The organism is Micromonospora halophytica (genome assembly GCF_900090245.1).
Classification (GTDB): Bacteria; Actinomycetota; Actinomycetes; order Mycobacteriales; family Micromonosporaceae; genus Micromonospora; species Micromonospora halophytica.
The window spans coordinates 57,158-114,828 of record NZ_FMDN01000002.1 but is presented as its reverse complement, the minus strand read 5'-3'; the positions used below and the strand labels follow the sequence as shown (position 1 = coordinate 114,828).

Below are 57,671 nucleotides of genomic sequence, written 5' to 3'. Positions count from 1 at the left end.
CCCACCGCGGCGACCGCGCGGCGGGCCGCCACGTCGGCGGCGAAGCCGGGCGCGTCCGGGTCCAGCATCCGCACCGGTACGTCGGTGAACGTCGCCGGGTCGCCCACGGCGGCCGGGTCGAGCACCATCAGCGGCGCCTCCAGCACGCCCAGCCCCGCCGCGCGGGCCACCGCGAGCAGGTCCGGGGTGGTCTCGTGCACCCACTCGAAGGCCTCCGGCAGGCCCAGCTCCCGCTGGCGTTCCCGCACGGCCGCCACGTCGGCCAGCGAGGGCGGCGCGGTGGCGTCCAGCCGGGCGCGGGCGTAGAACGGCCAACCGGTCCCTTCCCGGACGAACAGGACGAGGCCGCCGTGCTCCTCGCCGCGGGCCGCATCGCGGGGCACCGCGTCGTAGAAACGTTCCAACCGGGCGAACAACTCACGGTGCTGGGAATCCACCGCGCGAGACTACACGTCCCAGAGTCTGGAAGGTGTGATCAATCTGCACTGGCCTTGCGGGGGTCGCCCTAACGTAGACTAAATAGACCGCAGAGGGCCGACGTCGTCCCGACCATGATCCAACCTGAGTGACGACAGGAGGCCCGGTGGCCTTTCCGTACCCTCTCAGCCCGCAGTCGGCCCCGTCCGCGGCCGGTCTCTACGACCCGGCCAACGAGCACGACGCGTGCGGCGTGGCGTTCGTCGCGGACCTGCACGGTCGGCGTTCCCACGCGGTGGTGGCGAACGGACTCGGCGCGCTCTGTCGCCTGGACCATCGGGGCGCGCGGGGCGCGGAGCAGAACACCGGCGACGGCGCGGGGATCATGATCCAGGTGCCGGACGCGTTCCTGCGCGCCGTGGTGGACTTCCCGCTGCCCCCGGCCGGCCAGTACGCCACCGGCCTGGTCTTCCTGCCCGACGACGACGCCGGCGAGGCCCGCGCCCGCCGGGTGGTCGAGAAGTACGCCCTGGTCGAGGGGGCCGACGTGCTCGGCTGGCGGGACGTGCCGACCGACCCGAGCGGGCTGGGCGAGACCGCCCTGGCGGCGATGCCCCGGATCCGTCAGCTCTTCCTCGCCGCGCACCGGCTCACCGACACCCCGGCCGGCCCGGCCGGTTCCCCGCTGACCGGCCTCGACCTGGACCGGGTGGCGTTCTGCGTCCGTAAGCAGGCCGAGCGGGAGAGCGCCGAGCGGGGCGTGCCGGCGTACTTCCCGTCGCTGTCGTCGCGGACCATGACCTGGAAGGGCATGCTCACCCCGGACCAGCTCCCGGCGTACTTCCCGGAGCTGACCGACGAGCGGGTGTCCAGTGCCATCGCCCTGGTGCACTCCCGCTTCTCCACCAACACCTTCCCGTCCTGGCCGCTGGCGCACCCGTACCGGTTCATCGCGCACAACGGCGAGATCAACACGATCCGTGGCAACCGGAACTGGATGCAGGCCCGTGAGTCGATGCTCAGCGGCGGTTCTTCAGCCGCCGGCGGGCACCTGCCCGGCAACATCCGACGCATCTTCCCGGTCTGCACCCCGGGCGCCTCCGACTCGGCCAACTTCGACGAGGTCCTCGAACTGCTGCACCTGGCCGGGCGGAGCCTGCCGCACGCGGTGCTGATGATGATCCCGGAGGCGTGGGAGAACGACCCGGGCATGCGGGCCGACAAGCGGGCCTTCTACCGCTTCCACGCCAGCCTGATGGAGCCGTGGGACGGCCCCGCGTCGGTCGCCTTCACCGACGGCGAGATCGTCGGCGCGGTGCTGGACCGCAACGGCCTGCGTCCGGGCCGCTGGTGGCACACCTCCGACGGCCTGGTCGTGCTGGGCAGCGAGGCGGGCGTGCTCGACCTCGACCCGGCCACCGTGGTCGCCAAGGGGCGCCTCCAGCCGGGCCGGATGTTCCTGGTCGACACCGTCAACGGGCGGATCGTCTCCGACGACGAGATCAAGGCCGAGCTGGCCGCCGCCCAGCCGTACGCCGAGTGGCTGCACGCCGGCCTCATCGAGCTGGACGACCTGCCACCGCGCGAGCACGTGGTCTACACCCACGACTCGGTGCGCCGCCGCCAGCAGACCTTCGGCTACACCGAGGAGGAGCTGAAGATCCTGCTCGGGCCGATGGCACGCAGCGGCGCCGAGCCGATCGGCTCGATGGGCACCGACACCCCGATCGCTCCGCTGTCGACCCGGCCCCGGCTGCTCTACGACTACTTCCACCAGCTCTTCGCCCAGGTCACCAACCCGCCGCTGGACGCCATCCGGGAGGAGCTGGTGACCAGCCTGGCGTCCACCATCGGGCCGGAGGGCAACCTGCTCGACCCGGGCCCGGCGAGCTGCCGGCAGATCGTGCTGCCGTACCCGGTGATCGACAACGACGAGCTGGCCAAGATCCTCGACATCGACCAGGACGGCGACCTGCCCGGCTTCAAGGCCGTACGGGTCTCCGGGCTGTACCGGGTCCGCGACGGCGGGGCCGGCATCAAGGCCCGGCTGACCGAGATCTGCCGGCACGTTTCCGAGGCGATCGAGGACGGGGTGCGGATCCTGGTCCTGTCGGACCGGGACTCCAACGCCGACCTGGCCCCGATCCCGTCGCTGCTGCTCACCGCCGCGGTGCACCAGCACCTGGTCCGGGAGCAGACCCGTACCCAGGTGGCGCTGATCGTCGAGTCCGGCGACTGCCGCGAGGTGCACCACGCGGCCGTGCTCATCGGGTACGGCGCGGCGGCGGTGAACCCGTACCTGGCCTTCGAGTCGGTGGAGGACATGATCTCCACCGGTGCGTTGACCGGAGTGTCGCCGAACAAGCCCGACGAGCCGCCGTCGGAGATGGCGGCAAGGGCCGTCCGGAACTATGTCAAGGCGCTCGGCAAGGGCGTCCTGAAGATCATGTCCAAGATGGGCATCTCGACGGTGTCGTCGTACTGCGGCGCGCAGGTCTTCGAGGCCGTCGGCCTGGACACCCGCCTGGTCGAGCGGTACTTCCGGGGCACCCCGAGCAGCATCGGCGGCATCGGGCTCAACGAGATCCACGCCGAGGTGGCCGCCCGGCACGCCCTGGCCTGGCCCGCCCCGGGCGCGAGAACCTCCGACCGGCTGGAGGTCGGCGGCGAGTACCAGTGGCGCCGCGAGGGTGAGCTGCACCTGTTCAACCCGGAGACGGTCTTCCTGCTCCAGCACGCCACCCGCAGCCGCCAGTACGACGTCTTCCGGCAGTACACCGCCAAGGTCGACGAGCTGGCCGCGCAGGGTGGCTCGCTGCGCGGGCTGTTCACCCTGCGCACCGGGGTACGCCCGGCGGTGCCGCTGGACGAGGTCGAACCGGCCAGCGAGATCGTCAAGCGGTTCGCCACCGGCGCCATGTCGTACGGGTCGATCTCGGCCGAGGCGCACGAGACCCTCGCCGTCGCGATGAACCGCCTCGGCGGCAAGTCCAACACCGGGGAGGGCGGCGAGGACGTCGAGCGGCTGCACGACCCGGCCCGCCGCTCGTCGGTCAAGCAGATCGCCAGCGGCCGCTTCGGCGTGACCAGCGAATACCTGGTCAACGCCGACGACCTCCAGATCAAGATGGCCCAGGGCGCGAAGCCCGGCGAGGGTGGCCAGCTGCCCGGCAACAAGGTCTGGCCGTGGATCGCCCGGACTCGGCACGCCACCCCGGGCGTCGGCCTGATCTCCCCGCCGCCGCACCACGACATCTACTCCATCGAGGACCTCGCCCAGCTCGTGCACGACCTGAAGTGCGTCAACCCGGCCGCCCGGGTGCACGTCAAGCTGGTCAGCGAGACCGGCGTGGGCACCGTCGCGGCCGGCGTCGCCAAGCTCAAGGCCGACGTCATCCTGATCTCCGGGCACGACGGCGGCACCGGCGCGTCCCCACTGAACTCCCTCAAGCACGCCGGCACCCCGTGGGAGCTGGGCCTGGCCGAGGCGCAGCAGACCCTGCTGCTCAACAAGCTCCGCGACCGGGTCACGGTGCAGGTCGACGGCCAGCTCAAGACCGGCCGCGACGTGCTGATCGCGATGCTCCTCGGCGCCGAGGAGTTCGGCTTCGCCACCGCCCCGCTGATCGTCGAGGGCTGCGTGATGATGCGGGTCTGCCACCTGGACACCTGTCCGGTCGGCATCGCCACCCAGAACCCGGTGCTGCGCGAGCGGTTCACCGGCAAGCCGGAGTTCGTGGAGAACTTCTTCCTCTTCCTGGCCGAGGAGGTCCGCGAGTACCTCGCCGAGCTGGGCTTCCGCACCATCGACGAGGCGATCGGGCACAGCGAGCTGCTCGACGTCACCCCGGCGATCGACCACTGGAAGGCCCACGGGCTGGACCTGGGGCGCGTACTGCACCTGCCGGAGCTGCCGGCGGACGCCGCCCGGCGCGGCATCCGGGCCCAGGACCACGGCCTGGAGCTCGCCCTGGACAACGAGCTGATCGCGCTCGCCCAGCCGGCGCTGCGCGACGGCAGCCCGGTGCGGGTCGAGGTGGCGGTGCGCAACGAGCACCGCAGCGTCGGCGCGATGCTCGGCGGCGAGGTCACCCGCCGCTTCGGCGGCGCCGGCCTGCCCGACGACACCATCGAGTTCGCGCTGCGCGGCACCGCCGGGCAGTCCTTCGGCGCGTTCCTGCCGCGCGGGGTCACCCTGCGGCTGCACGGTGACGCCAACGACTATGTCGGCAAGGGACTCTCCGGCGGGCGGATCGTCGTGCGTCCGGACGCCGCCGCGCCGTTCTGCGCCCCCGAGGCCGCCGCCGGGCAGCGGGCCGAGGACCAGATCATCGCCGGCAACACCATCCTGTACGGGGCCACCGCCGGGGAGCTGTTCCTGCGTGGCCGGGTGGGGGAGCGCTTCGCGGTGCGCAACTCCGGCGCGGTGGCGGTCGTCGAGGGCGTGGGCGACCACGGCTGCGAGTACATGACCGGCGGCACCGTGGTGGTGCTCGGCGCGACCGGGCGCAACTTCGCCGCCGGCATGTCCGGCGGCACCGCGTACGTGTGGCAGCTGGACCTCGACCGGGTCAACGCCGAGCTGGTCGACCTGACGCCGCTGCGCGACTCCGAGCGCGAGCTGCTGCACGACCTCGTCCGGCGGCATGTGGCGGAGACCGACTCGCCCATCGGCGCGGAGCTGCTCAAGCGCTGGCCGGAAGCGGTCGAGGAGTTCACCGCAGTGGTCCCGCGCGACTACCGCCGGGTGATGGAGATCATGAAGGCCGCCGAAGCCGCCGGCCGTGACGTCGACGACGCGGTCATGTCTGCGCTGACCGCGCCGGTGTCGCCCGCCTCGCGGGTGGCGGTCCAGGAGGTGGCTCGTGCCTGACCCGAACGGTTTCCTGCGCTACAACCGGCGGCTGCCGGCCCGCCGCCCGGTGCCGGTGCGGATCACCGACTGGCGTGAGGTGTACCCGCCCGCCGGGGAGGAGCTGATCCGCGAGCAGGCCACCCGGTGCATGGACTGCGGCATCCCGTTCTGCCACGACGGCTGCCCGCTGGGCAACCGTATCCCGGACTGGAACGACCTGGTCCGCACCGGCAACTGGGACGCCGCGGTGGAGTCGCTGCACGCCACCAACAACTTCCCGGAGTTCACCGGCCGGCTCTGTCCGGCCCCGTGCGAGGCGGCCTGCGTCCTCGGCCTCGGCGGCCAGCAGCCGGTCACCATCAAGCAGGTCGAGGTGGAGATCGCCGACGCGGCGGCGCGCGGCGGGCTGCGGCCCCGGCCGGTGCCGGCGCCGACCGGCCGGTCCGTCGCCGTGGTCGGCTCCGGGCCCGCCGGTCTCGCCGCCGCGCAGCAGCTCGCCCGCGCCGGCCACACCGTGATGGTGTACGAGCGCGACGACGCGATCGGTGGCCTGCTCCGGTACGGCATCCCCGACTTCAAGCTGGAGAAGCGGCACGTCGACCAGCGACTGGCCCAGCTCGCCGCCGAGGGCGTCCGGTTCCGCACCGGCGTGAACGTCGGCGTCGACGTGACCGCCGAGCAGTTGCGCGCCGAGCACGACGCGGTGCTGCTGGCCTGCGGCGCGTTGCAGGGCCGGGACACCCCGGAGACGCCGGGGCGGGCGCTGCGCGGCGTGCACCAGGCGATGGACCATCTGGTGGCCGCCAACCGGGTGGTCGCCGCAGCGGCCACCGGCCAGCAGGGCGTCACCGCGGCCGGCGGGGGCAGGCCGGCGCCGGCCGTGCTCCCCGACGGCACGCCGATCGACGCGGCCGGCAAGCACGTCGTGATCATCGGCGGTGGCGACACCGCGGCGGACTGCCTGGGCGTGGCCCACCGGCAGGGCGCGGCGGGCGTGCACCAGCTCGACCTCTACCCGGAGCCGCCGGAGGCCCGGGACGCCGAGCGCGACCCGTGGCCGACCTGGCCGTGGGTGCTGCGCAACTACCCGGCGCACGAGGAGGGCGGCGAGCGGGTCTTCGCCGTGGCGGTGCAGGAGTTCGTCGACGACGGCACCGGCCAGGTCGACGGGGTGCGGATCGCCGAGGTCACCGTGGAGAAGCGGGACGGCCGGCGGATCGTCACCGCGCTGCCCGGCTCCGAGCGGGTGCTCCCCGCCGACCTGGTGCTGCTGGCGATCGGCTTCGAGGGCACCGAGGAACAGCCGCTGCTGACCCAGTTCGGGGTGGCCCGCAACGCCCGTGGCGCGGTGGACGCCCGCCCGGACTGGCAGACCGACGCCGACGGCGTCTTCGTCGCCGGGGACATGCACCGGGGCGCGTCGCTGATCGTCTGGGCGATCGCCGAGGGGCGGGCCGCTGCCTCGGCCATCCACACCTACCTGGGCGGGGTCGGCGAGCTGCCGGCCCCGGTGGACCCGGGCCGGCAGCCGCTCGCCGCGCGCTGACGACGGTCGCCGACGGCCCGGCCCGGGTGGACACCGCCGGGGCCGGGCCGTCCGCCGTTCCGCGACCGCCCCGTGCCGGGCGCTCGCGGCGTGATGATCGCCCTCGAACACGGCCGTAGTGGCTTCCCTGCGCCGGGATGCCACTGTTTCCCGGATCGAGCGCGATCACGGGGACGGCTGCGGCGGGGCGGCGGTGGCCGCCGCGAAGACACGTCGTACGAGGTGGACTCCCTCCGTCGGGTGTTCGCGCGTCCAACCTGAGACGGCTGTTCACTTTATGGGAATGTTTCGATAGCATTACCGACCAGTAACAACCCCTTGGCCACGCGCGCGGTCACGAGGCTCCCACCACCCCTGCTCCGTGGAGGTCCGATGCCCCACCGCGCCCTGGCCCGCGCCGTCACCGCGCTGGCCGCCCTGCTCGCCACCGTCCTCGGTGTCGTGCTCGTCCCCGGCACCGCCCAGGCGGCGACCGTCAACTACGTCGCCCTCGGCGACTCCTACTCCTCCGGGGTCGGCGCCGGCCCGTACGACCTCTCCGGCTGCCTGCGCAGCCAGAAGTCGTACGCCCCGCTCTGGGCCGCCGCCAACGCGGTCACCAGCTTCAAGTTCGTCGCCTGCGGCGGCGCGGTCACCTCCGACGTGCTCGACAAGCAGGTCTCCGCGCTGAGCACCAGCACCACGCTGGTCACCATCACCATCGGCGGCAACGACGCCGGCTTCGCCGACGTCATCACCAGTTGCCGCTTCGGCAGCACCAGCACCTGCACCAACGCGGTCAACGAGGCGAAGGCGTTCGCCACCGCCACGCTGCCCGGCCGCCTCGACCGCACCTACGCCGCCATCCGCGACCGCGCCCCGAACGCCCGACTGGTCGTGCTCGGCTACCCGCGACTGTTCGAGACGAACTGGTGCGGCTGGCTGGCGATGAGCACCTACAAGCGGACCATCCTCAACGAGGCCGCCGACCTGCTCGCCACCGTCACCGCCGCCCGGGCCGGCGCGGCGGGCGCCACCTTCGCCGACACCCGCCCCACCTTCGCCGGCCACGGGGTCTGCGCCGCCGACCCGTGGATCCGGGACGTCTCCGGGGTCATCGAGGCGTACCACCCGGACGCCGACGGCTACCGGTACGGCTACCTGCCGGCCCTGAACGCCGCGCTGCGCTGAGGCGTCGCGGCGGCGGCCGACGGTCCACCCGGACCGCCGGCCGCCGCCGGCTTCATCCACCTCCGACGATGGACGTTCCTGGTCCGTCCCCGCCGGAGGTGCGCGAAGCGGGATTCCACGAGGCGGCAGCGACCCCCGACCGCCCGGGACCGGCTCCCGACCGGAGGTCCCGAACTGCTCCACCTGCTGGTCCGGCTGCTGCGCCGCCCCCGCCGGGGCGACCGCCGGATGCCGCTGCTGTGGCTGGTCCGTCCCGCCACCGGCGAACTGGGCGCGCTGCTGCGCCGCGTCGTCGGCCGGGGCGCGGGGCGGCGGGTGCCGCACGCCGTGCTCGACCTCACCGCCCGACCGGAGACCGACGACGTCCCGGCGGTGCTGCGCGAACTGCACCGCCAACTCTCCCTGGAGGCGTTCGGCGCCGCCCGGCTGCGGTTCCCGGCACTACCCGCTGGCCGACTGGCTGATGCAGCAGAGCCTCGCCGTCGGCGTCGACACCGGCCGGGCCACCCTGGTGGCGGCTGCGGGACCGGCGGGGCGGCGTACCACCGAAGAGCCGCAGGTCGGCGGCGACTCCGGCCTCGGTACGGCGGTGCAGGTGCTGTTCCGGCTGCTGCGCCGAGCCGTGCCCAGCGGTGGGCCGGACACCGGGTGCCGCCCGGTCTGAGCTGCGGCTGGTGCGCCGGGAGCCGGGCTCCGTTAGGGTTCCCCACGACCGGACGGACGTCGTGGGGGAGCAGACGGTGGGCAGGCTCGCGTCGACGTACGGGCAGGCGGTCGCGGTCCACCGGCAGGCCCGGGAACACTGGGCCCGCGCCCGGGCGCTGCTCGACCGACTGACCGGGCAACCCGTGCCGGAGCGCACCGTCGACCTCGTCGCCCGGCTGGGCCGCCTCGCCACCGGGCTGACCGCGCCCGGCGCGGAGGCCACCCGCCCGGCCGGCGCGCCGGCGCCCGTGCGGATCGGTGAGGCGTCCACCGCCGACGGCCGGTTCCCGCTGCTGCTGCCGTTGGGCGCCGGACACCACCTCGCCGTCAACGCCGACGCCCGCGACCCCCGGGTGGCGGTGCTGCTGCGGGTGCTGGTGCTGCGGCTGCTCGCCACCGCCGCGCCCGGCGCGGTCCGGGTGGTCGGCATCGACCCGGCTGCGCTCGGCGCCACCTTCCTGCCGCTGCGCCCGCTGCGCGACGCCGGGGTGCTCGACGCGACGGCCACCACCGAGGCGGAGATCGGCGCGCTGCTCGACGGGGCCGAGGCGCATGCCCGCGCCGCCCAGCAGTCCGGTCGGGACGACCACGAGCTGCTGCTGGTGGTGGCCGCCTCCGCGCCCGGCCCGCGCGAGCTGGCCCGGCTCGCCGCGTTCACCCACGCCGGGCCGGCCGCCGCGGTGTGCGTGCTGCTCGCCGGGTACCCGGGCGTGTCACCCGGACAGGCCCCGCCGCCGCTGGGCGCCACCACGGCGCTGCGGCTCGACGAGCGGTACGCCTGGGTCGGCGACCCGCCCGGGCACCCGTTCGGCGACGACGGCACCGGGCTGGCCGTACCGGTGCTGCTCGACGGCGACCCGCCCGCGCAGGCCGTACGCTCGCTGGCCGCCCGGCTGGACGCGGCCGTGCGGCGCGACGCGGCGCTGCACGTCGAGGACCTGCTCCCCGAGCGGCGCTGGACGGAGTCCGCGCGGGCCGGGCTGCGCACCGTGGTCGGCCGGGCCGGGCGGGAGCCGGCGACGCTGGCCTTCGACGACGCCACCCCGCACTGGCTGATCGGCGGGCGCACCGGCGCGGGCAAGACCGTCTTCCTGGTCGACGTCCTCTACTCGCTCGCCGCCCGGTACTCCCCGGCCGAGCTGCAACTCTGGCTGCTCGACTTCAAGGAGGGCGTCAGCTTCACCGAGTTCGTGCCCACCGAACGCGACCCCTCCTTCCTGCCGCACGCCCGGGCAGTCGGCGTCGAGTCCGACCGCGAGTACGGCCTCGCCGTCCTGCGCGAGCTGCGCCGCGAGCTGGGCCGCCGGGCCGGGCTGCTCAAACGGCACGGCGTCACCAAGCTCGCCGACCTGCCGGCCGACGCGGCGACGCCCCGCGTGGTGGCGGTGATCGACGAGTTCCACGTGCTGCTCGCCGGCAACGACCGGCTGGCCCGCGAAGCCGTCGACCTGCTGGAGGAGTTGGCCCGCAAGGGCCGCTCCTACGGCGTGCACCTGGTGCTGGCCAGCCAGAGCACCACCGGTGTCGAGGCCCTCTACGGCCGCGCCGACACGCTCTTCGGGCAGTTCGCCCTGCGGGTGGCGCTGCCCGGCGGCGACGCCGTGCTCGGCCCCCGCGCCGCCGGCGGCACCGCCGCCACCACGCTCGGCACCGCCGTGGTGAACACGGCCGCCGGTGCGCCCGGCGCGGACCTGCTGGTCCGTTTCCCGGACGCGCACGCCGACGCCCGGCAGGTCGCCCGGCTGCGCTACGAGCTGTGGGACGCCGCGCCGGAGGGCGCCCGCCCGCCGACCGTCTTCCGGGGGTACGAGCCGGCGCACCTGGAGGGCGACCCGGCCGGCGCCGCCCTGCGCCCCGGCGGCCGACGACCCACGGTCCTGGTCGGTCGGACCGTCGACGTGGACGGCAGCCCCGCCCAGTTCGCCCTGGACGCCACCCCCGGCCGGCACCTGGCGGTGGTCGGCACCTCGGTCACCGGCGCGCACGTGCTGCGCGCCGCCACGCTCGGCGTGGCCCGCCAGCACCCGCCGGGCGAGGCGGAGTTCGTCCTCGCCCCACTGGTGGAGGCCGCCGACGAGCTGGCCGACGACACCGCCGCCGGGATCAAGGCGGCCGGGCACCCGGTCACCGTCCTCAACGCGGCGGGGCTGCGGCAGCGGATCGGGGAACTGGCCGCCGGCCCGGGCGAGCGGCGCACGTACCTGGTGGTCTTCGGCACCGACGCGGCGGCCGGCGCCCTCGGCCGCAGCGACCCGGGCACCTTCCGCTCCGGTCACGACGACCTGCGTACGCTGCTGCGCCAGGGGCCCGGGCAGGGCACCCACCTGCTCGGCTGGTGGCGCGGGCTGCGCCGGCTCGGTGACGACCTCGGTGGCTCGCAGAACCGCGACGACGTGGCCTGCCTGGTCGCGCTGAACGTGCCCGCCGCCGACCTCGGCCTGCACCTCGGCGTCACCGACCTCGCGTACACCCCCCGGCCCGACCGGGCGCTGCTGGTCGACCGGCACGCCCAGCGGACCGCGCTGATCGTGCCGTTCGTCCGCCCGGGGCACCGGCCCGAGGACGAGGAGCGCTGAGTGTCCACCTTCGACGAGTACGCCGCCGCCGTCCGCCAGCTCTCCGCCCAGGTCCGCGACGGGGAGCGGGGGGCGGCCGCCGAGGCGGAACGCCGCCGCCGGCTGCACGCCGGGGTCGACCAGCTGGGCCAGCGGCTGATGGTGCAGGAGCAGCGGCTGGAGCAGTTGGGCCAGGCGATCGGCGTTCCCGCTCCGGCCGTCACCGCGCCGGCCGGCGCGGCCCCGTCGGCGACACCTGGCCCGGTGGACGCCGCCGGGGACCCGGCGGTGGCGCTGGAGGAGACCCGCCGGCTGGTCGACGAGGCCGAACAGCACACCCGGTACGTCGAGGCGCTCGCCCAGCGGCCGGAGCTGCTGCCCACCTGGTCGCCGGCGGCCCGGGCGGTAGCCGTCTACATCGCCTGCGCCGCCGCCGGGGTGCTGCTCATGCTGGTGCTGGTGGTGGCGTCAGGGGTCGGGCTGGTCAGCGGCTTCACCCTGGGCGCGTGGATCTGCGCCGGGCTGCCGGTGCTGTCGTTCGCCGCTGGCTGGTTCATCCTCGGGCGGTGGGGCCGTCCCGCCCTGGCCACCGTGGACCCGCCGCGCTTCGTCCCGCTCGGCTTCGTCATCTGCGTCGCCCTGGTCCCCATCGCCTACTGCGCCAGCCTGCTCGTGGTGCGCGCCCTGCGCTGAGCCGCCGTCGACGGCTGGTGTCGTGGCCTGGTCGCGGTGGGTGCGGATCTCGTAGGCTCCCCTGTGGTCGCTGCCGGTGCGGTGGCAGGGCCGATGGTGGGGCGATCCGGGGGAGGGCGCGTGAGCGCGGCGCAGATCATCGCGAGGCTGGCAGCAGCGGCGCAGAAGCTGGACGAGGCGAAGGCGAAGACGGCCGCCGCCGCGCAGGAGGCCGCCGAGGCGCGGGCGCTGGTGGCCGGCGCGCTGGAGGGCGTGGCCGCCGGCCAGCTGATCGGCGTGATCGACTCCTACCGGCAGGCGTTGGAGCAGGCCGCGCAGGGCGGCGAGCCGGCCCGGCAGCACGTCCAGGAGACGATCTCGAAGGTCCGGGCCCTGGGGAACTGACGGGACGACCGGTCAGCCGGTCCGGCTGGCCAGGACCGTCGTGGCGTACTTGAGGACGCCGGCCGTGTCGTTGCGCATCTGCTGGTATCGGCCCTCAGGGTCGGTCGGCAGGCCGGTGGGGGCGGCCGGTCCCGAGATCAGCTTCAGCTGACCGTCGATCGTGTCCAGCAGTTCCTGCGCGCCGAGCTGGAGGTCTTGTGCCTGCCGGCCCTCGTCCGGTGACGGGGTGTGTCGCGACCGTATCGATGGGTGTGGTCGGTGCGGAGCGTCGCGTCGCGCAGTCGACGGTGTCGCCTTCCGACTCCCGTCGCGTGGTCGCTGACCGGTCGGCGTCCGATAAGCCGGTTTGTGCTCCTGGAGCGACTTCACGTTACCAGCGCGTAACTTTTCATTGACGAATGTGAAATCAGGCACGCATCATCGTCCCCACGATCGATCGGATCCCCCACCCACCCGTCCCCGGTTCCCGGGAACCTCCCACCGGAGGTGCAGCCATGCTGCTCCGTACGATTTTCGCGGCCACCGCCGCCCTCGCCGTGCTCCTCGTCCCCGCGACCGCCGTCCAGGCGGCCCCCGACCGGTCCACCGCCACCCGGACCAGCGCCACCGCGCCGGTGCCCGCCCCTGACGGGAGCGCGCCGGCATCCGCCGCCGACGAGACGTTCAACGTCGCCGCCAACGCCAACCCGGTCATCGTCGTCGGGGGCCTGATCGGCGTCTCCATCGCGTACGAGCCGATCGCCGCCCGGCTGCGCGCCGACGGCTTCCGGGTCTCCATCTACCAGCTCCCGAGCCTGGGTTTCGGCGACATCCGGGAGTCCGCCAAGGCGTTCAAGAACTACGTCGACCAGGTCCGCGCCAACACCGGAGCGGCCAAGGTGGACATCGTCGCCCACTCCGAGGGCGGCCTCGTCTCCCGCTGGTACGTCAAGTTCCTCGGCGGCGCCGACGCCGTCGGCCGGTACGTCAGCCTGGGCAGCCCGCAGCAGGGCACCTACGTCGCGAACATCGTCAACTTCGTCGGGCTGGGCAGTTGCGCCGGCATCGTCGCCTGCCAGCAGATGTCGATCGGCTCGGACTTCCTCGCCACCCTCAACAGCGGCGACGACACCCCCGGCGCGGTGCGCTGGACGACCGTGCGCACCTGGCAGGACGAGCTGGTCCGGCCGGTCGGCAACGCCTCCCTCGCCGACGGCGCCACCAACGTGCTGATCCAGGGCTGGTGCCCGCTGCGGGTCGTCGGCCACCTCGGCCTGGTCCTCGACGGCACCACCTACACGGTCGTCCGTCAGGTCCTCACCGACCGCCCCATCTGGCCCAACTGCTTCGCCTTCTAGCCCGCCCCTCCCACCCCTGCCCGACGATCATGAAGTTGACGGCGATGCGGATCCGTCCGATCGCCGTCAACTTCATGATCAGCCCGCAGAGCCGTACAGCGGGGGGAGGGAAGGGTGGGTCAGGCGGCCTGGGCGAGGGCCTCGTACTCGGCGTCGGTGAGGTCGACCTCGGCGGCGGCCACGTTCTCCTCCAGGTGCGCCACCGACGACGTACCCGGGATGGGGAGCATGACCGGCGACCGGCGCAACAGCCAGGCCAGCGCGAGCTGCGCGGGCGTCGCGCCGTGCTCGGTGGAGATCGCGTCCAGCGGGCCGCCCGGCCGGGCCAGGTTGCCGGTGGCGATCGGGAACCACGGGATGAAGGCCAGGTCGTCGCGCTCGCAGTACTCGACGACGTCCTCGGCGCTGCGGTCGGCCAGGTTGTAGAGGTTCTGCACCGACACGATCGGGGTGATCTCCCGGGCCGCCTCGATCTGCTCCACGGTCACCTCCGACAGGCCGATGTGCCGGATCTTGCCCTCCTGCTTGAGCAGGGCCAGCTCGCCGAGCTGGTCGGCCAGCGGCACCTTCTCGTCGATCCGGTGCAGCTGGTAGAGCGGAATGGCCTCCATGCCCAGGTGGCGCAGGCTCAGCTCGCACTGCTGGCGCAGGTACTCCGGGCGGCCCACCGGTCGCCAGTCGCCCGGCCCGGAACGGGTCAGGCCGGCCTTGGTCGCGATGACCAGGTCGTCGGCGTACGGATGCAGCGCCTCCTTGATCAGCAGCTCCGAGACGAACGGGCCGTACGAGTCGGCGGTGTCGATGAAGGTGACCCCGAGCTCGTACGCCCGGCGCAGCACCCGCACCGCCTCGGCCGGGTCCTTCGGGTCGCCCCAGACCCCCGGACCGGTGATCTGCATGGCCCCGTAGCCCAGGCGGTCCACCTGGACGTCCCCGCCGATGCGGTAGGTGCCCGAGGCCTTCGCGGGCGCGGTGCTGGCGCTGGTCGCCATCGGCGATCCTCCTGTGCGTCGTCGTCAGCGGCCAATGTAGCCACCGACCTACCGGCTTTCCCGCACATCGCCGCCTTCAACTCCTCCGGGCGAGATGTGGCCGGGGACACCTGCTCGGCAGGCGTCGCCACGACGTGCCGCGCGGCGGCCAGCCGCACCGGGGCGACCGCGCCGACACCGAGTGGCGCGGACGCCGCCGGATCGGCCCCGCCCGGCGTGCCTTCGGACTCGGTGACAGGCTGGTGAACCGCGCGGACGAACGGCCCAGCCGGTCGGCAACCGGGCACCGGCGAGGGCAGTTGGCGGCAAGCGTCCGCTGCCGGCGCCCCGGCCGTGCGACGCTGGGCCCGAGTCGGGGGCCGGCGAGGTGCGGGGCGCCGGCAGCGCGGGAGGGGACGCCATGACGGGTACGCCGCAGCTGGACTTCGCGCTTGACACGTTCGAGTGCATCGTGCTCTACCCGGGTCCGGCCGGCTCGGCCCTGCCCACGGAGACCGTGCAGCGGTTGCAGGCCGAGCACATCGAGCACATGCAGGCGTTGCAGCGGCGCGGCCTGGTGCTGGTCGCCGGCTCGATCGACGGCCCGGCCCGGGAACCGGCGCCCCCGATCGGCATCGGGCTGGCCCGCACCGGGTCGGTCGACGACGTGCGCAGCGTGATGGAGGCCGACCCGGCGGTGCAGGCCGGGCTCTACCAGGTGGACGTGCTGACCTTCCTCTGCCCGGCCGGCTCGATGGAGTTCCCGCTGGCCAGGACGCAGCGCTGAGCCGAGGCGACGGTGGCGCCGTACCCACGCTGCCGGCGGTGACCGGCGGCGCGCGGCGGGCGCGGCCCGGTGGACGCCGGGAGCACCTCCGGCGGCGGATGCGCCCGGGCGGTACGATTCCCGGCGCGCGGTCGTCGATGCCCGCCACTCCCGACGCCCCCCGGTGCGGCCCCGCGTCCCGCCGGCCCCCGCGCCCCGGTCGCGCGTCGTGGGGCAATTGTTCCGCAGTCCGCAAGGGGTCGGCCCGTCGGTCGATCCGGAGGAGAGACTAGCCTGATGGGCGTGACACGCCGCGCGAAGATCGTCTGCACTCTTGGCCCTGCCACATCGTCACCGGAACGGATCCGAGGGCTCGTCGAGGCGGGCATGAACGTGGCACGGCTCAATTTCAGCCACGGCAGCCACGAAGATCACGAGGCGGTGTGCCGGCTGGTGCGTGAGGCGGCCGACGCGGCCGGCCGTCCCGTCGCCGTCCTGGCCGACCTGCAGGGCCCGAAGATCCGTCTCGGCCGGTTCGCCGACGGCCCGCACGAGTGGCGCACCGGCGACTCCGTGGTGATCACCGGTGACGACATTCTCGGCACCAGGGACCGGGTCTCCTGCACGTACCGCAAGCTGCCGCAGGAGGTGAAGCCGGGTGACCGGCTGCTGATCGACGACGGCCGGGTCGCCGTCGAGGTCAGCGACGTCACCGGCAACGACATCCGGTGCCTGGTCACCGAGGGCGGGCCGGTCTCCAACAACAAGGGCGTCTCGCTGCCCAACGTGGCGGTCAGCGTCCCGGCACTGTCTGAGAAGGACGCCGACGACCTGCGCTTCGCCCTCGGGCTCGGCGTGGACATGATCGCGCTCTCCTTCGTCCGCTCGGCGGAGGACATCAAGCTCGTCCACGCGATCATGGCCGAGGAGGGCGTGCACCGCCCGGTGCTGGCCAAGGTGGAGAAGCCGGAGGCGGTGGAGCACCTGGAGGCGATCGTGCTCGCCTTCGACGGCGTGATGGTCGCCCGGGGCGACCTGGGCGTGGAGCTTCCGCTGGACCAGGTGCCGCTGGTGCAGAAGCGCGCCGTGCAGCTGTGCCGGGAGAACGCCAAGCCGGTCATCGTGGCCACCCAGATGCTCGACTCCATGATCGAGAACTCCCGCCCGACCCGTGCGGAGGCCTCCGACGTGGCCAACGCGGTGCTCGACGGCGCGGACGCGGTGATGCTCTCCGGCGAGACCAGCGTCGGCAAGTACCCGGTGCTGACGGTCAGCACCATGGCCAAGATCGTCACCACCACCGAGGCCGGCTCGATCGGCGTGCCCCGGCTCCAGCACGACCCGCGTACCCACGGCGGCGCACTCACCGTCGCCGCCTCCTCGATCGCCCGGGCCATCGGCGCCAAGGCGCTGGTCGCCTTCTCGCAGACCGGCGACACCGTCAAGCGGCTCTCCCGACTGCACTGCGACCTGCCGCTGCTGGCCTTCACCCCGGTGCCCGAGGTGCGCAACCAGCTCGCCCTCTGCTGGGGCGTGGAGACGTTCCTGATGCCGTTCGTCGAGCACACCGACGACATGTTCCGCCAGGTCGACCAGGCGCTGCTCGGCCTCAACCGGGCCAACCCCGGCGACTACGTGGTGATCGTGGCGGGCAGTCCGCCCGGCACCCCCGGCTCCACGAACACCTTGCGCGTGCACCAGCTCGGCTCGCTGGTCGACGCCGCCTCCGCCCGGGCGCTTCAGTGAGTGTGAGGAGTGAGCCGGGTTTGCGAGCCCCGCAGTCGCGAACGGAGATATCACAGTGAGTGAGCGCCCGGCGGCGACCGGCCAGGCCGCGGTCGACCAGCTGCTGGAGGTCCTCGACCTCGACAGCACCGGCGAGATGACCTTCCGGGGGATGAGCCCTCCGGTCGGTCCGCAGCGGGTGTACGGCGGTCAGGTCGCCGGCCAGGCTCTGGTCGCCGCCGGGCGCACCGTGGGTCCCGAGCGGTTCGTCCACTCGTTGCACGGCTACTTCGTCCGCCCCGGCGACCCCACCGAGCCGATCGAGTACCAGGTGGAGAACGTCCGCGACGGGCGGTCCTTCTCGGTACGCCGCTCGGTGGCGCTGCAGCACGACAAGCCGATCTTCTTCATGTCGGCGTCGTTCCAGCGGCAGGAGGAAGGGTTGGACCACCACGCCCCGACACCCGCCGACGTGCCGATGCCGGACGAGGTCCCCACCATGTCCGACCGGCTCGCCCGCTACCCCGAGCGGCTGGGCGTCTGGGGCCAGATCCCGCGCCCGATCGACGTCCGCTACGTCGGCGAGCCCGGCTGGGTACGCCCCGGCGACCGCCCCGCCGAGCCGCACCAGCGGGTCTGGATGCGCCTCGACGGCAAGCTGCCGGACGATCCGCTGCTGCACGCCTGTGCCCTCACGTACGCCTCCGACCTGACCCTGCTGGACTCGGTGCTCTCGGTACACGGCGAGGTCTGGGGCCCCGGCGGCGTGGTCGGCGCGAGCCTCGACCACGCGCTCTGGTTCCACCGGCCGTTCCGGGCCGACGAGTGGTTCCTCTACGACTGCTGGAGCCCGTCGGCCTCCGGCGCGCGCGGGCTCGCCACCGGCCGGATGTTCACCACCGACGGCCGGCACATCGCCAGCGCCGTGCAGGAGGGCCTGCTGCGCCGCGTCGGCGAGTGATCGAACGGGTGAGGGGCGACGGGCCGGGCGGCTGACCAGCCGACTAACCTTGCGGTCATGCGTCTCTCCGCCCGGGTCGACTACGCCCTCCGTGCGGTCGCCGAGCTCGCCTCGGTGGCCGACGGCGCGAACGTCGGGCGGACCCGACCGGTCACCGCCGAGCAGATCGCCCGCGCCCAGGAGATCCCGCCGAAGTTCCTGGAGAGCATCCTGCTCCAGTTGCGCCGGGGCGGCATCGTGCACGCCCAGCGTGGCCCCGAGGGCGGCTACTGGCTGGCCCGGCCGGGGGCGGAGATCTCGCTGGCCGAGGTGATCCGGGTCATCGACGGGCCGCTGGCGCACGTACGCGGGCAGCGCCCCGAGGAACTCGGCTACCACGGTGCCGCCCGGGCCCTGCAGGACGTCTGGATCGCCCTGCGGGCCAGCGAGCGGGAGATCCTGGAGCAGGTCAGCATCGCCGACGTGGCCGCCGGGACGTTGCCCGGGCGGATCAACCAACTGGCCGCCGACCCGCGCGCCTGGAGCTGACCCGGCCGGTCGGCCGGTGTCTCATCCTCCGACACGGGACTTGACCCTCGCCGCCGTCCTACCGCATTGTCTACCAAGTCGATAGGAGATGCCGAAAAGTTCGGAGGGCGCCCGTGCGCAAGCTTCTGGTCCTCGCCCTCGTCGGGCTGGCCGCCCAGCTCGTCGACGGCGCGCTCGGCATGGCGTACGGGTTGACCTCGTCGACCCTGCTGCTCTTCGCCGGGGTCGCCCCGGCCGCCGCCTCCGCCTCGGTGCACCTGGCCGAGATCGGCACCACCCTCGCCGCAGGCGTGGCCCACTGGCGCTTCGGCAACGTCGACTGGCGGGTGGTGGCCCGGATCGCCGTCCCGGGCGCGCTGGGGGCCTTCGCCGGAGCCACCTTCCTCAGCGCCCTCTCCACCGAGTCCGCCGCACCCTGGATGGCCGCCATCCTGTTCAGCCTCGGCGCGTACCTGCTGGTCCGCTTCTCCCGGCCGCTGCGCCCCCGCTCGGCCGCCGGGCGGCTGCGCGGCCGGTTCCTCGGCCCGCTCGGCCTGGTCGCCGGCTTCGTCGACGCCACCGGCGGCGGAGGCTGGGGGCCGGTGGCCACACCCGCGCTGCTGGTCTCCAGCCGCCTCGAACCGCGCAAGGTGATCGGCTCGGTCGACACCGCCGAGTTCATGGTGGCCGGCGCGGCCAGCGTCGGCTTCCTGATCGGCCTGGGCAGTGAGGGCTTCCTGCTGCCCACCGTCGCCGCGCTGCTGGTCGGCGGCCTGATCGCCGCGCCGATCGCCGCCTGGCTGGTCCGGATCGTCCCCGCGCAGCTGCTCGGCGCCACCATCGGCGGCGTGATCGTGCTGACCAACGCCCGCACCCTGCTGCGCGCCGGCGACGCCGGTGGGTCGCTGACCCCGGTGGTCTACGCGCTGCTCGTCGTCGGCTGGGTGGTCGCCCTGGCGCTGTCGGTGCGGGCGCTGCGGCGCACCCGCCACGCCCGGGTCACCGCCGCCCTCGCCACAGCCACCCCCGCCCCGGCCGGAACTTCCGTCCGGGGGGACGGGGCGGTGCCGGGTGGCTCGGGCGTGCCGGCGGCGGATCCGGCGGGCGTTGCGGTCCCGGCGGACGCTTGCGGCCAGGCCGGGGCCGCCGGCACGGCGCACGCACCGGTCGATGTCGAGGCCCGGTTGGCCGCCGTCGAGCGTTGACCCTGTCCGGGTACGCCGGGGACGGGCCCGCGGCGACCGGCTACGGCAAGATCGCGCTCGATCCGGGATGCAGTGGTCTCGGTCGGCGGTCGATGCCACCACGTCCCGGACCGAGCGCGATCTTCATGCATGCCCAGCATGCCCCGGCCCGCGGCAGGCGGGGCGGCGGGCGGCCCGGCCCGCGGCGGGCGGCTCAGCAGGCGAGGATCTCCGTCGCGGCCGACGCCAGCAGGTCCCACGCCTCGTCGGTGTGTTCCTGCCGGGTCTGCGGTGAGCCGATCGCGAGGCGCAGCGTGTACCGGCCCTCCACCCGGGTGTGCGTCAGGTGCACCCGCCCGGTGGCGTTGACCCGGGCGAGCAGTTCGGCGCTCGCCTCGTCCCCGGCCCGCAGTCGGAAGCAGACCAGCGAGAACGGGTGCGGCGCGACCAGTTCGAAGCGCGCGTCCGCGGCCACCCGGTCGGCGAACCGGTCGGCGAGGGCCACGCCGGAGCGGATGTGCGCGCGCAGCCCCTCGACGCCGTACCAGCGCAGCACGAACCAGAGCTTGAGGGCACGGAACCGGCGGCCCAGCGGCACCTGCCAGTCCCGGTAGTCGATCACCGCGCCGGACTCGGTCGCGGCGTTGCGCAGGTACTCGGGCAGCACCGTCAGCGCCTCGATCAGCTCGCCCGAGTCGGCCACCCAGAACGCGTCACAGTCGAAGCCGGTGAGCAGCCACTTGTGCGGGTCGAAGCAGTACGAGTCGGCGTGCGCCAGGCCGGCGTGCGTCCAGCGCAGCTCCGGGCAGACCGCTGCGGCGCCCGCGTACGCCGCGTCGACGTGCAGCCAGACGCCGTACTCGGCGCAGATCGCGCCGATCTCCGGCAGCGGGTCGATGGCGGTGGTGGAGGTCGTCCCGATGGTGGCGACCACGATGGCCGGCACGACGCCGGCGGCCCGGTCCGCCTCGATCGCCGCGCGCAGCGCCTCGGGCCGCATCGCCTGGGTCGCCGGGTCCACCTCGACCGGCCGGACGCCGTCGGAGCCCAGTCCGGCGATCCGGGCCGCCTTGTCGATCGAGGAGTGCCCCTGCGTGGAGGTGTACGCACGGTAGCGGCGGTCCACGCCGGCCTGCCGCCACCGGCCCCCGCCGGCCCGGTGCAGCGCGACCAGGGTGGCGACCAGGGTCGCCGACGACGCGGAGTCCTGGATCACCCCGCCGCCGCGCCCGGTGGAGCGGAACTTCTCCGGCAGGTCCAGCAGCCCGGCCAGCCAGTCCAGCATCACCGTCTCCAGTTCGGTGCAGGCCGGCCCGGTGGCCCAGAGCATCCCCTGCACGCCCAGCCCGGAGCTGACCAGGTCACCGAGGACGCTCGGGCCGCTGGTGTTGGCCGGGAAGTACCCGAACCATCCGGGGTGCTGCCAGTGGGTGAGCCGGGGCGCGATCAGCGAGTCCAGGTCGGCCAGGACGGCATCGACCGGCTCGCCGTAGGTGGGCGGGGCCGTCGGAAGCGCGGCGGCGACCGTCCCGGGCGGGTCCTGCGAGGTGACCGGCCGCTCGCCGAGCGTGGTCCAGTAGTCGGCGATCCAGTCCACCACGGCGTACCCGGCGCGGCGGAACTCTTCCGGGTCCATGTGCCCATCCATCCGAAGAGTCGATCAGGTCCGCCGCCGAGGATCAAGGGGCAGGGTGGTTGTGCGGCGGGAAAGCGTTGTCCTAGCATCGACGTGCGCGGAGCCGAACTGCGGACGTCGAGATGAGCGTCCACCCGTCGCCGTCAGCGCGGCGTACCCTTCCCCGCCGGCCCAGGGCAGGCCGGTGCGGTCGACGCCGCGCGCCCCTCCTGCGGAGGAATGCCCGTGCGTCCCATCCCGTCCCGCCGTGCCGCGCTGCTCGCCGCGGCCACGGCCACCACCATCGTCGCCGGCGCCCTGACCGCCGTGACCGCCTCGGCGGCCGCAGCCGGCTGCCGGGTCGACTACCGGATCACCAACCAGTGGGGCGGCGGCTTCGGCGCCGACGTCACCGTCACCAACCTCGGCGACCCGGTCAACGGCTGGACGCTCACCTGGTCCTACGCCGCCGGCCAGCAGGTCACCCAGGCGTGGAACGCCACCGTCACCCAGTCCGGCGCCCAGGTCACCGCCCGCGACGCCGGCTACAACGCCGCGATCGGCACCAACGGCACCGCCAACTTCGGCTTCAACGGCTCGTGGAACAACTCCAGCAACCCCGCACCGACCAGCTTCGCGCTCAACGGCACCACCTGCACCGGCGCCACCACCCCGACGACCGCGCCGCCGACGACCACCCCGCCGCCCACCACCACCCCGCCACCGACGACGCCGCCGCCCACCACCCCGCCGGCCGGCGCCAAGCAGATGGAGGACCTGGACCGGGGCCTGGTCAGCGTCCGTTCCGGCAGCGGCAACCTGGTGTCCTGGCGGCTGCTGGGCACCGAGACCGCCGGGGTCGCGTTCAACCTCTACCGGGGCTCCACGAAGGTCAACGGCAGCCCGATCACCGGCGCCACCAACCATCTCGACGCCGGGGCACCGGCCGGGTCGTCGTACACGGTGCGGGCGGTGGTGAACGGCGTCGAGCAGGCGGCGTCCGCGCCGGCGTCGCAGTTCGGCAGCGGCTACCTGGACGTGCCGTTGCAGGTGCCGCCGGGTGGCACCACGCCGAGCGGCGAGGCGTACAGCTACGCGGCGAACGACGCCAGCGTCGGCGACCTCGACGGTGACGGCGACTACGAGTTCGTGCTCAAGTGGGACCCGTCCAACGCCAAGGACAACTCGCAGAGCGGGTACACCGGCAACGTGTACGTCGACGCGTACACCCTGGCCGGGACCCGGCTGTGGCGCATCGACCTGGGCCGCAACATCCGCGCCGGCGCGCACTACACCCAGTTCCAGGTGTACGACTACGACGGCGACGGCGACGCCGAGGTGGCGATGAAGACCGCCGACGGCACCCGCTCGGGCACCGGTCAGGTGATCGGCTCCTCGTCGGCCGACCACCGCAACTCCAGCGGCTACGTGCTCGCCGGCCCGGAGTTCCTGACCATGTTCGACGGCCGCACCGGCGCCGCGGTGTCCACCGTCACCTACGACCCGCCGCGTGGCACCGTCTCGTCCTGGGGTGACTCGTACGGCAACCGGGTCGACCGCTTCCTCGCCGGCACCGCGTACCTCGACGGCCAGCGCCCCTCGCTGATCATGGCTCGGGGCTACTACACCCGCGCGGTCATCGCCGCCTGGGACTTCCGCAACGGCACCCTGACCAGGCGGTGGACGTTCGACTCGAACACCTCCGGCAACTCCGCCGCCGCCGGGCAGGGCAACCACAGCCTCTCCGTCGCCGACGTCGACGCCGACGGCCGGCAGGAGATCGTCTACGGCGCCGCCACCATCGACGACAACGGCCGGCTGCTCTGGTCCACCGGGTACGGCCACGGCGACGCCGGGCACGTCGGCGACCTCGACCCGTCCCGCGCCGGCCTGGAGTACTTCAAGGTCAGCGAGGACTCCAGCAAGCCCAGCTCGTGGTTCGCCGACGCCCGCACCGGCCAGATCCTGTGGTCCACCCCCGCCTCCGGCGACAACGGGCGGGGCGTCTCGGCTGACATCTGGGCGGGCAGCCCCGGCGCCGAGTCCTGGTCCGCCAGGGTGGACGGACTGCTCAACACCCGGGGGCAGAACGTCGGCCGTAAGCCGTCCAGCATGAACTTCCTCGCCTGGTGGGACGGTGACCCGGTCCGCGAGCTGCTCGACGGCACGAGGATCGACAAGTACGGCACCGGCGGGGAGACCCGGCTGCTCACCGGCAGTTCGGTGGCGTCCAACAACGGCACCAAGAGCACCCCGGCGCTCTCCGGCGACATCCTGGGCGACTGGCGCGAGGAGGTCGTCTGGCGCACCAGCGACAGTCGCGCACTGCGGATCTACAGCACCCCCACGCCGACCACCCTGCGGATCCACACGCTGATGCACGACCCGCAGTACCGCACGGCGATCGCCTGGCAGAACACCGCCTACAACCAGCCACCGCACCCGGGCTTCTTCATCGGCGAGCAGATGGGCGCGGTGCCGACGCCGAACATCTACCTGCGCTGACGCGTCTGATCCGGGGCCGAGTCGGGTCGTCGTGACGGCGCTGTCCCCGGCCCGGGGCGGCGCTGACCCGGACCGGATCGGAAAGCAGGCACCGGGTCGCCAGCCGCGGAATCCGCACAGCTGGCGACCCGGTGCACCACACCGCAGCACCCCCGACCCGTCCCGACCGGGAGTGCCGTACCACCACCGACCACCACGTTAGGGGAGCTGCGCGACGGTCGGGTGACGTGGGTATGAAGAGCGTGTTTCAGGCATTCCGCGTGAGCCCGCCGGCGACCTTCTCGGCGACCAGCTCGAAGGAGCGCATCCGGTCGGCCACGTCGTACACCATCGTGGTGAGCATCAACTCGTCCGCGCCGGTACGCGCCAGCAGGTCGCCGAGCTGCCGGCCGACCGTCTCCGGTGAGCCCATCGCCTGACCCTCCCGGCGCTGCCGGACGAACTCGCGTTCGGCTTCGTCGTACGGGTACGCCGCCGCCTCCTCGGGCGTGGCCAGTGGCTCCGGCCGCCCGGTGCGCAGCTTGAGGAACGACAGTGAACTCGGCCCGGCCAGCCACTGCGCCCGCTCGTCGGTGTCGGCGCAGACCACGTTGACCGCCACCATCGCGTACGGCCGCTCCAGCCAGCGCGACGGCCGGAAGTGCTGCCGGTAGAGCTGCAACGCGGGCAGGGTGTTGCGGGCGCTGAAGTGGTGCGCGAACGAGAACGGCAGCCCGAGCAGGCCGGCGAGCTGGGCGCTGAACCCGCTGGAGCCGAGCAGCCAGACCGCAGGGGACTGGCCGAGCCCCGGCATGGCGGTGATCGGGCCCGGCTCGGCGCCGCTGAAGTAGTTCATCAGGTCGGCCAGCTCGCGCGGGAAACCCTCCGCCGACAGGCCCTCCATCGTGCGGCGCAGCGCCAGCGCGGTCACCTGGTCGGTGCCGGGCGCCCGGCCGATGCCCAGGTCGATCCGGCCCGGGTGCAGCGCCTCCAGGGTGCCGAACTGCTCGGCCACCACCAGCGGCGCGTGATTGGGCAGCATCACCCCGCCGGAGCCGAGGCGGATGGTCGAGGTGTGGGCCGCCAGGTGCGCCAGCAGCACCGCCGGGGCGGAGCTGGCGATCGCCGGCATGTTGTGGTGCTCGGCCACCCAGAACCGGCGGTAGCCCAGCTCCTCGGTGCGCCGGGCCAGCTGCGTGGTGTGCCGTAGGGCCTCCCCGGCGGTCGCCCCACGGGCCACCGGAGCAAGATCAAGAACAGACAACGGTACGTCGATCACGTCGGTGACCAACCGATCGAACGCACCCCGTGTTCCGGATCGTGCCCTATCCCATACCCCGGGCCTGCTCGAAGATCAGGCTGGTCTGGGTGTGCTGCACCACCGGATCCACCGCGAGATGGTCCAGCACGAAGTCGCGCAGCGCGTCCCCGGACGCGGCCCGAACGTGCAGCACGTAGTCCTCCGCGCCGGCCACGTGGAACACCGACACCACCCCCGGCAGCCGCACCGACCGGGCCCGGAACGCGTCCACCGCGGCCCGCTCGTGTGCGGTGAGCCGTACCGAGACCAGCGCCTGCAGCGGCAGCCCCACCGCCGCCGGATCGACCTCGGCGTGGAAGCCGCGGATCGCCCCGGACTCCCGCAACGCGCGGGTGCGGGTCAGGCAGGTCGAGGGTGCCACCCCCACCCGTTCGGCGAGTGCGTTGTTCGGCAGCCGGCCGTCGGCGGCCAGCTCGGTCAGGATGGCGCGGTCGACCTCGTCCAGCACGGCGAACCGCCGCACATCATTCGGCGCAGCAGGCATGTGAACATCCTTCCCCGAATCTCGCAACATGCCTAGCTCGACCCGCAGAATTATCTTCGAATCTCTTGCCCTGCGGCGTGCGGATGTTCGACGCTTCCGCCATGACGACCGTGGACACCCGGGCCGTGCACGCCGGCCGCGACGACCTCGCAGCCCTCGGCGTCCACGTGCCGCCGATCGACCTCTCCACCACCAACCCGCTGCCGTCGGTCGACAGCGGCGGCGACGCGTACGAACTGCTCGCCACCGGCGGCACCCTCCCGCCCGGCGCCAGCGCCGTCTACCAGCGGCTCTGGAATCCCACCGTGGCCCGCTTCGAGACCGCGCTGGCCGAACTGGAGGGCACCGCCGAAGCCGTCGCCTTCGCCAGCGGCATGGCCGCCCTCACCGCCGCCCTGCTCGCCGCCACCCGCGACGGCAAGCGGCACGTCGTGGCCGTCCGCCCCCTCTACGGCGGCACCGACCACGTGCTCGCCACCGGCCTGCTCGGCACCGAGGTCACCTGGGCGCGGCCCGATGAGGTCGCCACCGCCGTACGCCCCGACACCGCCCTGGTCATCGTCGAGACCCCGGCCAACCCCACCCTCGACCTGGTCGACATCGCCGCCCTCGCCGACGCCGCCGGGAACGTCCCGCTGCTCGTCGACAACACCGTCGCCACCCCGGTGCTCCAGCAGCCCGCCCGGCACGGCGCCGCGCTCGTCCTGCACAGCGCCACCAAGAGCATCGGCGGGCACGGCGACGTGCTCGCCGGCGTCGTAGCCTGCGACACCGGCTGGGCCGCCCGACTGCGCCAGGTCCGCGCCGTCACCGGGGCGGTGCTGCACCCGCTCGGCGCGTACCTGCTGCACCGCGGCCTGCAGACGCTGCCGCTGCGGGTCCGCGCCCAGCAGGCCGGCGCCGAGAAGCTGGCCGGTTGGCTCGCCGGCCACCCCGCCGTCGTCCGCGTGCACCACCCGTCGGTCCACGACCCGGCCGGGCTGGTCGGCCGGCAGATGTCCGGCCCCGGCAGCCTGCTCGCCTTCGAGGTACGCGGCGGGGCCACCGCCGCGGCCACCGTCGCCGGTGCCTGCGAGCTGATCACCCACGCGGTGTCGCTCGGCGGCGTGGACACGTTGATCCAGCACCCGGCCTCGCTCACCCACCGGCCGGTCGAGGGGGAGGCCAAGCCGTGCGGTGGACTGCTGCGGATCTCCGTCGGGCTGGAGGACCCGGAGGACCTGCGGGCGGACCTGGAGCGGGCGCTCGCCACGATCTGAACCCACGGGCCGGCGCCTCGACCCGATTGACGGGCAGGCGCCTCGCGGGTCACGACTTCGGGCCCACGTGCCTGTCGAGGGCGGCGACCGCGTCCCGGCGGGCGACCGAGAGCGAGTTGCGCCGGTTCATCCGCCAGGCGATGCCCAGCAGGTCGAGAGCCCACTGGCAGAGCCCGATGATGTCGGCGGACTCGTTGGTGAACATGTAGCGCGGGTAGACGTACCGCTTACCGCGGACGGTGACCCGGTTGGCGAAGCGGCAGCCGTCGGAGTGGAAGAGGCCGCGCAGGAGGTCGCCGGGGTGGCGCTCGACGATCTCGCGTTGCCAGTCGGCCAGCACGATCGGGCGCTCGTGCTTCTTGCCCGGACCGTGTTGCGGGAAGAGGCATGACCAGTGCTTGCCGTAGCCCTGCACATTGACGCAGCCCTGCTGCGGGACGCGTTGCACCTTCTCCGCGAGAACCGCGCGCATCGCGTCATCACACGCCTCGATCAGGCCTGGCCAACTGGCCGTGCAGGAGACCCGCAGCACCGGCACGCGGGCGGTGGTCACCAGATGTCCGTCTCCGAGATAGAGGCCAAGGAGGTAGGCATAGGCCGCGGGATCTGTCGGACCGTCGACGTCGTCGCGGCACCGGAAGCAGCGCAGCGCGGTGTTGTGCACGGCCGGGACCGGCCGATCCCTGCACCAGTGCCAGACCGTGCGGTAGCTGAGGCCGACACTGCGGGCGGCATCGGCGATGGTGGCGCCGGACAGGAAGATCTGCCGTGCTCGGGCGCGAGTCTCGGGTGGATGCACAATGGCATCATCGAACGGGTGTACGACAATTTCGGTGTCCCCGGTGGGATTCGAACCCACACTGTCGGAGGTTTGAGCTCCGTTTCTCTGCCATTGGAATACGGGGACAGGGTGACCCGACGCTGCCGCGTCGAGCCATAGGTTACCCACTACGCTAGGGGCGGCGACACCCGGCACGGCGGGTGTCGGGGCACAGACTGGTGGGAGTGGCTCGTGGCCGAGACGCAGACGGATGCCGAGCGCAGGCGCGTACTGATCGCCGAGGACGAGGCGCTCATCCGGCTGGACCTGGCCGAGATGCTGGTCGAGGAGGGCTACGAGGTCGTCGGCGAGGCCGGTGACGGCGAGACGGCCGTCCGGCTGGCCGAGGAGCTCAAGCCGGATCTGGTCATCCTCGACATCAAGATGCCGATCATGGACGGGCTGGCCGCCGCCGAGCGGATCGCCGGCGCCCGGATCGCCCCGGTGATCATCCTGACCGCGTTCAGCCAGCGCGACCTCGTCGAGCGGGCCCGGGCGGCCGGCGCGATGGCGTACCTGGTCAAGCCGTTCCAGAAGAGCGACCTGGTGCCGGCGGTGGAGATCGCCCTGTCGCGCTACTCGGAGATCGCCGCGCTGGAGGCGGAGGTCGCCGGCCTCACCGACCGGCTGGAGATCCGCAAGACCGTCGAGCGGGCCAAGGGCGCGCTGATGACCACGTACGGCATGACCGAGCCGCAGGCGTTCAAGTGGATCCAGCGCACCGCGATGGACCACCGGATGACCATGAAGGAGGTCGCCGAGCGGATCCTCGCCGAGACCGCCGGCGGCGAGGTCACCCAGCCGACCGCCTGAGCACCGAACGGGCTCGGCGACCAGCCGCGGACCCGCCTCGACCGACGGCGGCCACACGACGCGGGTCCGCTTCGCGCCGGTGGGTGGCCCGGCCGGCCCCAGCGGACTCCCGCGACGTCGCGTTCGTGGCTAGCATCGACGGGTGTCCACCCGACGGGTCCTCGCGGTGCTCGGCGTCCTCGCCGTGCTGGTGGCTGCCGGCTGTGACCCGGCACCCCGACGGGAGGCCGACGAGGAGCCGCTGCGCCCCGGGTGGCAGCCGCTGACCCTGCCCGCGCCGCCGGGCCCGCCCGGCCGCGCGCTGCTGCGCGACGCGACGGCCTGCGCCGGCCGGTGGTACGCGGTGGGCGGGCTCGCCGACGCCGACGGCGGCACCCGTCCGGCGGCCTGGACCAGTGTGGACGGTACGACGTGGACGGCGCTGCCGATCGCGGCGGATTCCTTCTACGGCCGGCAGAACGTGCTCTACTCGGCGGGCTGTCGGGATGGTGTGCTGGCCGCGATCGGCGCGAAGGTCGGTGGCGCGCACGGGTATCCCCGGGTGAGCACCTGGCGGCAGCGTGTCGACGGTGGACTGGTCGAGGTGTCGGCGTCCTTCGAGACGTACGGCGGGCCGAAGGCGGTGAACGTGTCCCGGCTGGCGGGCGGTCCGGCGGGCTGGCTGATCGTCGGCAACCGTTCCAGCGGCGCGGCGTCCTGGGTGTCGCCGGACGCGGCGGACTTCGCGCTGGTGGAGGGCGCGCCGGAGTTGGCCTCCGACGGGCGCGGGGCGACCTGGGCGTTCGACGCGGTGGGCGTACCCGAGGGGTGGCTGGCGGTGGGCGGGGTGCTGCCGGCGGGCCGGATCGACCGTGACCCGGCGGTGTGGTCGTCGGTGGACGGGCGGAACTGGCGGCGCAGCGTGCTGCCCGGCTCGGAGCGCTACGAGGAGGCGCAGCGGGTGGCCCTGGTCGACGGCGTTCCGGTCGCCGTCGGGTTGCGGGGCGACGGGTTCGCGACGTGGCGGCGCGCGGGCGACGACTGGGTCGCGGCGGGTGGTTTCGCCGGTGGCCCGGCCGCCGTCGGGTCCGGGTCTCGGGCCGCCGGGGTGCCGTCGGTGGACGGGCTGGTCGCGGCGGAGGGCCGGCTGCTGGCCGTGGTGTCGGACGGCGCGGCCCGGTCGGTGTGGACGTCGGCCGACCGGGGTGACTCCTGGCGGCCGGTGGCGCTCCCGCTGCCGGTGGCCGCCGGGGCCCAGCGGGACGTGGCGGTGGCGGCGGTGGGGGAGCGGATCTGGCTCTTCGTCGACGACGGCGAGCGGTCGGCGGCGTGGTCCGGATCGACGCCCGCCGTCCCGCGATGAGGGCGTATCGGGGGTTTAAGGACCGGTCAGGGATCGGCCTGTTACGGGGTCCGTATCGATCCCGCACGTCTTCGTAACGGTTTCGCAGACCCCGCTCCTAGGCCTTCCCCGGCCGTATGAGTGTCGGTACGCTCCGCCATCACGAGCCGTAACGCAGGGGCGTCCCTGCCGGGTGGGTGGTGGTGCGGGCTGTGCTGTCGCTGCCTCTCTCGGCGCAGTCGCCTTCTGCCTCTGGAGGAGGTCAGGAAGCCGTGAGGCGTAGCTATGTACGGGTGCTGGGGGCCGCCGCGATCGCCGTGGCGATGGTCGGTGCCGCGGGTTGCCAGGACTCGGGCGGTGGCGACAGCACCGCGTCCGGCGACTGTGGTGGCAAGATCGCTATCTTCGGCGCGTTCACCGGTGACAACGCCGGTCTGGTCCTGCCGTCGCTGAACGGCGCGAAGCTCGCCGTGAAGCAGCACAACGAGAAGAACCCGGACTGCAAGGTCACCCTGCAGGAGTTCGACACCCAGGGTGACCCGGCGGTGGCGACTCCGTTCGCGAACCAGATCGCGGGGGACAACTCGTTCCTCGGTGTCATCGGCGGTCACTTCTCCGGTGAGTCCGACGCGACCATGCCGATCTACCAGGCCGCCGGCCTGGCGATGGTCAGCCCGTCGGCGACCCGGACCGACCTGACCCAGAAGGGCAACACGTCCTTCTTCCGGGTGGTCGGCCACGACGGCACCCAGGCGGGTGCCGTGGCGACCTACCTCAAGTCGCAGAACGCCGCGAAGGTCTTCCTGATCGACGACGGCAGCGCCTACGGCGCGGGCATCACCGCCGAGCTGGGCAAGAACCTCGGCGCGACGCTGGCCGGCACCGACAAGATCCAGGAGAAGCAGTCGCAGTTCGACGCGACCGTCTCCAAGATCAAGTCGGCGCAGGCGGACTTCGTCTTCTACGGCGGTTACACCCGTGAGGCGGCGCCGCTGGTGAAGCAGATGCGTGCCGCCGGTGTCCAGGCCAAGTTCGTCGGCCCGGACGGTCTGTACGACCCGGCGTTCCCGCAGGGCGCCTCGGGCGGCGCCGAGGGCGCCATCATCACCTGCCCCTGCCTCCCGGCCGACAAGGCCGGCGGCACCTTCTCCGCCGACTACCAGAAGGAGTACGGCCAGGCGCCGGGCTCCTACGGCGCGGAGGGCTTCGACGGCGCCCAGATCTACCTGGACGCGTTCAAGGACGGCAAGAAGACCCGGGCCGACATCCTGGCGTACGTGAAGTCCTACGACAAGCAGGGCGTCTCGAAGTACATCAAGTTCGACGACAAGGGTGACGTCGACCCGTCGAAGGTCGTCATCTGGGCCTACCAGATCAAGGGCACGGAGATCAGTGCCCTGCAGGAGCTCAAGCTCAGCTGACGAGACGGCGCTGGAGTGCGGCCGGGGTGTCGTCCCCGGCCGCACTCGATGCAAGGAGACCCCGGTGAATTTCGACGAACTCTTCGGCCACCTCGGCCAGCACACCGTCGACGGGCTGTCCAAGGGGGCGATCTACGCCCTGATCGCCCTGGGCTACACCCTCGTCTACGGCGTCCTGCGTCTGATCAACTTCGCCCACTCCGAGGTCTTCATGGTCGGCACCTTCGCGGTGCTGGGCGTGTGGACCGCGCTCGGGGTGGAAAATAACCCACCGATCGGCCAGGCCGTCCTCTTCCTGGTCATCGGTCTGGTCGTCGCGGCCCTCGCCTCGGGCGGCACGGCCCTGGCGATCGAGCGGATCGCCTACCGTCCGCTGCGGCGCAAGAACGCCCCGCCGCTGATCTTCCTGATCACCGCGATCGGCCTCTCCCTGGTGCTGGTCGAGGTCTTCGGCCTGCTCCTGCCCGACGTGGCCGGTGGCGCGCTGCCCTCGATGTTCGGCCGGGCCCGGCAGATCGTCGGCATGCCGACCATCCTCAAGCAGGAGACCCTGTTCGAGATCGGCGGCACGCAGATCACCAACATCCAGCTGATCGTCTTCGTCTGCGCCGTGGTGATGATGGCGCTGCTGGACTGGTTCATCAACCGCACCCGGTACGGCCGGGGCGTGCGCGCGGTGGCCCAGAACCCGGAGACGGCCGCCCTGATGGGCGTCAACCAGGAGCGCGTGATCATGCTGATCTTCGTGCTCGGCGGCATCATGGCCGGCGCGGCCGCGCTGCTGTGGAGCATGCGGTTCGGCTTCACCCAGAACAGCATCGGCTTCGTGCTGGGCCTCAAGGCCTTCACGGCCGCGGTGCTCGGCGGTATCGGCAACCTGCGCGGCGCGCTGGTGGGTGGACTGTTCCTCGGCATCGTCGAGGTCTACGGCGCGACGCTGTTGAGCTCCCAGTGGGAGGACGTCATCGCCTTCGTGGTGCTGGTCGTGGTGCTGATGTTCCGTCCGACCGGCCTGTTGGGTGAGTCGCTGGGGAGGGCACGCGCATGATCGACAAAATCCGGAACGCGGACCGTCGGCGGATCGGTGCGATCACCGCGGTCGGCGACCGTTGGCGGGCGTTGCCGAAGTGGCAGCGCATCCTGGGCGTGGTGGCGTTCGTCGTCTTCCTCTACCACCTGCCGTGGTTGGGCAAGCTGCCGGGCGGTCTCATCATCCCGGGCCTCAACGACCTGCGGACGGACAGCATCACCGGCGGCAACAACTGGGCCGGCGTGCTCTTCGTCTGCGCCATCTACGTGCTGGTCGCGGTCGGTCTGAACGTGGTGGTCGGCCTGGCCGGCCTGCTCGACCTCGGCTACATCGGCTTCTTCGCCATCGGGGCGTACAGTGTCGCGCTCTTCGGCTCGGTCAACTCGCCGGTGGTGAAGTGGTTCCAGCGGGAGTTCGACCTGCCGGAGACCTGGGCGGTGACCTGGGCGATCTGCCTGTTCATCGCGATCGTGCTGACGCTGATCTCCGGGGTGCTGCTGGGCTGGCCGACGCTGCGGCTGCGCGGCGACTACCTGGCCATCGTGACCCTCGGCTTCGGCGAGATCATCCGCATCGTGGCCCGCAACTCCGAGAACATCACCAACGGTCCGCAGGGCATCTCCGCCATCCCGGGCCCGGAGGGCCCGCCCTCGGCGGACAACCAGGTCTTCGGCCTGATCGACGCGAGGCCCTGGTACTGGTTGGCCATCACGGCGGTGCTGCTGATGGTCTTCGCGGTGCGCCGGCTGGAGCACAGCCGGGTCGGCCGGGCCTGGCTGGCGGTCCGCGAGGACGAGGACGCCGCCGCGGTGATGGGGGTCTACCCGTTCAAGTTCAAGCTCTGGGCGTTCGCCATCGGTGCGGCCCTGGGTGGCCTGGCCGGGTTCCTCTTCGCCAGCCGCAACGCGTTCATCGACCCGACCCAGTTCAACGTGAACCTGTCCATCCTCTTCGTGGCGATGGTCGTGGTCGGTGGCTCGGGGAACATGGTCGGCGTGTCGCTCGGCGCGGTGCTGCTGGCCTACCTGCCCGAGCGGTTCCGGGAGATCGCCGACTACCGGTGGCTGGCCTTCGGCCTGGCCATGGTGCTGGTGATGATCCTGCGTCCGCAGGGCCTGATCCCCAGCCGGCGGCGGACCCGCGAGTTGAAGGACCGCGCGGCGGAGGCAGAGGAGGCGCCCGCTCATGTCTGACCAGACCACCGGCACCGTGGCGCCGAAGATCCCGACCCAGCCGGGGCCCCGCCCCGTGCTGCTCGAGGTCGACGACGTGACTCTCCGCTTCGGCGGTGTGGTCGCCCTCGACAAGATCAATTTTCAGATCCACGAGGGTGAGATCCTGGGGTTGATCGGGCCGAACGGGGCGGGCAAGACCACCACGTTCAACGTGATGACCGGGGTGTACAAGCCGACCTCCGGGGCGGTCCGGTTCCGCGGCGAGCGGGTCACCGGCCGCAAGCCGCACCAGATCAGCAAGCTGGGCATCTCCCGGACCTTCCAGAACATCCGGCTGTTCCCGGAGATGACGGCGCTGGAGAACGTCATCGTCGGCACCGACTCCCGGCACAAGACCAGCGTGCCGGGGGCGCTGTTCCGGGTGCCCCGGTTCAAGCCCAAGCCGCACGAGCTGCCCCAGGTCACCGCCCCGTCCGGCCCCGCCCGGACGTGGCAGCAGATCCGGCGGTCGTTCGCGCAGACCTTCGGCCTGTCCCGGCACGTCCTGGAGGAGCGGGCGGCCGAGGCGAAGGCGATGGAGCTGCTGCGCTTCGTCGGCATCGCCGACCGGGCGAACGACGCGGCGCGCAACCTGCCGTACGGCTACCAGCGCCGCCTGGAGATCGCCCGGGCGCTGGCGACCGAGCCGAAGCTGATCTGCCTGGACGAGCCGGCCGCCGGCTTCAACCCGGCGGAGAAGGAGGAGCTGCTCGGCCTGATCCGCAGGATCCGCGACATGGGGTTGACCGTGCTGCTCATCGAGCACGACATGCGCCTGGTCATGGGCGTCACCGACCGGATCGTGGTGCTGGAGTTCGGCCGGAAGATCGCCGAGGGGGCCCCGGCCGACGTCAGCCAGGACCCGAAGGTGATCGCCGCGTACCTGGGGGAGTCCGCTGATGACGCTGCTTGAGCTGGACAACGTCACGGTGTCGTACGGCCGCATCGAGGCCCTGCACGGCATCAGCCTGACCGTCAACGAGGGCGAGGTGGTGGCCCTGATCGGCGCGAACGGCGCCGGCAAGACCACCACCATGCGGGCGATCTCCGGGATCCGGTCGCTGTCCGGTGGCCGGATCACCTTCAACGGCGAGGACATCAGCAAGCTGCGGGCCGACCTGCGGGTGGTCCGGGGCCTGTGCCAGTCGCCCGAGGGCCGGCAGATCTTCCCCGGCATGACGGTGCTGGAGAACCTCGACATGGGGGCGTACACCCGGCGGGACTCCGCCGGCATCGCCGCCGACCTGGAGAAGGTGCTCGAGCTCTTCCCCCGGCTGCGTGAGCGGCGCAAGCAGCCCGGCGGCACGCTCTCCGGCGGTGAGCAGCAGATGCTGGCCGTCGGCCGGGCGCTGATGAGCCGGCCGAAGCTGCTGCTGCTGGACGAGCCGTCGATGGGCCTGGCCCCGATGGTGATCCGGCAGATCTTCGACATCATCACGGAGATCAACCAGCAGGGCACCACGATCCTGCTGGTGGAGCAGAACGCCCAGCAGGCGCTCTCCCGCGCCCACCGGGGCTACGTGCTGGAGACCGGCCGGATCGTCAAGGAGGGGTCCGGGCAGGACCTGCTGCACGACCCGGCGGTCAAGGAGGCGTACCTCGGCGTGGCCTGAGGTCGTCGTAGCGTCGCGGCCGTCCGCCCCCGGTGGGGGTGGGCGGCCGCGACGGCGTTTCGCGCCGCCTGCGTCCGCTGCCGGTTTCGGCGGTGGCGCGCGGTGCCGCCGGCTCAGGGTTGTCGGCGGTACGGACTAGAGTCGCTGCCGTGACAGCTACGACGCCGCGCCTGCTTCTCGTCGACGGACACTCCCTGGCATACCGGGCCTTCTTCGCCCTGCCGGTGGAGAACTTCTCCACCACGACGGGTCAGCCGACCAACGCGGTCTACGGCTTCACCTCGATGCTGATCAACGTGCTGCGCGACGAGCAGCCGACCCACATCGTCGTCGCCTTCGACGTCTCCCGCCGCTCCTTCCGCACCGAGAGGTACGCGGAGTACAAGGCCGGCCGCAGTGAGACCCCGACCGACTTCAAGGGCCAGGTCAGCCTCGTCAAGGAGGTGCTGGCCGCGCTGCGGATCCCGGTGGTGGAGAGGGAGGGCTACGAGGCCGACGACGTCATCGCCACCCTCGCCTGCCAGGCCCGTGACCAGGGCATGAAGGTGCTGATCACCACCGGCGACCGGGACGCCTTCCAGCTCGTCGGCGACGACGTCACCGTGCTCTACCCGCGCAAGGGCGTCTCCGACCTGGCCCGGATGGATCCGGCCGCCGTCGAGGCGAAGTACGGCGTCGGCCCGCAGCGCTACCGCGACCTGGCCGCCCTGGTCGGGGAGACCAGCGACAACCTGCCCGGCATCCCCGGCGTGGGGCCGAAGACCGCCGCGAAGTGGATCAACACGTACGGCGGGGTCGACGGGGTCATCGCCCGGGCCGACGAGATCAAGGGCAAGGCCGGCGACAGCCTGCGCGAGCGGCTGGCCGACGTGATCCGCAACTACGAGATCAACTGCCTGGTCTCCGACCTGGACCTGCCGGTGCGCCCGGAGGACGCCCGCTGGCAGGGCTGGGACCGGGAGGCGGTGCACCAGGTCTTCGACACCCTCCAGTTCCGCATCCTGCGGGACCGGCTCTACCAGTACCTGGAGGCGGTCGAGCCGGAGGCCGAGGCCGGCTTCGACCTGGCCGGCGAGGTGCTCACCGAGCCCGGCTCGCTGGCCGGCTGGCTGGAGACGCACGCCCCCACCGGCACCGCCGTCGGGCTGGCGGTCAAGCTCGACACCGGCCCCAACCGCCGGCACACCGCCTCGGTGACCGGCATGGCGCTGGCCACCTCCGGCGGGGCGGCGGCCTGGTTCGACCCGGCCCGGCTGGAGCCGGCCGACGAGTCGGCCCTCGCGGCCTGGCTGGCCGACCCGGCCCGGCCCAAGGTGCTGCACGACAGCAAGCCGGCGGTACTCGCCTTCGCCGCGCACGGCTGGACCCTCGACGGCATCGCCCGGGACACCCAGATCGCCGCCTACCTGGCCCGCCCCGACCAGCGCTCGTACGACCTGACCGACCTGGCGCTGCGCTACCTGCACCGGGAGCTGCGGGTGGACGCGCCGGAGACCGGGCAGCTCACCCTGGACGGGCTCGGCGACGAGGGCGTGGTCGAGCAGAACCTCATGCTCCAGGCCCGGGCCACCCTCGACCTGGCCGACGCGATCGACGCCGAGCTGTCCCGCGACGGCGAGCAGTCCGCCCGGCTGATGGCCGGGGTGGAGCTGCCGCTGATGCGGGTGCTCGCCGACATGGAGCGGATCGGCATCGCCGCCGACACGCAGTACCTGTCGGAGCTGGAGGCGCACTTCGCCGCCGAGGTGAAGGCCGCGGCGCAGGGCGCGTACTCCGCGGTCGGGCGGGAGTTCAACCTCGGCTCGCCCAAGCAGCTCCAGGAGATCCTCTTCGGTGAGCTGGGCCTGCCGAAGACCAAAAAGATCAAGACGGGCTACACCACCGACGCCGACGCCCTGCAGTGGCTGTACGCGCAGCACCCGCACCCGGTGCTGGAGCACCTGCTGCGCCACCGGGACGTGGCCAAGCTGAAGTCCACCGTGGACGGGCTGCTGAAGTCCGTCTCGGACGACGCCCGCATCCACACCACCTTCAACCAGACGGTGGCGGCCACCGGCCGGCTCTCCTCGACCGAGCCCAACCTGCAGAACATCCCCATCCGCACCGAGGAGGGGCGGCGGATCCGTCGCGCCTTCGTGGTGGGGGAGGGCTACGAGTGCCTGCTCACCGCCGACTACAGCCAGATCGAGATGCGGATCATGGCGCACCTGTCGTCGGACGACGCGCTGATCGAGGCGTTCAACTCCGGCGCCGACTTCCACGCCGCCACCGCCTCGTCGGTCTTCGGGGTGCCGGTCGGCGAGGTCACCGCCGACCAGCGGCGCAAGATCAAGGCGATGAACTACGGCCTGGCGTACGGCCTCAGCGCGTTCGGCCTCTCCCAGCAGCTCGGCATCAGCGCCGAGGAGGCGCGCGGGCTGATGGAGAACTACTTCGCCGGCTTCGGCGGGGTACGCGACTACCTGCACGAGGTGGTGGCCCGGGCCCGCCAGGACGGCTACACCTCCACCATCCTCGGCCGGCGCCGCTACCTGCCGGACCTGGTCAGCGACAACCGCCAGCGCCGGGAGATGGCCGAGCGGATGGCGCTCAACGCCCCGATCCAGGGCTCGGCGGCCGACATCATCAAGGTCGCCATGCTGCACGTCGACACCGCGCTGCGTGACGCCGGGCTGCGCTCGCGGATGCTGTTGCAGGTGCACGACGAGCTGGTCTTCGAGGTCGCCCCCGGGGAGCGGGAGACGCTGGAGGCACTGGTGCGGCGCGAGATGGGTGGGGCGTACCCGCTGTCGGTGCCGCTGGAGGTGTCGGTCGGCGAGGGCCGCGACTGGAACAGCGCCGACCACTGATGTCCGTAGGAGTTTCCGGGGCAGCCCGACCCGCTCCGGGCGGTCAGGCTTGATCCCTGTGCGGGCCGGGCTGCCCCGGAAACCCGGACGTGGTCGCGGTGGTGGGTCGACGCTGGCATGGGGACCAGCAGGGGTTGCTATTTCAGGGGGTCGTGGCCCCAGTTCATCAGGGACCAGCGCCACTTGGTGTTCCGGACGTCGCCGGAGGGGCGCTGCGCCATGTGCCGGTGCACGTACCCGATGACCTTGCGCATGTGCTTGTAGTCGGCGGCGGTCAGCTCCGCGCGCTTGCGGCGCAACAGGTCGATGATCCTGCGGCCGGACTCGTGGCCGACCGATTCGCCGCCCTTGGTGCCCTTCTTCCGCCAGCCGACGTGCTTGGACTCGTCGGTCTCCAACCACGTCCGCAGCTCGCCGGGCTTCATGTTCACCGCGTCGGTGAACTCCCGGTAGGTCTGCTCGGGATCGTCACTTCTGCTCATGGCGCAGTGCCTCCGGCCGGTGGGCGACGTCGCGCCCCGAGTCGTCGTTGCGGATGCGGTACTGCGGGTCGTCCGGCGACGCGTTCACGGTGTGCCCGCGCACGTGCGTCCGCTCGGTGATCTTCTCCTTGACCACGCCGTACGCCCGGCCGCTGTGACTGGCCCAGGAGACGTGGTCGCCCGTGTGGAACTCCTTCTCGGCCATGACCGTCGCGTACCCGGCGCCGGTGGGCCGAAACGAGCGTGCGGCGCTACGGGGTGATCTCGGCGACCGGAAGCTCGATCTCGAACGGCGGACCGGGTCCTGCTCGTGGTCAGGCCGGTTTCTCGGTGACGAAGATGGCGGTGCCGGGGAAGAGCCGCCCGCGCAGCGGACTCCACTGCCCCCAGATCCCCTCGTGCCCCGCCGGCCACTCCGGCTCCACCAGGTCGAGCAGGCGGAAGCCCGCCCCGACCAGCTCACGGATCCGGTCGCCGAGGGTGCGGTGCTGCTCGACGTACGTGGCCACCCCGTGCTCGTCCTGCTCCACGTACGGGGAGCGGTCGAAGTACGAGTGGGTGGCGACGAGCCCGCCCTCACCCGGGTCGTCGAGGAAGATCCAGCGCATCGGGTGGGTCACCGAGAAGACCCAGCGCCCGCCGGGGCGCAGCACCCGGTGCACCTCGGCCATCAGGGCGGCGGAGTCGTCGACGAAGGGGATCGCGCCGAACGCGGTGCAGGCGATGTCGAACGCGGCGTCGGCGAAGGGCAGCGCCAGCGCGTCGGCCTGCACCAGCGGCACGCGTACCCCGGTGGTGTCGGCGGCGTGTGCGGCGTGCCGCAACATCCCCGCGGAGAGGTCGAAGGCGACCGGCCGGGCCTCCTGCCGGGCCAGCCAGCGGGCGCAGGCGGCGGCGCCGCAGCCGACCTCCAGTACCCGGCGTCCGGCGACGTCGCCCAGCAGCCGGGCGTCGGCCTCGCGCAGCCCTTCCGGGCACCAGACGAAGTCCACGTCGCCGAGGAACGCGCCGTGTTCGGCCTGGTAGTCGTCGGCGTCGGCGTCCCACCAGCCGCGGTTGGCCCGGCGCGCCTCCGCGTCGCCGACCCGCCGTCGGGTCACCCGGTCGTCATCCACCCGTCCACGCTAGGCCCTGCCCCGGACACCTCGGACGGCGGCCGCGCCGGGGTGCGCTACCTTTCTCTCCCGGGGCGGATGTGACGCACGAGACAGTCGGGAGGCTTTACCGCCGATATCTCCGCTTTCGCAGCTGATGAGGTCGCGAGGACACGGGAGGCCTTGCACGCTGTGGTAATGCAGCAGGTAGGCTAGACGATGCGCTCGCGGATCGTGTGCCTCGGCAGGGAGCAGGTGCGCGGTCACCGGAGCCACTAATGATCTTCACTTGGCGATCGTTCGGTGTGCCCCGGCGGCGGATCCGTTGGCGCGAAATGGTCACTGCGACACCACGCCTGCTGTGACAACCCATCCGACCGGAGCAACCGCCCACATGACGAGCAGCATCGAGGCCCCCTCGAGCGCCACCCGGGTCACCCACGACGATCTCGGCTCCGAGGAAGCTTTCCTCGCCGCGATCGACGAGACCATCAAGTACTTCAACGACGGCGACATTGTCGAAGGCACCGTCGTCAAGGTCGATCGGGACGAGGTCCTGCTCGACATCGGCTACAAGACCGAGGGTGTCATCCCCTCTCGGGAGTTGTCGATCAAGCACGACGTGGACCCCGCCGAGGTCGTCTCGGTCGGTGACCACATCGAGGCCCTTGTCCTCCAGAAGGAGGACAAGGAGGGTCGTCTGATCCTCTCCAAGAAGCGGGCGCAGTACGAGCGGGCCTGGGGCACGATCGAGAAGATCAAGGACGAGGACGGTGTCGTCCGCGGTTCGGTCATCGAGGTGGTCAAGGGTGGCCTCATCCTCGACATCGGGCTGCGTGGCTTCCTGCCCGCCTCCCTGGTCGAGATGCGGCGGGTGCGTGACCTGCAGCCGTACGTCGGCCGCGAGCTCGAAGCCAAGATCATCGAGCTGGACAAGAACCGCAACAACGTGGTCCTGTCCCGCCGGGCCTGGCTGGAGCAGACGCAGTCCGAGGTGCGCACCGAGTTCCTCAACAAGCTGCAGAAGGGGCAGGTCCGCAAGGGCGTCGTCTCCTCGATCGTCAACTTCGGCGCGTTCGTCGACCTGGGCGGCGTGGACGGCCTCGTGCACGTCTCCGAGCTGTCCTGGAAGCACATCGACCACCCGTCCGAGGTCGTCGAGGTCGGCCAGGAGGTCGAGGTCGAGGTCCTGGACGTCGACCTGGACCGCGAGCGGGTCTCGCTGTCGCTGAAGGCGACCCAGGAGGACCCGTGGCGTCAGTTCGCCCGTACCCACGCGATCCAGCAGATCGTGCCGGGTAAGGTCACCAAGCTGGTGCCGTTCGGCGCCTTCGTCCGGGTGGACGACGGCATCGAGGGCCTGGTCCACATCTCCGAGCTGGCCGAGCGCCACGTGGAGATCCCGGAGCAGGTCGTGCAGGTCGGCTCCGAGGTCATGGTCAAGGTCATCGACATCGACCTGGAGCGCCGCCGCATCTCGCTGTCGCTCAAGCAGGCCAACGAGGGCTTCGTCGAGGGCGAGGAGCACTTCGACCCGACCCTCTACGGCATGGCCGCGACGTACGACGCCGAGGGCAACTACATCTACCCGGAGGGCTTCGACCCGGAGACGGGCGAGTGGCTCGAGGGGTACGACAAGCAGCGCGAGACCTGGGAGAACCAGTACGCCGAGGCGCGTCAGCGCTGGGAGGCCCACACCAAGCAGGTGCAGACCTCCCGGGCCGCCGACGCCGAGGCCGCTGCCAACCCGGCTCCGGCCGTGTCCACCGGCGGCACCACCACCTCGACCAGCACGGCCCCGAGCCGGCAGGCCGAGGAGCCGGCCGGCACCCTGGCCACCGACGAGGCGCTCGCGGCTCTGCGGGAGAAGCTCGCCGGCGGCAAGTGAGCCGGTGACAACTCCAGTTCGGTGTGGCTGATGCCGCGCGACGACCTGGAACGTCACTGACGACGACGGGCCCCGTCCCCGCGATCCGGTTCCACCGGGCCGCCGGGGGCGGGGCCCTCGCGTGTCCGCCGACCGGCGGCGACCTGGCCGCGTCGACGGCAGACACCGACGGTGCGACCCGGGGTGGATCACGCCCGTCCGCAGGGGTGCCCGGGTTGGCGGCGCGGACGGTGATCCGGTTGACTGGTCGGGTGCTGATGGTGGGTTTGACCGGTGGGATCGGGTCCGGCAAGAGCGCGGTGGCGTCCCGGCTGGCCGAGCGGGGCGCGGTGATCGTGGACTCCGACCGGATCGCCCGCGAGGTGGTCGCCCCGGACACCGAGGGGCTGGCCGAGATCGTCGCCGCCTTCTCCGAGCGGGTGCTCGACGCCGAGGGCGCACTGGACCGGGCGGCGCTGGGCGACGTGGTCTTCGGTGACGACACCGCCCGCCGCCGACTGGAGGCGATCACCCACCCCCGGGTCCGGGCCCGCTCCGCCGAACTCGTCGCCGCCGCCCCCGCCGACGCGGTGGTCGTCAACGACGTGCCGCTGCTGGTGGAGGTGGGGCTCGCCCCGACGTTCCACCTGGTGGTGGTCGTGCAGACGGAGGTCGCCACCCGGGTGCAGCGGCTGGCCCGGCACCGGGGCATGTCCCGGGCGGAGGCCGAGCGGCGCATCGCCGCGCAGGCCGACGACGCCCGCCGGCAGGCGGTGGCCGACGTGGTGCTGCACAACGACGGCACCCTGGACGACCTGCACGCGGCGGTGGACGCCCTCTGGCAGGACCGCCTGCTGCCCTACGAGCGCAACGTGCGGCAACGGCGCGCGGTGCGCCCCGAGCGGGTGGTGCTCACCGAACCGGACCCGACCTGGCCGCAGCAGTACGCCCGGCTCGCCGCCCGGATCCGGCACGCGGCCGCCCCGGCGGATCCGCGCGTCGACCACATCGGCTCGACCGCCGTGCCCGGGCTCGCCGCCAAGGACGTGATCGACATCCAACTCACCGTCGACTCGCTTGAGGAGGCGGACGGGCCGTTGGCCGAGCGCCTGGCCAGGGCCGGTTTCCCCCGGCTGCCCGGCGAGTGGTGGGACAACCCGCGCCCGGCCGGCGACGGGCGGTGGGAGAAGCGGCTGCACGGCAGCGCCGACCCGGCTCGCCCGGCGTACCTGCACCTGCGCGTGGCCGGCTCGCCCGGCTGGCGGTACGCCCTGCTGATGCGCGACCACCTGCGCGCCGACCCCGACCAGCGGGCCGCCTACCTGATGGTGAAGCGGGAGTTGGCGGCGGCCGCCCCGGACAACGGCGCGTACGGGACCGCGAAGGACCCCTGGTTCGACGAGGAGCACCTGCGGGCCGAGGAATGGGCCGCCCGGACCGGTTGGCGACCCTGACCGGACGCGGGCCGGCACCGACCCTGACCGGACGCGGGCCGTCACCGGCCCTGACCGGACGCGGCCGTCACCAGCCCTGACCGGTCAGCGGCGGACCCGGGGCCGACCGGGCGAGGCGGTGGGCTTCCCGGCCGTCGGCTTCGCGGTGGACGGCTTCGGTCGGGGCGGCGCGACGCCGGCCGGCACCGGGCCGGGGGTTAGATCCAGCTGCGCCCAGGCGCCGGGGCGGGTACGCAGCTCCAGCCGGCGCGGCAGGCCCGTCCGGTCCAGCCAGTAGCGCAGCCGCAGCCCCTGGACGCGCAGCTCGACCACGTCCACCACCCGCCCGGCGATCCGGTCCCCGCGCAGCCGCACGGCGGCGCCGGGGCGCAGCGGCGTGGCGCTCGCCCGTACGGCGGTGTCGATCAGCAGGTCGAGGTCGTCGCTCGGGCGTACCCCGCGACGCCAGCCGGCATCCGGCGGCGGGGGCAGCGGCGGTCCGGTGGGGGCGGTGGCGCTGCCGGCTCCCGGCCCGACCGGCACCTCGGCCCGGGCGAACCCGGCCGGATCGCGGCGCAGCAGGGTACGCCGGCCGAGGGTGTCCAGCTCGGCCACCGACAGGTACGCCACCGCGCCGGACCAGCTCAGCCAGCCGGAGCCCCGCAGGTTGGCGGCGGCGCCGAGCGGCGCGGTCACGGTGACGGCGGCGCCCGCCTCGGCACGCAGCCGGTCGGGCACCCGGGCCAGCCGCTCCCCCTCCTCGTCGGTGAGCGTCCGGGGCAGTGCGGGTCGGCCGCCCAGCGCGTCGATCGGCCGCAGCGTGGGCCGGTCGAGGCGGGCCAGCTCGACGGTGACCGGGGCACCGTCGGGCAGCCGTCCCCGCCACCGGTGCAGCCGGGAGTCGCGATCGACCCACCAGCGCGGATCACCGTCCCCGGCCGCCCGTGGGGCGGGCGTGCCGGTGGTGGGGGCGGCCGGGGCGGGCGCGGGCAGTGCGGCCTGGAACACGTCGACCGGCTCGCCCTCGACGGTCTCCCGTCCCACCCAGCGTCCGCCGCCGCGTCGCAGCGGGTCGGCGGGGTCGACGTGCCGTGCGCCGAGGTTGAAGAGCAGGTCGAGCGCGCCGGCCAGCCCCCGTCCGGCGGGCAGGTCACGCAGCCGCCAGCGGTCGGTCGGCGGGTCCAGGGGCGGGGGCGCCGACGCCGGCCCTCCCGCCGGGTCGGGGCGGACCACGACCACCGAGGGGGTGGCCTGGAGCAGCCCGCGGTCCGTCCCGGCGCCCGGCCCGCCCACGTTCAGGTAGGCCAGCGGACGGGCCCAGTCGATCCAGCCGACGAGGTCGGTGCGGGCGGGGCCGGCGCCGACGACGAGGCGTACCCCGGCCCGGACGTCGCGGTAGTTGGTGACCCGGGTCGCGGCCAGCCGCTCGGACTCGCTGCCGGTCAACGCCCGGGCCGGTCCCGCCGGAGCGGGGGCCCAGTTGAGCAGCCCGGCGACCAGGGCGGCGGCGGATGCGGCGGCGACCACGGCCAGGGCGAGCAGGGTGGTGCGGCGGCGTCCCGGCTCGTCGCCGGGGGGTTCACCGGCGGAGACGTCCGGGGGGATCGGGGCGGCGCGCAGGCCGGGGTCGCGGCGCCGTCGGCCGCGCCCACGGCGACGTGGGTCGGGGGAGGTTTCCACGAGGGATGAACGCCTGGCGGGGGCGGAGGGTGACGACGCAGGGGCGCTCGCGGCGGCCGGTCTGCGCCGTGGGCGCGACCACGCTCGGGTGCGCACGCCGGTGATGTCCGGGTGCTGCGACCCCGCGTGCCGGGGGTGGGAGCCCGTGAAGGCCCGGCCACCGGTCCGGTCGGCCGCCGCGAGCGGCCTACGGCATCCAGGCTAGCGCGGGTGGGATGTGCCACACAACGCGAATATCGAAGCCGATCACGGACCCACCGTAGTGGCCTCGGAGTGTCGGACCCCGGGCGTACCGTGGAGGTCATGGCGCTCGACATTCCCCGGCTGGACGGCCGCTTCCAGGTCGTCAGCGAGTTCCAGCCCGCCGGCGACCAGCCGGCCGCGATCGACGAGCTGGAGCGCCGGGTGCGGCGCGGTGACCGCGACACGGTGCTGCTCGGCGCGACCGGCACCGGCAAGAGCGCCACCACGGCGTGGCTGGTCGAGCGGTTGCAGCGGCCGACCCTCGTGCTCGCCCCCAACAAGACGCTCTGCGCCCAGCTGGCCAAGGAGTTCAGCGAGCTGCTGCCGCACAACGCGGTGGAGTACTTCGTCTCCTACTACGACTACTACCAGCCCGAGGCGTACATCCCGCAGACCGACACCTACATCGAGAAGGACTCCTCGATCAACGAGGAGGTCGAGCGGCTGCGGCACTCGGCCACCATGTCGCTGCTCACCCGCCGCGACGTGATCGTGGTGGCCACGGTCTCCGCGATCTACGGCCTGGGCACGCCGGAGGAGTACCTCGACCGCGCGGTGCGGGTCGCCGTCGGGCAGGAACTCGACCGCGACCAGCTGCTGCGCCGGCTGGTCGACATCCAGTACACCCGCAACGACATGGCCTTCCAGCGGGGGACGTTCCGGGTCCGCGGTGACACGCTGGAGATCATCCCGGCGTACGAGGAGCTGGCCGTCCGGATCGAGCTCTTCGGCGACGAGGTGGAGAAGCTCTACTACCTCAACCCGCTCACCGGCGACGTGGTCAGGGAGGTCGACGGGCTGGTGATCTTCCCGGCCACCCACTACGCCGCCGGTCCGGAGCGGATGGAGCGGGCGATCCGCGACATCGAGACCGAGCTGGGGGAGCGGCTGGCGGAGTTGGAGCGGCAGGGCAAGCTGCTGGAGGCGCAGCGGCTGCGGATGCGCACCACCTACGACATCGAGATGATGCGGCAGGTCGGCTTCTGCTCCGGCATCGAGAACTACTCGATGCACATGGACGGCCGGCTGCCCGGCAGCCCTCCGCACTGTCTGCTCGACTACTTCCCCGACGACTTCCTCACCGTGGTCGACGAGTCGCACGTCACGATCCCGCAGATCGGCGGCATGTACGAGGGCGACGCGTCCCGCAAGCGGATGCTCATCGACCACGGCTTCCGGCTGCCCAGTGCCGCCGACAACCGCCCGTTGCGCTTCGACGAGTTCCTGGAGCGGGTGGGCCAGATGGTGTTCCTCTCCGCCACCCCCGGCCCGTGGGAGCTGGAGCGCGCCCAGGGCGAGTACGTCGAGCAGGTGATCCGGCCGACCGGCCTGATCGACCCGGAGGTGGTGGTCAAGCCCACCAAGGGCCAGATCGACGACCTGATGCACGAGATCAAGCTGCGCACCGAGCGGGACGAGCGGGTGCTGGTCACCACGCTGACCAAGAAGATGGCCGAGGACCTGTCGGACTACCTGCTGGAGAACGGCATCCGGGTGCGTTACCTGCACTCCGAGGTCGACACCCTGCGCCGGGTCGAGCTGCTGCGCGAGCTGCGAAAGGGCGACTACGACGTGCTGGTCGGCATCAACCTGCTCCGCGAGGGTCTGGATCTGCCCGAGGTCTCCCTGGTGGCGATCCTCGACGCCGACAAGGAGGGCTTCCTGCGCAGTGGCCGGTCGTTGATCCAGACCATCGGCCGGGCCGCCCGCAACGTCTCCGGCCAGGTCCACATGTACGCCGACAAGGTCACCCCGTCGATGGCGGCCGCGATCGACGAGACCAATCGCCGGCGGGCCAAGCAGATCGCGCACAACGAGGCGCACGGCATCAGCCCCGAGCCGCTGCGCAAGAAGATCCACGACATCCTCGACGACATCTACCGCGAGGCGGAGGACACCGAGAACTCGCGGGTCGGCGGCGCGGTGCGGCAGCTCTCCCGGGGCAAGGCGCCGGTCAAGGAGACCCGCAGCCGCAGCCGGGCCACCGCCGGCCCGTCCCGGGAGGGGATGGCCCGCGCCGACCTGGCGCAGCTCATCCAGGAGCTCAACGACCAGATGCTGGCCGCCGCCCGGGAGTTGCAGTTCGAACTCGCCGCGCGGATCCGCGACGAGGTCGCCGAGCTCAAGAAGGAACTGCGCGGGATGGACGCCGCAGGCGTGAAGTGACGGCCGGGGCGTGGCCGGGCTGCGGATGGTCGTGGGCCGTCCTGACGCCAGCCGCCCCATTGGACGGTTGCTATGCGCAAGCAAGCTATTGCAGTGGGTGACGGTCCTGCGTACCCTCCGTCGTGGGGAGGCAGGGATGCCGTTGTCATCGAGTCCGGTCATTCGACGTGCGCGACTCGGCGCCGAGCTGCGTCAGTTGCGCAGGCGGAGGTCGCTCACCCTGGAGCAGGTCTGTGGCCTGCTGGGTTGGGCCTCCACCTCCAAGCTGTCCCGGGTCGAGCTGGGGCAGAGCCGGCCCGACCTCGCCGACGTGCTCGACCTGCTGGACGTCTACCAGGTCTCGCCGCCGCAGCGGGACGCGCTGATCGTCATCGCCCGGGACGCGGCGACCAGCCGCGGCTGGTGGCGGACGCTCGGCGAGATGCACGAACGGCAACGCACGTACGCCGAACTGGAGGCGGGCGCGGCGGCCATCGTGGAGTACCAGCCGGCCGTCGTGCCCGGTCTGCTCCAGTCGCCCGGGTACGCCCGCCAGCGCATCGCTGCCGGCCGGCTGCTGCACCCCGAGGTCGACGTCGATGCGGACGTCCGGGCCCGGTTGATGCGCCAGGAGGTGCTGCGCCGCGCCGACCCGCCCCGCTACACCGCGCTGCTCGACGAGCGGGCCTGCGACCAGGGCGGCGGGTCGCCCGAGGTGTGGCGGGAGCAGGTGGCGCACCTGGTCGCGCTGGCCGACCTGCCGCATGTGACGGTCCGGGTGGTGCCGCGTGCCGCCGTGCCCCGCGCCGGGCTGCACCCGTTGACCGGCTACTCCAGCTACGCGTTCCCGGACCCGGCCGATCCGCGTACCGTCATGCTGGAGACGCTCACCGCCGACGTGCGGTTGGTCTCCGAGGCCGACGTCGCCCGCTACGAGCGGATGAGCGACTGGCTGGCGTCGGTCGCCCTCGGTGGTGACGAGACGCGGGCGTTGCTGCGCGACCGGGCGGCCGCGGCGGCGAACGGGCATCATCCGCCGGATCCGGCCGCCGCCGCACCGTCGGAGGGCTGAGCCGGGGTCGTCCGCGATCGGATCCGGAGCCGCGTGCCGTCGCCCGCCCGCCCGGCGGCCGGTCGGCTCACCGGTACCGGTGGAAGCCGCCCTCCGAGTCGATCACCTGGCCGGTGATCCAGCCCGCCTCGGGTGAGCAGAGGAAGCGGACCAGTCGGGCAGCGTCCTCCGGGGTGCCCCAGCGGCCCCCGGGGAAGAGGCGCGCCACGGCGGCGTGCGTGTCCGGCGGGGCGTACCCGGTGTCGGTCGGTCCCGGGTTGACGCAGTTGACGGTGATGCCGCGCGGCATCAGCAGTGGGGCGAGCTGAACGGTGAGGTTCTCCACGCCCGCCTTGCTGGCCGCGTAGGCCAGTTCGCCCGGCATCGGGCCGAGCCGCTGACCGCTGGAGAAGAGCACCAGCCGGCCGTCCGCCCCGGCGAAGGCCGCGGCGAACGCCTCGGCGAGCAGCAGCGTGGCCCGGACGTTGACCAGCAGGTGCCGGTCGATCTCACCGGCGTCGAGTGTGCCGAACGGTGTGTGGGTGGAGTACGCGTGCACGGCCGTGACCACGTCGAGCCGACCGCGCCGGCGGACCGCCTCGGCGACCAGCGCGGCGGGAGCGGCCGGGTCGAGCAGGTCGGTGGGAACGTGATCCGCCGCGCCGCCGAGTTCGGCGAGGAGTCCGGCCACGCCGTCCGGGTCGCCGCCGTAGGGCTGGGCGTCGTCGTAGGCCGGCAGGCCGGTCAGCAGCAGCCGGTACCCGTCGGCGGCGAGCGCCCGGGCGACTGCGGCGCCGATGCCGATCCGCCTGCTCACCCCGGTCACCAGCGCCACGCGATCAGCCATGATCGTCAGTCAACCCAACCGACCCTATCGCCGCAACGAGAATGTCACGCGGTCACCGGACCCGGCGCCCCCGAACGCGTCGGGGCCGGTGTGCCGCGCGTGCGCCGCACGGTAACCCGGGGGTCTGACAAAGGCGGGTGTGGATCGATCCGGGCTCAGGCGGGGACGTCGACGAAGTGCTCGACGTGGGGCGGGCCGGCGAAGTGCGGGCCGATCAGCGCCCGCCACTTCCCGAACGCCTCGGTGGCCCGGAAGTTCTCCTCGTGCGCCTGCACCGAGTCCCACTCGACCAGCAGTACGAAGCGGGTCGGGGTCTCGACGCCCCGGGTCATCCGGACCGACCGGCAGCCCTCGACCGCCGTGATGACGGCGTGCGCCTGCGCGTACGCGGCGGCGAAATCGTCCTCGTGTCCGGGCAGTACGTCGATGAGCGCGACCTCAAGCACCATGACCGAAGCCTCGCACGGCCCGCGACGGGACCGACGGGGTGGGGGCTTCTCCGCCGGCCGGCACGGCCCTGGCGGTGATCGCTCGAGGCCGGGGAGACGCGGAGCGCAACACTAGCCTCCTAGGATGCTCTAGCGGATGTGCGGCACCATCCACGTCGGAACGTGATGCTGCCGGCAATCCGGCAACCTGGAGATGCGCCGCCCGCACCGAATGGTGAACAATGGCCGCCGAGGAGGGGAGTATTCCCTCGCGACGGAGTCGTCAGCACGGTCGACCGCCAACCCCCGGCACCCGACCCGGCTCCGTCGGTCAACGTCCCGCTAGCGGGTCGCTGGCGGAAGAGACCTCCGACAGTCACCAGAGTCCGCGTCGCCACCCGCGCCGCCCTGACCCGGGCGTACGGTGTGCCCGACGCCGCGTGTCTGCCGGAGGAATGGATTGAACGTGTCCGCAATGGTGTGGGCGGGAACGCTCGTCGCGATGACGGCGATGCTCCTCGTCGACCTCTTCATCGTCGGTCGCCGCCCGCACGAGCCCAGCATCCGTGAGTCGAGCATCTGGGTCGGCTTCTACGTGGGTCTCGCCCTGCTCTTCGGCGCGGGTCTCTGGCTCACCTCCGGCGCGAGCGTGGCCGGGCAGTTCTACACCGGTTGGCTCACCGAGTACAGCCTCTCGGTGGACAACCTCTTCGTCTTCGTCATCATCATGGCCCGGTTCGGGGTGCCCCGGCAGTACCAGCAGAAGGTGCTGCTCATCGGCATCGTGCTGGCCCTGGTGATGCGCGGTGGCTTCATCGCGGCCGGCGCCGCGCTGATCTCTGAGTTCTCCTGGGTCTTCTACATCTTCGGCGCGTTCCTGATCTACACGGCGGTCAACCTGGCCCGCCAGGGTGAGGCGGACGAGGACGAGTTCAGCGAGAACGTGCTGATCCGGTGGAGCCGCAAGGCGCTGCCGATCTCCAGGGACTACGACGGCGCGAAGCTGACCACCTACCAGACCGGCAGGCGGTTGTTCACCCCGATGCTGATCGTGATGATCGCCATCGGCACCACCGACCTGATCTTCGCGCTGGACTCCATCCCCGCGATCTTCGGTATCACCCAGGAGCCGTACCTGGTCTTCACCGCGAACGTGTTCGCGCTGATGGGTTTGCGCCAGCTCTACTTCCTGCTCGGTGGCCTGCTGGACCGGCTGATCTACCTCAGCTACGGCCTGGCGGTGGTGCTCGGCTTCATCGGTGTGAAGCTGGTGCTGGAGGCGTTGGCCGACAACCAGGTGCCGTTCATCAACGGCGGCGAGCACGTCGGCTGGGCTCCGCACATCCCGATCTGGCTCTCGCTGACGGTCATCCTCGGCACCCTCGCCGCGGCCACCGCGGCCAGCCTGGTCAGGTCCTCCCGGGACCGTCGCCGCGAGCTGGCCGACGCCCGCCGCTGACCCGCGCACCCGAGGTAGGGGCGCCCTCCGCGCGGAGGGCGCCCCTACGTCGTACGGGTCAGACCCGCCGCACGGCCACCAGGGTGGCCACCCGTTCGGGTGGCAGCGGCTCCTCCAGGACCCGGCGCTGCCGGTAGCAGGCGTGCAGCATCCGTCGCTGATCGGCCGAAGGCTCGGCGGTGACGATGCCGACGTGGTGGATGTGCCGGTGCGGACGGGCGAAGAAGTAGAGGTCGCCGGGGCGTTCCTCGCCCAGCGGCACCTCGACGGTCGCGCCGGCCTGGTCGTCGGCGTCGCGGGGCAGAGTCACCCCGAAGCGGCGCCAGGCCAGGTGCACCAGGCCGGAGCAGTCGATGCCGTGGCTGGAGAGCCCGCCCCAGACGTAGACGACGTCACGCAGCCGTTCGGCCAGGGCCAGCACCTCGGTCGGCTTCGGCTGCCCGGTGGGCAGCGGCACGGCGTCCGCCTCCGGTATCCAGAGCGGACCCGGGCGCCCGGGAACGTGCACCGGCTGCCAACCGTCGGCGGGTGTGCCGGCCGGGTCGAGCCGGGTGCCGAGCACGACTCCGGCGAGCGCCGCCGGGCCGTCCGGTGCGGTGTGCAGCGCGGTGACGGCCGCGTCGACGACCAGCGGGGCGCCGGCCGGGCCCGCCTCGTCGGCGGGGGCGAGCTGGGCGGCGGGCAGCCAGCCCGGGTAGCCACGTGGATCGAGCTTCGCGGAGGGCTGGCCGAGGACGACCACGTGCGCCCAGCCGTCCGGGCGCAGCGCGGTGACGAGCACCCGTTCACCGAGCAGGAGCTGCGTCAGCACGCAGTCGCCGACCCGCTGGTCGGCGTCCATCCTGGCGATCCAGTCGGGGATGTCGGTGTGCGTGGCGAGGGCGGGACGGTCGACGGGGCGTACCGCGCCGGGGTCGGCCCAGAGCGTGGCGACGGAGACCCGGACGACGGCCTCGCGGCCGGGTTGCAGCTTCACGTCGACCTCCGGTTGCGGGCGCCTACCCGACCCTATGAAAGAAACCGACAGCCATCAACCATGCTGCTGCACTTTTACTTCAGTCACGGAGGAGATGCCGAGCCCCGGGGCGTCGGGCAGCACGACGCTGGCCCCGTCGTACCGGATCCCGCCCCGCACCGGCGACCAGGCCAGCCACCACGCGGCGTCGAGATCGGACACGGCGCTGGTGCGGTACGCGGCGACCAGGCTCGCGGCGGCGCCGACGCCGACCGCGCTCTCCATCATCGAACCGACGACCGTGCCCATGCCGTGCGCGCGGGCGAGGTCGAGCAGCGTACGGGCGGGATGCAGGCCGCCGCACTTGGCCAGCTTCACGTTCACCATGTCGGCGGCCCGCCGGCGGATCACCTCGACCAGGTCGCGCACACCGAAGACCGACTCGTCGGCCAGGATCGGCACGGTCACCCGGTCGCTGACCCAGGCCAGCCCGTCCAGGTCCCACCGGGGCACCGGCTGCTCGACGAGTTCGACGTCGAGCCCGGCGTCCTCGATGCCGCGGATCACCCGGACCGCCTCGCGGGGCGTCCAGCCCTGGTTGGCGTCCAGCCGCACCCGCACGCCCGGACCGACGGCCGCCCGCACCGCGCGGACCCGGTCCAGGTCGCTCGCGGCGTCCGTGCCCACCTTGAGCTTGAGCACGTCGAAGCCCTCGGCGCGGCGCTGCCGGGCCGCCGCCGCCAGCTCCACCGCGTCGCCGGCGGCCAACGTGACGTCCGTCGGGACGCGCAGCGCCGTGCCGCCGAGCAGCCGCACCAGGGGTACGCCGAGCCGCCGAGCCGCCAGGTCGTGCAGCGCGACGTCCAGCGCCGCCTTCGCCGACTCGTTGCCGGCCGCCGCCGCCTGCACCTGCGCGCAGCGGGCCACCAGGTCGTCGGCGTCGCGGCCGACGACCGCGGGGCCCAGCACGTCGCGGACGCACGCCTCGGCCCCGGTCACCGACGCCCCGGTGACCTGCCAGACCTGCGGCGCCTCGCCGAAGCCGGAGCGTCCGTCGTCGTCGATCACCTCCACGACCAGGGTGTCCACGGTGGTGGCGCGCCGCAGCGCGGTGACGAACGGCGTGTGTAAGGGCGCGGAAAGCCGGTGGGTGCGTACCGCGGCGATCGTCATGTGCGGCACCCTATACGCAGCCGGACAGGGGAGGGTACCGATGATGGACGGGCGGGACTGGGAACTGGTGGGCGCGCCCAACGCGCGTGACCTGGGTGGGCTGACCACCACCGACGGCCGCCGGGTACGCGCGGGCCGGCTGCTGCGCACCCCGGCGCTGGGCCGGTTGACCGACGAGGACCTACCGGTGCTGGGCGAGCTGGCGCCGGCCTGCGTGGTGGACCTGCGCGACGCCGCCGAGATGTCGGTCGCCCCGGCGGACCGGCTGGTGGGGGAGCCGCGAGTGGTGCACCTGCCCGTGCACGACCCGGCGCACCCGGTCTTCACGTACGTCTCGGCGGTGCTGCTCGGCCACGACCTGGAGGCGTACGACGAGTTGGCCGAGGAGGGCACGCCGGCGGCCATGGCGGCGATCTACCGCTGGTTCGTCACCGGGGAGTCGGCGCGGGCCGGGTTCGGGGCGGCGGTGCGGCTGGCCGCCGAGGCGCGCAACCTGCCGCTGCTGTTCCACTGCTCGGCCGGCAAGGACCGCACCGGGTGGCTGGCGGTGGTGCTGCTGACCGCGCTGGGCGTGGACGACGCGGCGATCCGGGCCGACTACCTGCGCAACAACGAGCTGACCCTCAGCCTGCGCGAGGTGCTGCTGGAGGCGATGGCGCGCCGGCACCCGGCGCTGGACCCGCAGACCGTGCGGCCGGTGCTGGAGGTGCGCCCGGAGTACCTGGACGCCGCGTACGACGAGGTGCGCCGGGTGCACGGGTCGTTCGAGGCGTACCTGCGCGACGGGCTGGGTGTGACCGACGAGGTGCGCGCCGCGCTGCGGGACAACCTGCTGGAGTGATTCCGCCGTCGGGGCGCCCGGCGGCTCAGCCGGCCAGGTCGTGTCGGGCCGCCCAGACCGTCGCCGACACGTCGGCGATGAGCCGGCAGGCGTCGTCCTCCACCTCCTCGCCGCTCGCACCGCCGTCGGCCAGGTCGGTGGTGGTGCAGACGGCGATCACGTACGGCGGGGCGTCGTCCGGGAAGACCACCCCGGCGCCGTGGCGCACGCCGCGCACCCAGCCGTTCTTGTGTGCGATCCGGGTTCCCGCCGGCAGCCCGGAGGCCAGGTCCTCGCGGTGTTCCTGGGCCACCAGCACGTCCACCATGGCGGCGCAGCCGGCCGGTGAGGCCAGCGGTCCCGGCCGGTCCGCCCCGCCGGCCAGGCCGCCGAGCAGCGCGGCCAGGTCGGCGGCGGTGACCAGGTTGGTGATGCCGGCGTCCCGCGCGGCGAAGTCCTCGATGCCCCGGCCGGTGACGCTGTGCCGGGCGCCGGCGAGCGCCCACGCCCGGGCCACGGCGGGCAGGCCCACCCGGCCGATGACGATGTTGGTGGCCAGGTTGCTCGACCGGGTGATCATCCGGTGGGCGAGCCAGCGCAGCGGGACGGTGTCGCCGACCCGTTCCCAGACCGCCTCGTCGTTGTCGTAGTGCCGGGCGCAGGAGAACCGGGGCGCGCCGGGCAGGGCGGAGTCGAACTCGTTGACCACGGCGACCGGGGCGTCGAGGTCCAGTTCGCCGGCCTCGGCGGCGCGGTGCAGCGCGAGCAGCACCGCGACCTTCATGGTGCTGGCCGCGTAGTGGGTCGCCCCGGCCTGCCGGGTCCAGGTGGGCGGCGCACCGAGCCGTCCCACGTACGCGGAGACGGTGCCGGGCACCCGGTCCAGGCGGGCGTCGAGCTCGTCGGAGATCATGCCGGTGACCGTAGCGGATCCCGGCGCGACGGGGGCGGCGCGAGCCCACCCGAGGGTCCACCCGAGACGGGTGAGCCCCGGCCGTCAGGGACGGCCGGGGCTCCGGTGGGGCTGGTCGGTGATCAGCCGGCGTGCTTGCGGCGGGCCGCCATCCGGCCGCGCTGGGTCTGGTCCAGCACCACCTTGCGGATGCGCACCGCGGCCGGGGTGACCTCGACGCACTCGTCCTCGCGGCAGAACTCCAGCGCCTGCTCCAGCGACAGCTTGCGCGGCGGGATCAGCTTCTCGGTCTCGTCGGCCGTCGACGAGCGCATGTTGGTGAGCTTCTTCTCCTTGGTGATGTTGACGTCCATGTCGTCGGAGCGGGAGTTCTCCCCGACGATCATGCCCTCGTACACCTCGGTGCCCGGCTCGACGAAGAGCTGACCGCGCTCCTGGAGGTTGGTCATCGCGAACGCGGTGACGCTGCCCGCCCGGTCGGCGACCAGCGAGCCGTTGTTGCGGGTACGCAGCTCGCCGAACCACGGCTCGTAGGACTCGAAGACGTGGTGCAGGATGCCGGTGCCCCGGGTCTCGGTCAGGAACTCGGTGCGGAAGCCGATCAGGCCGCGCGCCGGGACCAGCCACTCCATCCGGATCCAGCCGGTGCCGTGGTTGACCAGCTGCTCCATGCGGCCCTTGCGGGTGGCCAACAGCTGGGTGATCGCGCCCAGGTACTCCTCCGGGGCGTCGATGGTCAGCCGCTCGACCGGCTCGCAGGTCTTGCCGTCGATCTCCTTGGTGACGACCTGCGGCTTGCCGACGGTCAGCTCGTACGACTCGCGGCGCATCTGCTCGACCAGGATGGCCAGTGCCAGCTCACCGCGGCCCTGCACCTCCCAGGCGTCCGGCCGTTCGGTCGGCAGGACCCGCAGCGAGACGTTGCCGACCAGCTCCTTGTCGAGCCGGTCCTTGACCATCCGGGCGGTGACCTTGGCGCCCTTGACCCGGCCCACCAGCGGGGAGGTGTTGGTGCCGATGGTCATCGAGATGGCCGGCTCGTCGACGGTGATCAGCGGCAGCGGGACCGGGTTCTCCGCGTCGGCCAGGGTCTCACCGATCATGATCTCCGGGATGCCGGCGACCGCGATGATGTCGCCGGGGCCGGCCGAGTCCGCCGGCTTGCGCTCCAGGCCCTCGGTCATCAGCATCTCGGAGATGCGGACCCGCTGGGTGCTGCCGTCGGTGCGGCACCAGGCCACGGTCTGGCCCTTGCTGATCGTGCCCTGCCGGACCCGGCACAGCGCGAGCCGGCCGAGGAACGGCGAGGCGTCGAGGTTGGTGACGTGCGCCTGCAGCGGCGCCTCCTCCTCGTACGCGGGCGGCGGGATGGTGTCGAGCAGGGTGCGGAACAGCGGCTCCAGGTTGTGGCTGTCGTCGGGCACCGCGCCGTCGGCGGGCTGGGTCAGCGAGGCGATGCCGTCGCGGGCGCAGGCGTAGACGATCGGGAAGTCGATCTGCTCCTCGTCGGCGTCCAGGTCGAGGAAGAGCTCGTAGGTGTCGTCCACGACCTCCTTGATCCGGGCGTCCGGACGGTCCACCTTGTTGATCACCAGGATGATCGGCATCCGGGCGCGCAGCGCCTTGCGCAGCACGAACCGGGTCTGCGGCAGTGGGCCCTCGCTGGCGTCGACCAGCAGCACCACCCCGTCGACCATGGTCAGGCCCCGCTCGACCTCACCGCCGAAGTCGGCGTGCCCGGGGGTGTCGATGATGTTGATGGTGACCGGCTCGGACCCGTCGGCCGGCATGTACCGCACGCCGGTGTTCTTGGCGAGGATGGTGATGCCCTTTTCCCGTTCGAGGTCCATCGAGTCCATGACCCGCTCGGTGGTCTCACCACGGGCGCCGTAGGCGCCGGCCTGCCGCAACATGGCGTCGACCAGGGTCGTCTTGCCGTGGTCGACGTGGGCGATGATGGCGACGTTGCGGAGGTCGGTGCGAAGCTGCATACCCTCCATACTCCTGTCTGCGGTTGCCGGGGCGCGTGTCGGGGTCACCCCCGAGATCGCCCGGATCTCTGCCGAAACTGCTGTTCCGACCGTTCCAGCGGCTGGCATGCTGGCCCCCGTGGTGCTGGGGGCCGGATGCATGACCTGCTGACGTCACTGCAGGGACTGCCGACCCTGGTGATCTACCTGGTCGCCGCGACGATCGTCGCGGGCGAGACCGCGGTGATCTTCGGTCTGCTGGTGCCGGGAGAGGCGACCCTGCTGCTGGTCGGCTTCCTAGCGTACGCGGGGACGCTACGGCTCGCCCCGGCGCTGCTGGTGATGACCGGGGCGGCCGTGATCGGCGACACACTCGCCTTCCGTGCCGGCCGCCGGTACGGGCCCCGGCTGCGCGCCTCCGGACTGGGTGCCCGGGTCGGCCCGCACCGCTGGTCACGCGCCGACGCGATGCTGGGTCGCCTCGGCGGACGGGGCGTGTACGCCGCCCGCTGGGTGGCCTTCGCCCGCACCCTGGTGCCCCGGCTGGCCGGCGCCGCCGGGATGCCGTACCGGCGTTTCGCGCCGTGGAACGTGGCCGGGGTGGCGAGCTGGGTGGGCGGATCGGTGCTGCTGGGTTACCTCGCCGGCGAGTCGTACGAGACGGTCTCCCGGCTGCTCGGGCGGGCCACCGGCGTGGTGCTGACGCTGTTGGTGGTGCTGGCCGCGATCGTGCTGGCCGGCCGCTGGCTGGGGCGCCACCCGGACCCGGTGCGGGCGCTGCTGTCCCGGGCGGCCGCGTTGCCGCCGGTGCGCTGGGTCACCGGGCGGTACGGCGTCCTGTTCTTCCTGATCGCCATGCAGGTCGGCCCCGGTGGGGCGCTGCTGGTCAACCTCGCCGCCGGCCTGCTGCTGCTCTCGGCCGCCGGGTTCGCCGTCGCCTGGCTGCTGGAGGCGGTGGTGCGCTGGAGCGGGCTGGCCGTGGTCGACGGCGTGATCGCCGACTGGTTCGCGGACCGCCGCACCCCGGGCGCGGTGGAGGTGGCCCTCACGACCGTCTCGGTGCTGCGCGGGTCGTACCTCATCGTGCTGGT

The 57,671-nt window shown here is 72.9% G+C and carries 45 protein-coding genes, 1 tRNA gene and 1 pseudogene (2 of these 47 running past the window's edge); 30 read left to right on the top strand and 17 right to left on the bottom strand.

What is annotated here, in order from left to right; translation table 11 throughout:
* Positions 1–437 carry the 5' portion of a GNAT family N-acetyltransferase gene (locus GA0070560_RS03170; protein ID WP_091291147.1) on the bottom strand. Its footprint begins 406 nt before the window's first position, so only the first 437 of its 843 coding nucleotides appear in the window; its start codon is at positions 435–437; its stop codon lies off the left edge, out of view.
* 146 nt (positions 438–583) lie between these two features.
* On the opposite strand from GA0070560_RS03170, the gene gltB reads away from it, so the two are divergent.
* From gltB to GA0070560_RS03125, 8 genes are all read left to right on the top strand, one after another.
* On the top strand, positions 584–5,290 hold the full coding sequence (gene gltB / locus GA0070560_RS03165) for a glutamate synthase large subunit (protein ID WP_091291144.1): 4,707 nt from the start codon (positions 584–586) through the stop codon (positions 5,288–5,290).
* Positions 5,283–6,818 carry a glutamate synthase subunit beta gene (locus tag GA0070560_RS03160; RefSeq protein WP_091291142.1) on the top strand — a complete coding sequence of 512 codons (1,536 nt, stop codon included), beginning with the start codon at positions 5,283–5,285 and terminating at the stop codon, positions 6,816–6,818. The genes gltB and GA0070560_RS03160 overlap by 8 nt, the downstream gene beginning before the upstream one ends.
* A gap of 372 nt (positions 6,819–7,190) precedes the next feature.
* A complete protein-coding gene (locus tag GA0070560_RS03155; protein ID WP_091291139.1) occupies positions 7,191–7,988 on the top strand; it encodes an SGNH/GDSL hydrolase family protein in 798 nt (265 codons plus the stop codon).
* Positions 7,989–8,451: 463 nt separating this feature from the next.
* Positions 8,452–8,652 (top strand): hypothetical protein, encoded by a 201-nt coding sequence (locus GA0070560_RS29265; RefSeq protein WP_245675332.1) that lies wholly within the window; start codon positions 8,452–8,454, stop codon positions 8,650–8,652.
* Positions 8,653–8,728: 76 nt separating this feature from the next.
* Positions 8,729–11,269, top strand: a complete 2,541-nt coding sequence (locus GA0070560_RS03145; protein ID WP_091291890.1) for an FtsK/SpoIIIE domain-containing protein — start codon at positions 8,729–8,731, stop codon at positions 11,267–11,269.
* Entirely contained in the window at positions 11,270–11,941 is a 672-nt protein-coding gene (locus GA0070560_RS03140) for a hypothetical protein (RefSeq protein WP_091291137.1), read from the top strand. It abuts the gene before it with no gap.
* Between the two features lie 120 nt (positions 11,942–12,061).
* The gene (locus GA0070560_RS03135) at positions 12,062–12,325 is read left to right on the top strand and encodes a DUF6244 family protein (protein WP_091291134.1); all 264 of its coding nucleotides are present in this window, start codon (positions 12,062–12,064) and stop codon (positions 12,323–12,325) included.
* A 494-nt stretch (positions 12,326–12,819) separates the two neighbouring features.
* Positions 12,820–13,662 carry a lipase family alpha/beta hydrolase gene (locus tag GA0070560_RS03125; protein ID WP_091291130.1) on the top strand — a complete coding sequence of 281 codons (843 nt, stop codon included), beginning with the start codon at positions 12,820–12,822 and terminating at the stop codon, positions 13,660–13,662.
* Positions 13,663–13,781: 119 nt separating this feature from the next.
* Here the strand turns inward: GA0070560_RS03125 and GA0070560_RS03120 are convergent, their stop codons facing one another.
* A complete protein-coding gene (locus GA0070560_RS03120) occupies positions 13,782–14,654 on the bottom strand; it encodes an aldo/keto reductase (protein WP_091291127.1) in 873 nt (290 codons plus the stop codon).
* Between the two features lie 400 nt (positions 14,655–15,054).
* Here GA0070560_RS03120 and GA0070560_RS03115 point away from each other — a divergent pair, with 400 nt between their 5' ends.
* The 5 genes from GA0070560_RS03115 (at position 15,055) to GA0070560_RS03095 (ending at position 19,797) form a co-directional block, all read left to right on the top strand.
* Positions 15,055–15,420 carry a YciI family protein gene (locus GA0070560_RS03115; protein WP_091291125.1) on the top strand — a complete coding sequence of 122 codons (366 nt, stop codon included), beginning with the start codon at positions 15,055–15,057 and terminating at the stop codon, positions 15,418–15,420.
* Positions 15,421–15,696: 276 nt separating this feature from the next.
* On the top strand, positions 15,697–17,145 hold the full coding sequence (pyk, locus tag GA0070560_RS03110; protein WP_091291123.1) for a pyruvate kinase: 1,449 nt from the start codon (positions 15,697–15,699) through the stop codon (positions 17,143–17,145).
* Between the two features lie 55 nt (positions 17,146–17,200).
* Positions 17,201–18,085, top strand: coding sequence for an acyl-CoA thioesterase (locus GA0070560_RS03105; protein WP_091291122.1), 885 nt, complete (start codon positions 17,201–17,203; stop codon positions 18,083–18,085).
* Positions 18,086–18,142: 57 nt separating this feature from the next.
* On the top strand, positions 18,143–18,613 hold the full coding sequence (locus GA0070560_RS03100) for an RrF2 family transcriptional regulator (protein ID WP_091291120.1): 471 nt from the start codon (positions 18,143–18,145) through the stop codon (positions 18,611–18,613).
* A 113-nt stretch (positions 18,614–18,726) separates the two neighbouring features.
* Positions 18,727–19,797 carry a sulfite exporter TauE/SafE family protein gene (locus GA0070560_RS03095; protein WP_091291118.1) on the top strand — a complete coding sequence of 357 codons (1,071 nt, stop codon included), beginning with the start codon at positions 18,727–18,729 and terminating at the stop codon, positions 19,795–19,797.
* Between the two features lie 193 nt (positions 19,798–19,990).
* Here GA0070560_RS03095 and GA0070560_RS03090 read toward each other — a convergent pair whose 3' ends face one another.
* Positions 19,991–21,412 carry a pyridoxal-dependent decarboxylase gene (locus GA0070560_RS03090; RefSeq protein WP_091291116.1) on the bottom strand — a complete coding sequence of 474 codons (1,422 nt, stop codon included), beginning with the start codon at positions 21,410–21,412 and terminating at the stop codon, positions 19,991–19,993.
* A gap of 225 nt (positions 21,413–21,637) precedes the next feature.
* Between GA0070560_RS03090 and GA0070560_RS03085 the strand changes: the two genes are divergently transcribed.
* Positions 21,638–23,896 carry a rhamnogalacturonan lyase family protein gene (locus GA0070560_RS03085; RefSeq protein ID WP_245675331.1) on the top strand — a complete coding sequence of 753 codons (2,259 nt, stop codon included), beginning with the start codon at positions 21,638–21,640 and terminating at the stop codon, positions 23,894–23,896.
* Between the two features lie 247 nt (positions 23,897–24,143).
* Here GA0070560_RS03085 and GA0070560_RS03080 read toward each other — a convergent pair whose 3' ends face one another.
* A complete protein-coding gene (locus GA0070560_RS03080) occupies positions 24,144–25,154 on the bottom strand; it encodes an LLM class flavin-dependent oxidoreductase (RefSeq protein WP_170839282.1) in 1,011 nt (336 codons plus the stop codon).
* A gap of 46 nt (positions 25,155–25,200) precedes the next feature.
* On the bottom strand, positions 25,201–25,680 hold the full coding sequence (locus tag GA0070560_RS03075; RefSeq protein WP_091291111.1) for an Lrp/AsnC family transcriptional regulator: 480 nt from the start codon (positions 25,678–25,680) through the stop codon (positions 25,201–25,203).
* A gap of 83 nt (positions 25,681–25,763) precedes the next feature.
* Between GA0070560_RS03075 and GA0070560_RS03070 the strand changes: the two genes are divergently transcribed.
* The gene (locus tag GA0070560_RS03070; protein ID WP_091291109.1) at positions 25,764–26,939 is read left to right on the top strand and encodes a trans-sulfuration enzyme family protein; all 1,176 of its coding nucleotides are present in this window, start codon (positions 25,764–25,766) and stop codon (positions 26,937–26,939) included.
* 49 nt (positions 26,940–26,988) lie between these two features.
* Here the strand turns inward: GA0070560_RS03070 and GA0070560_RS03065 are convergent, their stop codons facing one another.
* Together GA0070560_RS03065 and GA0070560_RS03060 are read right to left on the bottom strand one after the other, a co-directional pair.
* Positions 26,989–27,492: a hypothetical protein gene (locus GA0070560_RS03065; protein ID WP_245675330.1), complete on the bottom strand. Its 504-nt coding sequence runs from the start codon at positions 27,490–27,492 to the stop codon at positions 26,989–26,991.
* Between the two features lie 281 nt (positions 27,493–27,773).
* Positions 27,774–27,846, bottom strand: a tRNA-Leu gene (locus tag GA0070560_RS03060).
* Positions 27,847–27,951: 105 nt separating this feature from the next.
* On the opposite strand from GA0070560_RS03060, the gene GA0070560_RS03055 reads away from it, so the two are divergent.
* From GA0070560_RS03055 to polA, 8 genes are all read left to right on the top strand, one after another.
* Positions 27,952–28,572, top strand: a complete 621-nt coding sequence (locus GA0070560_RS03055; RefSeq protein WP_088975174.1) for an ANTAR domain-containing response regulator — start codon at positions 27,952–27,954, stop codon at positions 28,570–28,572.
* Positions 28,573–28,714: 142 nt separating this feature from the next.
* Entirely contained in the window at positions 28,715–29,914 is a 1,200-nt protein-coding gene (locus tag GA0070560_RS03050; RefSeq protein WP_091291105.1) for a hypothetical protein, read from the top strand.
* A 251-nt stretch (positions 29,915–30,165) separates the two neighbouring features.
* On the top strand, positions 30,166–31,314 hold the full coding sequence (locus tag GA0070560_RS03045; protein WP_091291103.1) for a branched-chain amino acid ABC transporter substrate-binding protein: 1,149 nt from the start codon (positions 30,166–30,168) through the stop codon (positions 31,312–31,314).
* Between the two features lie 64 nt (positions 31,315–31,378).
* The gene (locus GA0070560_RS03040; protein ID WP_091291101.1) at positions 31,379–32,362 is read left to right on the top strand and encodes a branched-chain amino acid ABC transporter permease; all 984 of its coding nucleotides are present in this window, start codon (positions 31,379–31,381) and stop codon (positions 32,360–32,362) included.
* Positions 32,359–33,537 (top strand): branched-chain amino acid ABC transporter permease, encoded by a 1,179-nt coding sequence (locus tag GA0070560_RS03035; RefSeq protein ID WP_091291099.1) that lies wholly within the window; start codon positions 32,359–32,361, stop codon positions 33,535–33,537. Before GA0070560_RS03040 ends, GA0070560_RS03035 begins: the two co-directional genes overlap by 4 nt.
* Complete coding sequence (locus tag GA0070560_RS03030; RefSeq protein ID WP_091291096.1) at positions 33,530–34,471, top strand: ABC transporter ATP-binding protein; 942 nt, start codon at positions 33,530–33,532, stop codon at positions 34,469–34,471. Before GA0070560_RS03035 ends, GA0070560_RS03030 begins: the two co-directional genes overlap by 8 nt.
* Positions 34,458–35,171, top strand: a complete 714-nt coding sequence (locus tag GA0070560_RS03025) for an ABC transporter ATP-binding protein (protein ID WP_091291093.1) — start codon at positions 34,458–34,460, stop codon at positions 35,169–35,171. Before GA0070560_RS03030 ends, GA0070560_RS03025 begins: the two co-directional genes overlap by 14 nt.
* Positions 35,172–35,320: 149 nt before the next feature.
* The gene (polA, locus tag GA0070560_RS03020; RefSeq protein ID WP_091291091.1) at positions 35,321–38,020 is read left to right on the top strand and encodes a DNA polymerase I; all 2,700 of its coding nucleotides are present in this window, start codon (positions 35,321–35,323) and stop codon (positions 38,018–38,020) included.
* Positions 38,021–38,160: 140 nt separating this feature from the next.
* On the opposite strand, the pseudogene GA0070560_RS03015 reads toward polA, so the two are convergent.
* The 3 genes and pseudogenes from GA0070560_RS03015 to GA0070560_RS03005 form a co-directional block, all read right to left on the bottom strand.
* Positions 38,161–38,502, bottom strand: a pseudogene (locus GA0070560_RS03015) (DUF3140 domain-containing protein); the annotation flags it as partial.
* The gene (locus GA0070560_RS03010) at positions 38,489–38,707 is read right to left on the bottom strand and encodes a hypervirulence associated TUDOR domain-containing protein (RefSeq protein ID WP_091291087.1); all 219 of its coding nucleotides are present in this window, start codon (positions 38,705–38,707) and stop codon (positions 38,489–38,491) included. The gene GA0070560_RS03010 and the pseudogene GA0070560_RS03015, both read right to left, overlap by 14 nt.
* Before the next feature lie 109 nt (positions 38,708–38,816).
* On the bottom strand, positions 38,817–39,617 hold the full coding sequence (locus GA0070560_RS03005) for a class I SAM-dependent methyltransferase (protein WP_091291084.1): 801 nt from the start codon (positions 39,615–39,617) through the stop codon (positions 38,817–38,819).
* Positions 39,618–39,990: 373 nt separating this feature from the next.
* Here GA0070560_RS03005 and rpsA point away from each other — a divergent pair, with 373 nt between their 5' ends.
* Together rpsA and coaE are read left to right on the top strand one after the other, a co-directional pair.
* Positions 39,991–41,484, top strand: coding sequence for a 30S ribosomal protein S1 (rpsA, locus tag GA0070560_RS03000; RefSeq protein ID WP_043967455.1), 1,494 nt, complete (start codon positions 39,991–39,993; stop codon positions 41,482–41,484).
* Between the two features lie 251 nt (positions 41,485–41,735).
* Positions 41,736–42,917 carry a dephospho-CoA kinase gene (gene coaE, locus GA0070560_RS02995; RefSeq protein WP_091291081.1) on the top strand — a complete coding sequence of 394 codons (1,182 nt, stop codon included), beginning with the start codon at positions 41,736–41,738 and terminating at the stop codon, positions 42,915–42,917.
* A gap of 84 nt (positions 42,918–43,001) precedes the next feature.
* On the opposite strand, the gene GA0070560_RS02990 is transcribed toward coaE, so the two are convergent.
* The gene (locus tag GA0070560_RS02990; RefSeq protein WP_211565740.1) at positions 43,002–44,576 is read right to left on the bottom strand and encodes a LolA-like protein; all 1,575 of its coding nucleotides are present in this window, start codon (positions 44,574–44,576) and stop codon (positions 43,002–43,004) included.
* 303 nt (positions 44,577–44,879) lie between these two features.
* Here GA0070560_RS02990 and uvrB point away from each other — a divergent pair, with 303 nt between their 5' ends.
* Positions 44,880–46,985, top strand: a complete 2,106-nt coding sequence (gene uvrB / locus GA0070560_RS02985; protein ID WP_091291888.1) for an excinuclease ABC subunit UvrB — start codon at positions 44,880–44,882, stop codon at positions 46,983–46,985.
* Between the two features lie 136 nt (positions 46,986–47,121).
* Complete coding sequence (locus GA0070560_RS02980; RefSeq protein WP_091291079.1) at positions 47,122–48,036, top strand: DUF5753 domain-containing protein; 915 nt, start codon at positions 47,122–47,124, stop codon at positions 48,034–48,036.
* A 67-nt stretch (positions 48,037–48,103) separates the two neighbouring features.
* On the opposite strand, the gene GA0070560_RS02975 is transcribed toward GA0070560_RS02980, so the two are convergent.
* Both GA0070560_RS02975 and GA0070560_RS02970 read right to left on the bottom strand, forming a co-directional pair.
* On the bottom strand, positions 48,104–48,862 hold the full coding sequence (locus GA0070560_RS02975; protein ID WP_091291077.1) for an SDR family oxidoreductase: 759 nt from the start codon (positions 48,860–48,862) through the stop codon (positions 48,104–48,106).
* 155 nt (positions 48,863–49,017) lie between these two features.
* Entirely contained in the window at positions 49,018–49,311 is a 294-nt protein-coding gene (locus GA0070560_RS02970) for an antibiotic biosynthesis monooxygenase family protein (RefSeq protein WP_091291074.1), read from the bottom strand.
* A 439-nt stretch (positions 49,312–49,750) separates the two neighbouring features.
* On the opposite strand from GA0070560_RS02970, the gene GA0070560_RS02965 reads away from it, so the two are divergent.
* A complete protein-coding gene (locus GA0070560_RS02965; protein ID WP_091291072.1) occupies positions 49,751–50,749 on the top strand; it encodes a TerC family protein in 999 nt (332 codons plus the stop codon).
* Positions 50,750–50,807: 58 nt separating this feature from the next.
* Here GA0070560_RS02965 and GA0070560_RS02960 read toward each other — a convergent pair whose 3' ends face one another.
* Both GA0070560_RS02960 and GA0070560_RS02955 read right to left on the bottom strand, forming a co-directional pair.
* Positions 50,808–51,725, bottom strand: a complete 918-nt coding sequence (locus tag GA0070560_RS02960) for a C40 family peptidase (protein ID WP_091291069.1) — start codon at positions 51,723–51,725, stop codon at positions 50,808–50,810.
* Positions 51,726–51,779: 54 nt separating this feature from the next.
* A complete protein-coding gene (locus tag GA0070560_RS02955; RefSeq protein ID WP_091291067.1) occupies positions 51,780–52,877 on the bottom strand; it encodes a mandelate racemase/muconate lactonizing enzyme family protein in 1,098 nt (365 codons plus the stop codon).
* A 43-nt stretch (positions 52,878–52,920) separates the two neighbouring features.
* On the opposite strand from GA0070560_RS02955, the gene GA0070560_RS02950 reads away from it, so the two are divergent.
* A complete protein-coding gene (locus tag GA0070560_RS02950; protein WP_091291886.1) occupies positions 52,921–53,718 on the top strand; it encodes a tyrosine-protein phosphatase in 798 nt (265 codons plus the stop codon).
* 25 nt (positions 53,719–53,743) lie between these two features.
* On the opposite strand, the gene GA0070560_RS02945 is transcribed toward GA0070560_RS02950, so the two are convergent.
* Together GA0070560_RS02945 and typA are read right to left on the bottom strand one after the other, a co-directional pair.
* Entirely contained in the window at positions 53,744–54,610 is an 867-nt protein-coding gene (locus GA0070560_RS02945; protein WP_091291064.1) for a serine hydrolase, read from the bottom strand.
* Positions 54,611–54,732: 122 nt separating this feature from the next.
* Positions 54,733–56,601, bottom strand: coding sequence for a translational GTPase TypA (gene typA / locus GA0070560_RS02940; protein ID WP_091291061.1), 1,869 nt, complete (start codon positions 56,599–56,601; stop codon positions 54,733–54,735).
* Positions 56,602–56,736: 135 nt separating this feature from the next.
* On the opposite strand from typA, the gene GA0070560_RS02935 reads away from it, so the two are divergent.
* On the top strand, positions 56,737–57,671 hold the 5' portion of the coding sequence (locus GA0070560_RS02935; RefSeq protein WP_091291058.1) for a DedA family protein. The gene runs 481 nt beyond the window's last position; only the first 935 of its 1,416 coding nucleotides appear in the window; it begins with the start codon at positions 56,737–56,739; the stop codon falls past the right edge of the window.

Excerpts from the sequence above, each read along its gene's own strand:
- uvrB (WP_091291888.1), top strand. The coding sequence starts at position 44,880 with ATGGCGCTCGACATTCCCCGGCTGGACGGCCGCTTCCAGGTCGTCAGC.
- rpsA (WP_043967455.1), top strand. The coding sequence starts at position 39,991 with ATGACGAGCAGCATCGAGGCCCCCTCGAGCGCCACCCGGGTCACCCAC.
- GA0070560_RS03090 (WP_091291116.1), bottom strand. The coding sequence starts at position 21,412 with ATGGACCCGGAAGAGTTCCGCCGCGCCGGGTACGCCGTGGTGGACTGG.
- GA0070560_RS03115 (WP_091291125.1), top strand. The coding sequence starts at position 15,055 with ATGACGGGTACGCCGCAGCTGGACTTCGCGCTTGACACGTTCGAGTGC.
- GA0070560_RS03125 (WP_091291130.1), top strand. The coding sequence starts at position 12,820 with ATGCTGCTCCGTACGATTTTCGCGGCCACCGCCGCCCTCGCCGTGCTC.
- GA0070560_RS03075 (WP_091291111.1), bottom strand. The coding sequence starts at position 25,680 with ATGCCTGCTGCGCCGAATGATGTGCGGCGGTTCGCCGTGCTGGACGAG.
- GA0070560_RS03155 (WP_091291139.1), top strand. The coding sequence starts at position 7,191 with ATGCCCCACCGCGCCCTGGCCCGCGCCGTCACCGCGCTGGCCGCCCTG.
- typA (WP_091291061.1), bottom strand. The coding sequence starts at position 56,601 with ATGCAGCTTCGCACCGACCTCCGCAACGTCGCCATCATCGCCCACGTC.
- GA0070560_RS03120 (WP_091291127.1), bottom strand. The coding sequence starts at position 14,654 with ATGGCGACCAGCGCCAGCACCGCGCCCGCGAAGGCCTCGGGCACCTAC.
- pyk (WP_091291123.1), top strand. The coding sequence starts at position 15,697 with ATGGGCGTGACACGCCGCGCGAAGATCGTCTGCACTCTTGGCCCTGCC.
- GA0070560_RS02970 (WP_091291074.1), bottom strand. The coding sequence starts at position 49,311 with ATGGTGCTTGAGGTCGCGCTCATCGACGTACTGCCCGGACACGAGGAC.
- GA0070560_RS03030 (WP_091291096.1), top strand. The coding sequence starts at position 33,530 with ATGTCTGACCAGACCACCGGCACCGTGGCGCCGAAGATCCCGACCCAG.
- GA0070560_RS03100 (WP_091291120.1), top strand. The coding sequence starts at position 18,143 with ATGCGTCTCTCCGCCCGGGTCGACTACGCCCTCCGTGCGGTCGCCGAG.
- GA0070560_RS02975 (WP_091291077.1), bottom strand. The coding sequence starts at position 48,862 with ATGGCTGATCGCGTGGCGCTGGTGACCGGGGTGAGCAGGCGGATCGGC.
- GA0070560_RS02950 (WP_091291886.1), top strand. The coding sequence starts at position 52,921 with ATGGACGGGCGGGACTGGGAACTGGTGGGCGCGCCCAACGCGCGTGAC.
- GA0070560_RS03010 (WP_091291087.1), bottom strand. The coding sequence starts at position 38,707 with ATGGCCGAGAAGGAGTTCCACACGGGCGACCACGTCTCCTGGGCCAGT.
- GA0070560_RS03070 (WP_091291109.1), top strand. The coding sequence starts at position 25,764 with ATGTTCGACGCTTCCGCCATGACGACCGTGGACACCCGGGCCGTGCAC.
- GA0070560_RS03035 (WP_091291099.1), top strand. The coding sequence starts at position 32,359 with ATGATCGACAAAATCCGGAACGCGGACCGTCGGCGGATCGGTGCGATC.
- GA0070560_RS02955 (WP_091291067.1), bottom strand. The coding sequence starts at position 52,877 with ATGACGATCGCCGCGGTACGCACCCACCGGCTTTCCGCGCCCTTACAC.
- GA0070560_RS03025 (WP_091291093.1), top strand. The coding sequence starts at position 34,458 with ATGACGCTGCTTGAGCTGGACAACGTCACGGTGTCGTACGGCCGCATC.
- GA0070560_RS02945 (WP_091291064.1), bottom strand. The coding sequence starts at position 54,610 with ATGATCTCCGACGAGCTCGACGCCCGCCTGGACCGGGTGCCCGGCACC.
- GA0070560_RS02980 (WP_091291079.1), top strand. The coding sequence starts at position 47,122 with ATGCCGTTGTCATCGAGTCCGGTCATTCGACGTGCGCGACTCGGCGCC.
- GA0070560_RS29265 (WP_245675332.1), top strand. The coding sequence starts at position 8,452 with ATGCAGCAGAGCCTCGCCGTCGGCGTCGACACCGGCCGGGCCACCCTG.